Origin of the sequence: Streptomyces sp. NPDC015125, assembly GCF_043080045.1 — a bacterium.
GTDB lineage: Bacteria > Actinomycetota > Actinomycetes > Streptomycetales > Streptomycetaceae > Streptomyces.
This window is the reverse complement of sequence record NZ_JBIBVF010000009.1, coordinates 1-48,279: the sequence shown is the minus strand read 5'-3', so window position 1 is coordinate 48,279 and position 48,279 is coordinate 1. Positions and strand designations below refer to the sequence as shown.

The 48,279-nt window shown below is 70.7% G+C and carries 52 protein-coding genes, 1 rRNA gene and 1 riboswitch; of the genes, 34 read left to right on the top strand and 19 right to left on the bottom strand.

All coding sequences use genetic code 11. The features are described from left to right. Window positions 1-212: 212 nt before the first annotated feature. From ACF088_RS20630 to ACF088_RS20610, 5 genes are all read left to right on the top strand, one after another. Window positions 213-914 carry a DUF2993 domain-containing protein gene (locus ACF088_RS20630; RefSeq protein ID WP_392377218.1) on the top strand — a complete coding sequence of 234 codons (702 nt, stop codon included), beginning with the start codon at window positions 213-215 and terminating at the stop codon, window positions 912-914. 247 nt (window positions 915-1,161) lie between these two features. Next, window positions 1,162-1,269: a putative leader peptide gene (locus ACF088_RS20625; protein ID WP_350252853.1), complete on the top strand. Its 108-nt coding sequence runs from the start codon at window positions 1,162-1,164 to the stop codon at window positions 1,267-1,269. Window positions 1,270-1,462: 193 nt separating this feature from the next. Then, window positions 1,463-2,308: a sulfurtransferase gene (locus tag ACF088_RS20620; RefSeq protein ID WP_392377217.1), complete on the top strand. Its 846-nt coding sequence runs from the start codon at window positions 1,463-1,465 to the stop codon at window positions 2,306-2,308. A 40-nt stretch (window positions 2,309-2,348) separates the two neighbouring features. Next, on the top strand, window positions 2,349-2,636 hold the full coding sequence (locus tag ACF088_RS20615; RefSeq protein WP_030085405.1) for a DUF1416 domain-containing protein: 288 nt from the start codon (window positions 2,349-2,351) through the stop codon (window positions 2,634-2,636). A 176-nt stretch (window positions 2,637-2,812) separates the two neighbouring features. After that, window positions 2,813-3,100 (top strand): DUF3099 domain-containing protein, encoded by a 288-nt coding sequence (locus ACF088_RS20610; RefSeq protein WP_159743939.1) that lies wholly within the window; start codon window positions 2,813-2,815, stop codon window positions 3,098-3,100. Window positions 3,101-3,178: 78 nt separating this feature from the next. Here the strand turns inward: ACF088_RS20610 and ACF088_RS20605 are convergent, their stop codons facing one another. Further along, window positions 3,179-3,544, bottom strand: coding sequence for a DsrE family protein (locus ACF088_RS20605; RefSeq protein WP_392377216.1), 366 nt, complete (start codon window positions 3,542-3,544; stop codon window positions 3,179-3,181). Window positions 3,545-3,857: 313 nt separating this feature from the next. On the opposite strand from ACF088_RS20605, the gene ACF088_RS20600 reads away from it, so the two are divergent. From ACF088_RS20600 to ACF088_RS20575, 6 genes are all read left to right on the top strand, one after another. Then, entirely contained in the window at window positions 3,858-4,445 is a 588-nt protein-coding gene (locus ACF088_RS20600; protein ID WP_392377215.1) for an FABP family protein, read from the top strand. 59 nt (window positions 4,446-4,504) lie between these two features. Then, window positions 4,505-4,578, top strand: a riboswitch (cobalamin riboswitch). 141 nt (window positions 4,579-4,719) lie between these two features. Continuing rightward, a complete protein-coding gene (locus tag ACF088_RS20595; RefSeq protein WP_392377214.1) occupies window positions 4,720-5,814 on the top strand; it encodes a FecCD family ABC transporter permease in 1,095 nt (364 codons plus the stop codon). Beyond that, window positions 5,814-6,692 carry an ABC transporter ATP-binding protein gene (locus tag ACF088_RS20590; RefSeq protein WP_392377213.1) on the top strand — a complete coding sequence of 293 codons (879 nt, stop codon included), beginning with the start codon at window positions 5,814-5,816 and terminating at the stop codon, window positions 6,690-6,692. The genes ACF088_RS20595 and ACF088_RS20590 overlap by 1 nt, the downstream gene beginning before the upstream one ends. Window positions 6,693-6,702: 10 nt before the next feature. Next, window positions 6,703-7,746: an ABC transporter substrate-binding protein gene (locus ACF088_RS20585; protein WP_392377212.1), complete on the top strand. Its 1,044-nt coding sequence runs from the start codon at window positions 6,703-6,705 to the stop codon at window positions 7,744-7,746. Between the two features lie 119 nt (window positions 7,747-7,865). Then, window positions 7,866-8,303, top strand: a complete 438-nt coding sequence (locus tag ACF088_RS20580) for a Fur family transcriptional regulator (RefSeq protein ID WP_392377211.1) — start codon at window positions 7,866-7,868, stop codon at window positions 8,301-8,303. A 57-nt stretch (window positions 8,304-8,360) separates the two neighbouring features. Beyond that, entirely contained in the window at window positions 8,361-9,341 is a 981-nt protein-coding gene (locus ACF088_RS20575; protein WP_392377210.1) for a YgfZ/GcvT domain-containing protein, read from the top strand. A 173-nt stretch (window positions 9,342-9,514) separates the two neighbouring features. On the opposite strand, the gene dtd is transcribed toward ACF088_RS20575, so the two are convergent. Continuing rightward, window positions 9,515-9,940: a D-aminoacyl-tRNA deacylase gene (dtd, locus tag ACF088_RS20570; RefSeq protein WP_392377209.1), complete on the bottom strand. Its 426-nt coding sequence runs from the start codon at window positions 9,938-9,940 to the stop codon at window positions 9,515-9,517. A gap of 367 nt (window positions 9,941-10,307) precedes the next feature. Between dtd and ACF088_RS20565 the strand changes: the two genes are divergently transcribed. The 4 genes from ACF088_RS20565 (at window position 10,308) to ACF088_RS20550 (ending at window position 13,312) form a co-directional block, all read left to right on the top strand. Beyond that, a complete protein-coding gene (locus ACF088_RS20565; protein ID WP_392377377.1) occupies window positions 10,308-10,877 on the top strand; it encodes an ABC transporter substrate-binding protein in 570 nt (189 codons plus the stop codon). A gap of 50 nt (window positions 10,878-10,927) precedes the next feature. Beyond that, window positions 10,928-12,022, top strand: a complete 1,095-nt coding sequence (locus tag ACF088_RS20560) for an asparaginase (RefSeq protein WP_392377208.1) — start codon at window positions 10,928-10,930, stop codon at window positions 12,020-12,022. A 159-nt stretch (window positions 12,023-12,181) separates the two neighbouring features. Then, entirely contained in the window at window positions 12,182-12,613 is a 432-nt protein-coding gene (locus ACF088_RS20555) for an ankyrin repeat domain-containing protein (RefSeq protein ID WP_392377207.1), read from the top strand. A 132-nt stretch (window positions 12,614-12,745) separates the two neighbouring features. Beyond that, window positions 12,746-13,312 (top strand): NADPH-dependent FMN reductase, encoded by a 567-nt coding sequence (locus tag ACF088_RS20550; RefSeq protein WP_392377206.1) that lies wholly within the window; start codon window positions 12,746-12,748, stop codon window positions 13,310-13,312. Between the two features lie 159 nt (window positions 13,313-13,471). Here the strand turns inward: ACF088_RS20550 and ACF088_RS20545 are convergent, their stop codons facing one another. Next, entirely contained in the window at window positions 13,472-14,434 is a 963-nt protein-coding gene (locus tag ACF088_RS20545) for a TetR/AcrR family transcriptional regulator C-terminal domain-containing protein (protein ID WP_392377205.1), read from the bottom strand. 166 nt (window positions 14,435-14,600) lie between these two features. Between ACF088_RS20545 and ACF088_RS20540 the strand changes: the two genes are divergently transcribed. Continuing rightward, the gene (locus ACF088_RS20540; RefSeq protein ID WP_392377204.1) at window positions 14,601-15,710 is read left to right on the top strand and encodes an FAD-dependent monooxygenase; all 1,110 of its coding nucleotides are present in this window, start codon (window positions 14,601-14,603) and stop codon (window positions 15,708-15,710) included. A gap of 298 nt (window positions 15,711-16,008) precedes the next feature. Here the strand turns inward: ACF088_RS20540 and ACF088_RS20535 are convergent, their stop codons facing one another. Both ACF088_RS20535 and ACF088_RS20530 read right to left on the bottom strand, forming a co-directional pair. Beyond that, entirely contained in the window at window positions 16,009-16,419 is a 411-nt protein-coding gene (locus tag ACF088_RS20535) for a VOC family protein (protein ID WP_392377203.1), read from the bottom strand. Between the two features lie 151 nt (window positions 16,420-16,570). Next, window positions 16,571-17,023 carry an Lrp/AsnC family transcriptional regulator gene (locus ACF088_RS20530; protein ID WP_392377202.1) on the bottom strand — a complete coding sequence of 151 codons (453 nt, stop codon included), beginning with the start codon at window positions 17,021-17,023 and terminating at the stop codon, window positions 16,571-16,573. A 122-nt stretch (window positions 17,024-17,145) separates the two neighbouring features. Here ACF088_RS20530 and ACF088_RS20525 point away from each other — a divergent pair, with 122 nt between their 5' ends. Beyond that, on the top strand, window positions 17,146-17,763 hold the full coding sequence (locus ACF088_RS20525; RefSeq protein ID WP_392377201.1) for a LysE family translocator: 618 nt from the start codon (window positions 17,146-17,148) through the stop codon (window positions 17,761-17,763). A gap of 107 nt (window positions 17,764-17,870) precedes the next feature. Here ACF088_RS20525 and ACF088_RS20520 read toward each other — a convergent pair whose 3' ends face one another. The 3 genes from ACF088_RS20520 to ACF088_RS20510 all read right to left on the bottom strand — a co-directional run bounded on the left by ACF088_RS20520 (window position 17,871) and on the right by ACF088_RS20510 (window position 19,818). Then, window positions 17,871-18,863: an aldo/keto reductase gene (locus ACF088_RS20520; RefSeq protein ID WP_392377200.1), complete on the bottom strand. Its 993-nt coding sequence runs from the start codon at window positions 18,861-18,863 to the stop codon at window positions 17,871-17,873. A 221-nt stretch (window positions 18,864-19,084) separates the two neighbouring features. After that, complete coding sequence (locus ACF088_RS20515) at window positions 19,085-19,402, bottom strand: winged helix-turn-helix domain-containing protein (RefSeq protein WP_392377199.1); 318 nt, start codon at window positions 19,400-19,402, stop codon at window positions 19,085-19,087. Next, the gene (locus tag ACF088_RS20510) at window positions 19,399-19,818 is read right to left on the bottom strand and encodes a hypothetical protein (RefSeq protein WP_392377198.1); all 420 of its coding nucleotides are present in this window, start codon (window positions 19,816-19,818) and stop codon (window positions 19,399-19,401) included. Before ACF088_RS20510 ends, ACF088_RS20515 begins: the two co-directional genes overlap by 4 nt. Before the next feature lie 475 nt (window positions 19,819-20,293). Here ACF088_RS20510 and ACF088_RS20505 point away from each other — a divergent pair, with 475 nt between their 5' ends. Further along, window positions 20,294-21,187 carry a putative protein N(5)-glutamine methyltransferase gene (locus tag ACF088_RS20505; protein ID WP_392377197.1) on the top strand — a complete coding sequence of 298 codons (894 nt, stop codon included), beginning with the start codon at window positions 20,294-20,296 and terminating at the stop codon, window positions 21,185-21,187. Window positions 21,188-21,381: 194 nt separating this feature from the next. Here ACF088_RS20505 and ACF088_RS20500 read toward each other — a convergent pair whose 3' ends face one another. Continuing rightward, on the bottom strand, window positions 21,382-21,684 hold the full coding sequence (locus ACF088_RS20500) for a zinc-binding dehydrogenase (protein WP_392377196.1): 303 nt from the start codon (window positions 21,682-21,684) through the stop codon (window positions 21,382-21,384). Between the two features lie 235 nt (window positions 21,685-21,919). On the opposite strand from ACF088_RS20500, the gene ACF088_RS20495 reads away from it, so the two are divergent. The 3 genes from ACF088_RS20495 to ACF088_RS20485 all read left to right on the top strand — a co-directional run bounded on the left by ACF088_RS20495 (window position 21,920) and on the right by ACF088_RS20485 (window position 23,604). Continuing rightward, window positions 21,920-22,366: a helix-turn-helix domain-containing protein gene (locus ACF088_RS20495; RefSeq protein ID WP_392377195.1), complete on the top strand. Its 447-nt coding sequence runs from the start codon at window positions 21,920-21,922 to the stop codon at window positions 22,364-22,366. A gap of 33 nt (window positions 22,367-22,399) precedes the next feature. Continuing rightward, window positions 22,400-23,071, top strand: a complete 672-nt coding sequence (locus tag ACF088_RS20490; RefSeq protein ID WP_392377194.1) for a hypothetical protein — start codon at window positions 22,400-22,402, stop codon at window positions 23,069-23,071. A 188-nt stretch (window positions 23,072-23,259) separates the two neighbouring features. Further along, on the top strand, window positions 23,260-23,604 hold the full coding sequence (locus ACF088_RS20485) for a DUF2516 family protein (protein WP_392377193.1): 345 nt from the start codon (window positions 23,260-23,262) through the stop codon (window positions 23,602-23,604). Between the two features lie 209 nt (window positions 23,605-23,813). On the opposite strand, the gene ACF088_RS20480 is transcribed toward ACF088_RS20485, so the two are convergent. Beyond that, window positions 23,814-25,253: a PP2C family protein-serine/threonine phosphatase gene (locus ACF088_RS20480; RefSeq protein WP_392377192.1), complete on the bottom strand. Its 1,440-nt coding sequence runs from the start codon at window positions 25,251-25,253 to the stop codon at window positions 23,814-23,816. Window positions 25,254-25,581: 328 nt separating this feature from the next. Then, complete coding sequence (locus ACF088_RS20475; RefSeq protein ID WP_392377191.1) at window positions 25,582-26,661, bottom strand: NlpC/P60 family protein; 1,080 nt, start codon at window positions 26,659-26,661, stop codon at window positions 25,582-25,584. Between the two features lie 462 nt (window positions 26,662-27,123). Here ACF088_RS20475 and pstS point away from each other — a divergent pair, with 462 nt between their 5' ends. From pstS to pstB, 4 genes are all read left to right on the top strand, one after another. Next, the gene (gene pstS, locus ACF088_RS20470) at window positions 27,124-28,242 is read left to right on the top strand and encodes a phosphate ABC transporter substrate-binding protein PstS (RefSeq protein WP_392377190.1); all 1,119 of its coding nucleotides are present in this window, start codon (window positions 27,124-27,126) and stop codon (window positions 28,240-28,242) included. A gap of 131 nt (window positions 28,243-28,373) precedes the next feature. After that, entirely contained in the window at window positions 28,374-29,372 is a 999-nt protein-coding gene (gene pstC, locus ACF088_RS20465) for a phosphate ABC transporter permease subunit PstC (RefSeq protein WP_392377189.1), read from the top strand. After that, window positions 29,369-30,448, top strand: coding sequence for a phosphate ABC transporter permease PstA (gene pstA / locus ACF088_RS20460; protein WP_392377188.1), 1,080 nt, complete (start codon window positions 29,369-29,371; stop codon window positions 30,446-30,448). Before pstC ends, pstA begins: the two co-directional genes overlap by 4 nt. Before the next feature lie 34 nt (window positions 30,449-30,482). Next, window positions 30,483-31,259 (top strand): phosphate ABC transporter ATP-binding protein PstB, encoded by a 777-nt coding sequence (pstB, locus tag ACF088_RS20455; RefSeq protein WP_392377187.1) that lies wholly within the window; start codon window positions 30,483-30,485, stop codon window positions 31,257-31,259. Window positions 31,260-31,503: 244 nt separating this feature from the next. Here the strand turns inward: pstB and ACF088_RS20450 are convergent, their stop codons facing one another. Next, the gene (locus ACF088_RS20450; RefSeq protein ID WP_392377186.1) at window positions 31,504-32,502 is read right to left on the bottom strand and encodes an anion permease; all 999 of its coding nucleotides are present in this window, start codon (window positions 32,500-32,502) and stop codon (window positions 31,504-31,506) included. Window positions 32,503-32,511: 9 nt separating this feature from the next. After that, window positions 32,512-33,132: a DUF47 domain-containing protein gene (locus ACF088_RS20445; RefSeq protein ID WP_026170326.1), complete on the bottom strand. Its 621-nt coding sequence runs from the start codon at window positions 33,130-33,132 to the stop codon at window positions 32,512-32,514. A 194-nt stretch (window positions 33,133-33,326) separates the two neighbouring features. Between ACF088_RS20445 and ACF088_RS20440 the strand changes: the two genes are divergently transcribed. Then, entirely contained in the window at window positions 33,327-33,767 is a 441-nt protein-coding gene (locus ACF088_RS20440; protein WP_392377185.1) for a metal-sensitive transcriptional regulator, read from the top strand. A gap of 39 nt (window positions 33,768-33,806) precedes the next feature. Here the strand turns inward: ACF088_RS20440 and ACF088_RS20435 are convergent, their stop codons facing one another. Both ACF088_RS20435 and ACF088_RS20430 read right to left on the bottom strand, forming a co-directional pair. After that, the gene (locus ACF088_RS20435; protein WP_392377376.1) at window positions 33,807-34,028 is read right to left on the bottom strand and encodes a hypothetical protein; all 222 of its coding nucleotides are present in this window, start codon (window positions 34,026-34,028) and stop codon (window positions 33,807-33,809) included. 143 nt (window positions 34,029-34,171) lie between these two features. Further along, on the bottom strand, window positions 34,172-35,032 hold the full coding sequence (locus ACF088_RS20430) for a hypothetical protein (RefSeq protein ID WP_392377184.1): 861 nt from the start codon (window positions 35,030-35,032) through the stop codon (window positions 34,172-34,174). Window positions 35,033-35,204: 172 nt separating this feature from the next. Here ACF088_RS20430 and ACF088_RS20425 point away from each other — a divergent pair, with 172 nt between their 5' ends. Next, the gene (locus ACF088_RS20425; protein WP_392377183.1) at window positions 35,205-35,396 is read left to right on the top strand and encodes a hypothetical protein; all 192 of its coding nucleotides are present in this window, start codon (window positions 35,205-35,207) and stop codon (window positions 35,394-35,396) included. A 255-nt stretch (window positions 35,397-35,651) separates the two neighbouring features. Continuing rightward, a complete protein-coding gene (locus tag ACF088_RS20420) occupies window positions 35,652-37,262 on the top strand; it encodes an FAD-binding oxidoreductase (protein ID WP_392377182.1) in 1,611 nt (536 codons plus the stop codon). 143 nt (window positions 37,263-37,405) lie between these two features. On the opposite strand, the gene ACF088_RS20415 is transcribed toward ACF088_RS20420, so the two are convergent. Then, window positions 37,406-38,125: a phosphatase PAP2 family protein gene (locus ACF088_RS20415; protein WP_392377181.1), complete on the bottom strand. Its 720-nt coding sequence runs from the start codon at window positions 38,123-38,125 to the stop codon at window positions 37,406-37,408. A gap of 205 nt (window positions 38,126-38,330) precedes the next feature. Continuing rightward, a complete protein-coding gene (locus tag ACF088_RS20410; RefSeq protein WP_392377180.1) occupies window positions 38,331-39,335 on the bottom strand; it encodes an NlpC/P60 family protein in 1,005 nt (334 codons plus the stop codon). Between the two features lie 507 nt (window positions 39,336-39,842). Here ACF088_RS20410 and ACF088_RS20405 point away from each other — a divergent pair. The 6 genes from ACF088_RS20405 (at window position 39,843) to ACF088_RS20380 (ending at window position 47,505) form a co-directional block, all read left to right on the top strand. After that, a complete protein-coding gene (locus tag ACF088_RS20405; protein ID WP_006603970.1) occupies window positions 39,843-40,151 on the top strand; it encodes a hypothetical protein in 309 nt (102 codons plus the stop codon). 492 nt (window positions 40,152-40,643) lie between these two features. Continuing rightward, window positions 40,644-41,498, top strand: a complete 855-nt coding sequence (locus tag ACF088_RS20400; RefSeq protein WP_392377179.1) for a hypothetical protein — start codon at window positions 40,644-40,646, stop codon at window positions 41,496-41,498. Then, window positions 41,488-42,813, top strand: a complete 1,326-nt coding sequence (locus ACF088_RS20395; protein WP_392377178.1) for a hypothetical protein — start codon at window positions 41,488-41,490, stop codon at window positions 42,811-42,813. The genes ACF088_RS20400 and ACF088_RS20395 overlap by 11 nt, the downstream gene beginning before the upstream one ends. Continuing rightward, window positions 42,810-44,372, top strand: a complete 1,563-nt coding sequence (locus tag ACF088_RS20390; protein ID WP_392377177.1) for an SCO6880 family protein — start codon at window positions 42,810-42,812, stop codon at window positions 44,370-44,372. The genes ACF088_RS20395 and ACF088_RS20390 overlap by 4 nt, the downstream gene beginning before the upstream one ends. 29 nt (window positions 44,373-44,401) lie before the next feature. After that, window positions 44,402-45,844: an ATP-binding protein gene (locus ACF088_RS20385; protein ID WP_392377375.1), complete on the top strand. Its 1,443-nt coding sequence runs from the start codon at window positions 44,402-44,404 to the stop codon at window positions 45,842-45,844. Beyond that, the gene (locus tag ACF088_RS20380; protein ID WP_392377176.1) at window positions 45,841-47,505 is read left to right on the top strand and encodes a TraM recognition domain-containing protein; all 1,665 of its coding nucleotides are present in this window, start codon (window positions 45,841-45,843) and stop codon (window positions 47,503-47,505) included. Before ACF088_RS20385 ends, ACF088_RS20380 begins: the two co-directional genes overlap by 4 nt. A 29-nt stretch (window positions 47,506-47,534) precedes the next feature. Here the strand turns inward: ACF088_RS20380 and ACF088_RS20375 are convergent, their stop codons facing one another. Together ACF088_RS20375 and rrf are read right to left on the bottom strand one after the other, a co-directional pair. Next, the gene (locus tag ACF088_RS20375) at window positions 47,535-48,059 is read right to left on the bottom strand and encodes a GNAT family N-acetyltransferase (RefSeq protein WP_392377175.1); all 525 of its coding nucleotides are present in this window, start codon (window positions 48,057-48,059) and stop codon (window positions 47,535-47,537) included. Between the two features lie 128 nt (window positions 48,060-48,187). Next, a 5S ribosomal RNA gene (gene rrf, locus ACF088_RS20370) occupies window positions 48,188-48,279 on the bottom strand; the annotation flags it as partial.

Sequence of the window (48,279 nt, the reverse complement as noted above, 5' to 3'; positions counted from 1 at the left end):
CGGGGGGGGGGCGCGGGCAGACCCCCGGGGCCCCGCCCCCGGGGCGGCGGGGCCCACCCCCGGGGGGGGGGCCGCGGGACCCCCCCGGGGGGGGGGCGGGCGCCCGCCGCTGCCGTTTCCCGGACCACGTCGTCTAGGCTCCCCGGAGCGCAGGCAGGGGGCCTGCACGGACACGGCCGGGATTCCGGCCCAGGTGTGGGGGAAGTGGTTCGATGCGTGCACTTCGTGTGCTGTTGATCATCCTCGTCATATTCGGCGGGCTGTTCGTGGCCGCCGACCGGGTGGCGGTGAATCTGGCCGAGGACATGGCGGCGGACAAGATCCGCGGCAGCCAGGGGCTCGGCAAGACCCCGGAGGTCTCGATCAAGGGCTTCCCGTTCCTGACCCAGGTCGCCGGTCGCAGCCTCGATGAGGTGGACGCCGAACTCGGGGGGATCGAGGCCCGCGCCCAGGGGCATGCGCTGCGCATCGACCGGCTGTCGGCGCAGTTCCACGAGGTCGGGCTGACCAGCGACTACACCTCCATCGAGAGCGCCGCCACGGCCACCGGCAACGCGCGGATCAACTACGCCGACCTGACCAAGGCGGCGGGCGGCGGCGTCACGATCGGCTACGGCGGGCAGAAGGACGGCCGCAGCCGGGTCAAGATCTCGCCGAAGATCCCGGTCCTCAGCTCGCTGGACGTGACCGGCTCCATCACGATCGTGGGCGGCAACACCGTCCGGCTGCGCGCCGACGGGCTGCCGGCCGTGTGCAGGGCCCTGCCGGGCTGTGAGACCAAGGTGCGCGCCCAGACCGACCACGACTGGAAGCTGGACCAGCTGCCCGGCAACCTGAAGCTGGAGAAGGTCGTGACCACGCCCGAGGGGCTCTCGATCTCCGCCGCCGGCAAGGGCGTCAAGCTCCCCGGCTGACCGGAAGCCCGGACACCCAAAAGCCCGGACGCCCACGGCGGGCCGCCCCACCGGTCCGCCGCCCATCGGCGCCCGTCCAATTCCTGAGACACCCCGGTCCGTACGCCAGACCCCCCACCGGCGTACGGGCGCCCGGGCCCGTGACTCCACGGGTCGCGACACCATCGATCCCACATCCCGGACAAACGCGTCTCGCCATTCGACACGCCGGTGACACGCCCCGCTCCGCGTCCCTACGATCGGTGGCATGCAGAGCTCATTGAGCGGTCTCCGTCCGCGGGGACGTGCGGTACTGACGAAGCGGCGGGCAGTAGACCTGTGCCGCGTCGCCGCCATGCTCTGTCGCCCTGTCTGACGGGCTTTTGCACGCTCCCCCAGCTCCGGCTGGGAGGTGTCCCCAGCCCGGTCGGCCACTGCGGCCGCCCCTCACGCGTCCCGGCGCGCCGCCGCCCCGGAACCCCGTCCGGAAGTCACCGGCGCGCACCCGGCGTACCCGCGTGCCATCCATCTCTGCCACTGCCCCCGCAACTGCCCCGGAGGAGAACACCATGAGCCGTAGCGACGTCCTCGTAGACGCCGACTGGGTCGAGGCCCACCTCGAGGACCCGAAGGTCGTCCTCGTCGAGGTTGACGAGGACACCTCGGCCTACGACAAGAACCACATCAAGAACGCCGTCCGGATCGACTGGAAGCAGGACCTCCAGGACCCGGTCCGCCGCGACTTCGTCGACCAGGAGGGCTTCGAGAAGCTGCTCTCCGCCAAGGGCATCGGCAACGACGACACGGTCGTCCTCTACGGCGGCAACAACAACTGGTTCGCCTCCTACGCCTACTGGTACTTCAAGCTCTACGGCCACGGCAGCGTCAAGCTGCTCGACGGCGGCCGCAAGAAGTGGGAACTGGACTCCCGCGACCTGGTCGACGGTTCCGAGGTCCCCCAGCGCCCGGCCACCGCGTACAAGGCCAAGGCCCAGAACACCGCCATCCGCGCCTTCCGGGACGACGTCGTCGCCGCGATCGACAACCTCAACCTGGTCGACGTGCGCTCCCCCGACGAGTTCAGCGGCAAGCTGCTCGCCCCGGCGCACCTCCCGCAGGAGCAGTCGCAGCGCCCGGGCCACGTGCCCAGCGCCCGCAACATCCCGTGGTCGAAGAACGCCAACGACGACGGCACCTTCAAGTCGGACGACGAGCTCAAGGCCCTCTACGAGGGTGAGTCGGTGGACCTCGCCAAGGACACCATCGCCTACTGCCGCATCGGTGAGCGTTCCGCGCTGACCTGGTTCGTCCTGCACGAGCTGCTCGGCCAGAGCAACGTCAAGAACTACGACGGCTCCTGGACCGAGTACGGCTCGCTGGTCGGCGTGCCGATCGAGCTCGGCGCAGCCAAGTAAGCAAGCAAGCTTCTCCCTCACCCCTCAAGGAAGTACCCCTATGTGTGGAGCACAGGCAGGCGGCCCGGACGCCTCGACGATCAAGCCCGGTGAGACCACGATCCAGGGCAGCGTGACCCGCGACGGCGAGCCCGTCACCGGTTACGTCCGCCTCCTGGACAGCACCGGTGAGTTCACCGCCGAGGTTCCCACCTCCGCGACCGGACAGTTCCGCTTCTACGCGGCCGAGGGCACCTGGACGCTGCGTGCGCTCGTCCCGGGCGGCACCGCCGACCGCACCGTCGTCGCCCAGCAGGGCGGCCTGGCGGAGGTCGCCATCGCTGTCTGACGGCGGGAGTGGCCGCGCTCCGTAGTAGGGGCCTCGCCACGATCCGTACGGCCGGAGGGCCGCACCCCGGAGGTTTGGACGCCTTGGCCGGGGTGCGGCCCTCCGTGCCGTCCGGGCGCGAGGGGCGTTTCATCCGCCGACTTCTGTCCTGCCCCGCGCGGACTTACCGTGGAGTTATGGACGCGCACCGCCGGTCGCCCGTACAGCGCCGCCATCGCAGGTACTTCGTCCTGATGGGCGTGTGCCTGGTGCTGTTCGTCCTGGCCTGGGGCGTGGTGCGGCTGTGGTCGGTACCGGCCGCGGTGGGCATGTGTGTGGTCGCCATGGTCATTCCGCCCGTCGCGGCGATCATCGGCAACCGCCGGGAGCCCGGTGAGCGCTGGTGGGACGAGTCCGGCGACCCGGAGTCCGACCGCTGGTGGCGCGAGCTGGACGACCGGGGCGACGACAAGCACAGGCAGTAGCCGCCCCGGGCGCCGCGGGCCTCAATACACCAGCCCTCCGCACACCGGCCTCAGCACACCGGCCTCAGCACACCGGCCTCAGTACACCAGCGCCTGGACGTCGTCCGGCATGATCTCGCTGACGAACAACTGGGAACCGGCGATCCCGGCGCCCTCGATCAGGTCCTTCTGCTCGATGTCCCGCCGGGCCGCGCACTGGGTGCAGACGGTGATCGCGCCGCCACCGGCGCGGATCCCGTCGATCAGTTCGGGCAGGGGGGCCGAATGCGGCAGCTCGAAGTCCGCCGCCCGCCCCGGCAGCGCGAACCACACCGACTCCCCGGTCAGCCACAGCGACACCTCGACACCGCTGGCCACCGCCACCGCCGCCACCGTGAATGCCTGCGAGCACCGCTCGGGCGCATCCGCACCCGCCGTCACCTTGATCACGAGCTTCTTCGCCATGAGGCAAGAGTAGGCGCGGTGGACCTCACAGCGCCGTTGTCACCGCCGCCGACTAGACTCTCAGGCGGTCCGTTACACCCTCACTCCGTTCAGGGAGCGCGCTCGTGCTTGAGGCATTCTTCACCACCCTGCTGGTTCTGGTCGGTATCGGCGTGATCGCGTTCGCCGGTCTGACCTGGAAGAAGCTGTACCAGGGCCAGCGCTGAGCCTTCGCTCCCCCCGCCACCGGCGGGTGGCAGCCCCACCCCCAGCCTCAGAGGAGCGCCTCGCGCGCCCCTGTCGGTTCCCCTCCACATAGATCGCCTGAGCTCTCATGATCGAGATCCCGTCCGACCTGAACCCGGCCCTGGTGCCGCTCGCCTTCCTCCTCGGCAACTGGGAGGGTGCCGGCGTCGCCGACTTCCCGGGCACCGAGAAGTGCAACTTCGGGCAGGAGGTCAGCTTCAGCCACGACGGCCGTGACTTCCTGGAGTACACCTCGCACAGCTGGGTGCTCGACGCCGAGGGCAAGAAGGTCCGCCCGCTGGAGAGCGAGAGCGGCTACTGGCGCATCGACGCGGACCGCAAGGTCGAGATCGTGATGTGCCGCGACCAGGGCGTGGTGGAGGTCTGGTACGGCGAGCTGGCCGACCAGAAGCCGCAGATCGACCTGGCCACCGACGCCATCGCCCGCACTGCCGCCTCCGGCCCGTACAGCGGCGGCAAGCGGCTCTACGGCTACGTCAACAGCGACCTGATGTGGGTCGGCGAGAAGTCCACCCCGGACGTGCCGCTGCGGCCGTACATGTCGGCGCATCTGAAGAAGGTCGCCGACCTCAAGGAGTGGGCGGAGAGTCTCCCCGAGGACACGCCGGACGGCGTCTCCTTCTTCCGGCCGGACGGCACGCCCTACAACCCGTAAGCACGACACAACCCATAAGCACGACGGGAGAGCCCCGCTCTCCCTGCCAGCGCCCCGCGGGGGAAGCCGGTCGAAGTCCGGCGCTGACCCGCAACGGTAGGTGGAAGGCATCCTTCCGCAAGCCCGATCGCCCGTGGTGCGCGCAGCTTCCCGCACAACTCGCCGTGGACTGCGAGGGGACGCCACCGGGCCCCCGCGGTCCCGGGCCGCCCCTTGGTACGACGTACCGAAGGCAGGTACGAACGCGGCCCGACCCCGAGGCGGCCGACCGACCGTGGCGACCCCTACCGCGCACCCGACGACGGCCCGCGCCGGCGCACCACCGCCGCCCCGGCGGCTGCCCGTACCACCCCTGCTCGCCGCCCTCACCGCCGTCCTGCTCGGCTCCCTGCTGTGCGGGACCACGCTCGGCGCCGCCGGTCCGAGCTGGTCCGAGGCGCTGCGCTATCTGGGCGCCGGGCTGACCGGCGGCACGATCTCGTCCGACGAGGTCTCCGCCTACACCATCGTGTGGGAGCTGCGTTTCCCCCGGGCCGTCCTGGCGGCCGTGGTCGGCGCCGGGCTCTCCGCCATCGGTGTCGCCGTGCAGGCCCTGGTCCGCAATGCGCTCGCCGACCCGTTCGTCCTCGGCATCTCCTCCGGCGCCGCCGTCGGCGCCAACGCCGTCCTCCTCTTCGGAACGCTCGGCGCACTGGGCGTGTGGGCGCTGTCGGTGTCGGCGTTCGTCTCCGCGCTGATCGCCATGGCCCTGGTCTACGCGGCCGCCCGCACCGCCCACGGGCTCACCCCGCTGCGTCTGGTGCTGACCGGCACCGCGATGTACTACGGCTTCTCCGCCGTCACCACCCTGATGGTCTTCACCGCCGACCGCGGCGAGGCGGCCCGCTCGGCGATGATGTGGCTGCTCGGGAGCCTGAGCGGGGCCGGCTGGAACTCGGTGCCGATCGCCGCCGCCGCGGTGGCCGCGGCCCTGGCCCGGCTGCTGTTCTCCGCGGGCCGGCTGAACGCGCTGGCGATGGGCGACGAGAGCGCCGCCGCCCTGGGCGTGGACGCGCACCGGCTGCGCCGCGAGCTGTTCGTCGTCGCGGCGGCCGTCACCGGTGCGGTGGTCGCGGTCAGCGGCGCGATCGGCTTCGTCGGGCTGATGGTGCCGCATGTGACCCGGATGCTGGTCGGCGCCGACCACCGCCGGGTACTGGCCGTTGCACCGCTGCTCGGCGCGGTGCTGCTGGTGTGGGTGGATCTGCTCTCGCGGGTGCTGCTGGCGCCCGTCGAGCTGCCGGTCGGCGTGCTCACCGCCGTGATCGGCGTGCCCTGCTTCGTCCTGCTGATGCGGCGGCGCGGCTACACCTTCGGAGGCGGCGCCTGATGCGGCTCGAACTCACCGGCCTGTCCGTGGAGGTGGCCGGGAGGCGGCTGGTCCACGACGTCACGCTCCGGGCCGGCAGCGGCCGGATGGTCGGCCTGGTCGGCCCCAACGGCAGTGGCAAATCCACCCTGTTGCGCTGTGTCTACCGCGCGCTGCGGCCGGCCGCCGGGACCGTACGGCTGGACGGTGCCGACCTGCACGCCATGGACGCGCGCGAGGGCGCCCGGCTGCTGGCCGCGCTGCCCCAGGAGTCCGGTACGGAGTTCGACTTCACCGCGGCCGAGGTCGTCGCGATGGGACGGCTGCCGCACCAGCGCGGCGCGGGCCGGGCGAGCGCCGAGGACACCGCACGGTGCGCGCGGGCGCTGGCCCGGGTCGGCGCGGACCACCTGGCCCACCGCGGCTTCCTCAGCCTGTCCGGCGGCGAGAAACAGCGGGTGCTGATCGCCCGGGCGCTGGCCCAGGACCCGCAGGTGCTGGTCCTCGACGAGCCGACCAACCACCTGGACATCGCCCAGCAGTTGGAGGTGCTGGCGCTGGTCCGGGCCGGGGGCACCTCCCGGACGGAGTCCGGGGGAAGGCTGACGGTGCTGACCGCGCTGCACGACCTCAACCTGGCCGCCGTGCACTGCGACGAGCTGTATGTCATCGACGGCGGCCGGATCGTCGCCGCGGGCCCGCCCCACGACGTGCTCACCCCCGAGCTGCTCGCCGAGGTCTTCGGGGTCCGCGCCCACCGCGTACGGCATCCCGAATCGGGCGCCGTCCAGCTGCTGTTCGACCGTCTCGCCACCCCCGGCCCGGACCCCGGCCCAGACCCCGGCCCAGACCCCGACCCAGATCCCGACCCAGACCCCGCCCCCGCCGCCGACTCCTGAGGACCCCGCCATGCGCCGCCCCACCGCCCCGCTCACCGTCCTCGCCCTCGCGCTCGCGCTCGCCCTGACCGGCTGCGGCGCGAAGGTCTCCGGCGACGGCAGCAACGACGCATCCGGCCGGCACCCTGCCGAGGCCGCCGGCCGGCACCCCGTCACCGTCGAGAACTGCGGCACCCGCACCACCTACGACACGGCACCCCGCCGGGTGGTCACCAACGACGTCGGCATCACCGAGATCATGTTCGCGCTGGGCCTGGCGGACCGGATGGCCGGCTACGCGATGCCCGACGACAAGGGCGATCTCGACGGCCTCCCCTGGAAGGCCGCGTACGACAAGGTCCCCCGGCTCTCCAAGAAGCCGCTCACCAAGGAGATGGCCCTTGACGCCCGTGCCGACCTGGTCTTCGCGGGCTGGAACTACGGCTTCGGCGAGGACACCGGCCTGACCCCCGCGGCCCTCGGCAAGCTCGGTATCGGCAGCTACGTCCTGACCGAGTCCTGCCACCACGGCACGGACGGCACGACCCGCGGCGTGATGCCGCCCCTGGAAGCGCTCTACACCGACCTGACGACGCTCGGGAAGATCTTCGGCGTCGAGGACCGCGCCGCCGCCCTGGTGAAGAAGTACAAGAAACAGGTGGCCGACGCCGCGGACCGGGCCCCCGCACCCGCCGAGCGCCCCACCGTCTTCCTCTACGACGACGGCCGCGACAAGCCGTTCACCTCGGGCAAGTACGCCGGACCGCACGACATCATCACCAAAGCGGGCGGCGAGAACATCATGAAGGACCTCAAGGACTCCTGGACGACGGTCGGCTGGGAGAGCGTCGTCGACCGCGACCCCGACGTCATCGTGATCAACAACTACGGCGACACCTCCGCCGCACAGAAGAAGGCGTTCCTGGAGTCCTACGCCCCGCTCGCCGGCGTCTCGGCCATCAAGCACCACCGGATCTACGTCATGGATTACGCCGAACTCGTCGAAAGCCCCCGCAACCCCGCCGCCGTCAGTGACCTGGCCCGCTACCTGCGCGGCATACGGGCGGGCGGCTGAGGCGGCGTAGGGGCGGGCGGCCGAAGCGGCGTACAGGCGGGCGGCCGAAGCGGCGTACGGACGGCCTGCTGAAGCGGCAGCCCACGCCCGCCCGCCGCCCGTCCTCCTACACTGGCTGTGTGGTGACCACCGACTGGCAGAGCGACCTCCGCAGGCGCGGATACCGTCTGACCCCGCAGCGTCAGCTCGTACTGGAGGCTGTGGACAGGCTGGAGCACGCCACCCCTGACGACATCCTCACCGAGGTACGCAAGACCGCGGGCGGGGTGAACATCTCCACGGTCTACCGGACCCTGGAACTCCTCGAAGAGCTGGGCCTGGTCAGCCATGCCCACCTCGGACACGGCGCCCCCACCTACCACCTCGCCGACCGCCACCACCACATCCACCTGGTCTGCCGGGACTGCTCGGACGTCATCGAGGCGGATCTGTCGGTGGCCGGGCCGTTCACGGCGCAGCTGCGCGGACAGTTCGGCTTCGAGACGGATATGAAGCATTTCGCGATCTTCGGACGCTGCGCGGCCTGCCGGGAGAAGGCCGCCGAGGGCGACGGCTGAGGGCGACGGCTGAGGGCGACGGCCGAGGCTGTTGCGGGCGGGTCGTAGGCTGGCCCCATGCTGCGACCATCACCCGCCAGCCCCCTGCTGTCGCTGCCCGGCGCCGTCCCCGCCGAGGCTCCCGACGAAGGCGTCGCCGCGCACTACGGAGACCTCTTCCGTGAGCAGCGCGCCCTCGCCGACGGCTCCGGCTTCGTGGACCTCTCCCACCGCGGCGTGGTCACCGTCTCCGGCGCCGAACGGCTGAGCTGGCTGCATCTGCTGCTCACCCAGCACGTCAGCGACCTCGCGCCCGGACATGCCACCGAGGCGCTGATCCTGTCCGCGCACGGCCACATCGAGCATGCGGTCTACCTCGTCGACGACGGCGAGACGACCTGGATGCACACCGAACCGGGCCACCAGGAGGCGCTGATCGCCTACCTGGAGAGCATGAAGTTCTTCTACCGGGTCGAGGTCGCCGACCGCACGGACGAGATCGCCGTCGTCCAGCTGCCGGCCGGCTCCATCACCGAGGCGCCCGACAGCGCCGTCGTCCGCGAGACCGCGCACGGCCGCGATCTGTTCCTGCCGCGCGCCGAGCTGGAGCCGTTCTCCGCCGACCACGGTCCGGCGATCGGCGTCCTGGCCCTGGAGGCGCTGCGCGTCGAGGGCCACCGCCCCCGCCTGGGCCTGGAGACCGACCACCGCACCATCCCGCACGAGCTGGGCTGGATCGGCACCGCCGTACACCTCCAGAAGGGCTGCTACCGCGGCCAGGAGACCGTCGCCCGGGTCCACAACCTGGGGAAGCCGCCGCGCCGGCTGGTCTTTTTGCACCTGGACGGCAGCGAGGTCCATCTGCCGCCGCACGGCACCCCGGTCCGTCTCGCCGCGGACGGCGAGGAGGGCCGGCAGCTCGGCTTCGTCACCACCTCGGCCCGCCATCACGAGCTCGGCCCGATCGCGCTCGCCCTGGTCAAGCGGAACGTGCCGCTGGACGCGCAGTTGACGGCGGGCGGCACGGCGGCGGCGCAGGAGGCGGTCGTCGAACCGTAAGGCGCTCCACGGGTGCACGGCGGCACTCCGGCGGCCGGGCCCGGGGCGCCCTCTGCGCCGGGGGCGCCCGGCGGGGCCTGCACCTCCACCGGCCGGGGCTTACTTCCGCACCGGCCGTGGAGGCTTACACCTGCACCTGCACCTGCGACGCCGACGCCTCCACCGACCAGCGCCTACACCTCCACCAGCACCGTGAACGGCCCGTCGTTGGTCAGCGACACCTTCATGTCCGCGCCGAAGCGGCCGGTCTCCACCTGGGCGCCCAGCGCCCGCAGCTGCGCCACGACCTCGTCGACCAGCGGCTCGGCGACCGGCCCCGGGGCCGCGGCGTTCCAGGTGGGACGGCGCCCCTTGCGGGCGTCACCGTAGAGAGTGAACTGGCTGATCACCAGCAGCGGCACGGCGGTGTCCGAGCAGGACTTCTCGCCCTGCAGAATCCGCACCGACCACAGCTTGCGGGCCAGCTGCGCCGCCTTCTGGGGGGTGTCCTCGTGCGTGACCCCCACCAGCACGCACAGCCCCTCACCGACGATCTCCCCGACCGTCTCGCCCGCCACCTCGACGCGTGCGCCGTCAACCCTTTGCACCACAGCTCGCATACCCGCCATCATGCCGGGCGGCCCCCCGCCTTCGGACAGCCGTGCCCCTCCGGGGGCCGTTCGGGTGCCATGGCCCTGCAGAAGGACCGCCCAGAGTGGCACGATGCGTGCACGTGGTGCGTTTCATGGACAACATGCCCAGGAAGCGGCACCGGACGAGGGGACGGAACGACCCATGAGCACTCTCGGCGCCGGACAGACACCCGGTCCCGTACCAACCGCCCGTACGACACCGACCGGCCGGACGACCTCCACCGCCCCCACGACAGACACCGCACGTCCGGCCGGCACCCCACCACCCCCCACCGCCCTGACGACGACCACGGCAACGGCTCGCGTCGAGCCCCCCGGCACCGAGGACGGTCCCATGCTCCAGGCAGGCCAGGCGCAGCACCCCCGCCCCCCGCAGCAGCGCGACCACTGCCGTCCGGCCACGACGCCCGAGCTGTCCGGCCTGGAGCTGCCCGAGCTGTCCGGCCTGGGGCTGCCCGAGCTGCGGGTGGTGCGGCGCGACTCACAGCAGGAAGAGGCCGATCTCAGCTATCTGCGACGGCTGTTGCAGGGCCGGATCGACATTCTGCGCGCCGAGATCGCCCGCCGGTCCGCACAGCACTCCCCGCTGCTCGACCGGCTGCCGGAGATCCTGACGGACCTGCCGTCGCGGCACCGCTCCTCGGCACGGCATGTGACGGTCGGCACGCCGCACAGCGAGGAGTGCCGCAGGCTCGCCGAGGAGATCCTCGGCGAGGTGGAACTGTCCGACCTCACCGCGCGCACCGACCAGGAACTGCAGGACGCCATGGGCCGGCTGATCCGCTACGAACAGCAGGTGTCGCGTCGCCGTCAGTCACTGCAGCGCACGGCCGACGATTGCAGCGCCGAAATCGCCCGCAGGTACCGTGAAGGCGAAGCGCAAGTAGACGACCTGCTGTCCTGACCGGGCCACAAGCCTTCGGGGGCGACGGGTCACTCCCCGGAAGGCCGCCGATGACCTCGCCCAGTCCGATATCCGCAACGACCCCGGAAGCCGGTGCCTCCGCGGGTTCCACGGGTTCCACGGGTTCCGCCGGTGCCGCGGGTTCCGCTGCCGTTGGCGCTGCTGGTCTTGCTGCCGCTGCCGCGCCCGCTGCTGCGCCTTCGCCGGTGTCCCCCGTCCTCGCCGAGGTCGTCCGCTCCGGCTTCGTCGAGGGCCGGCACCGCGGGTCCCTGGTGGTGCTCGCGGCGGACGGCAGCGTGGAGTGGTCGCTGGGCGAGGTGACCACCCCGGTCTTCCCCCGCTCCACGAACAAGCCGATGCAGGCCGCGGCGGTCCTGCGGGCGGGGCTGGACCTCTCCGGCGAGCGGCTGGCGCTGGCCGCCGCGAGCCACTCCGGCGAGCCCTTCCACCTCGATCTCGTGCGGACCATGCTGGCCGAGCACGGTCTGACCGCCGGGCAGCTGCAGACGCCGGCGGACCTGCCCCTGGACCCCGAGGAGGCGGAGGCGTACCTCGCCGCGGGCCGGGTCCGTGACCCCCTCACGATGAACTGCTCGGGCAAGCACACCGCGATGCTGGCCGCCTGCGCGCTCAACGGCTGGCCGCTCGCCTCGTACCTCGACCAGGCTCACCCGCTGCAGCAGCTGGTGGCCGAGGGGGTGCGCACCGCGAGCGGCGAGGACGTCGCGCACACCGGCACGGACGGCTGCGGCGCGCCGCTGCTGTCCCTCTCCCTGACCGGCCTGGCCCGCGCCTTCCAGTACTTCGTCATGGCCGAGCCCGGCAGCCCTGAGCGACGCGTCGCGGATGCGATGCGCGCCCACCCGGAGTACGTTGCGGGCACCCGGCGGCCCGACACCTGGCTGATGCAAGCCCTCCCGGGCACGCTCGCCAAGATGGGTGCCGAAGCGGTCCAGGCCCTGGCCCTCCCGGACGGCCGCGCCCTCGCCTTCAAGATCGACGACGGCGCCGGCCGCACTCTGGGCCCGGTTCTCGCCCGGACCCTGCGCCTCATGGACATCGACGCCGCCGTGCTGTCCCGGCTGGAGGATGCCCCGCTCTTCGGTGGAGGGGTACGGGTGGGGGAGATCCGGGCCGCGTTCTGAGGGGTGGGGGTGTGACGCGGTCAACGCGTACCCGCCCGGAGCCACCCCGCCTCGCCCGTCCCGTACTCGCGCCCGCTCCCCCAACAGCGCCGGCCTGCATATGGTGGCGATGACACAGTGCAGGCACGCACCACCCACCACAGCAGGAGGCCGGCGACCATGAGCGACGCGAATTCCGAGCCGCAGGGGCCCGAGGCGATCGAGCACGCGCACGACCCCGAGGTGCTGCAGCTCGCGGCGAAGGTGTTCGACCTGGCACGGCACGGCGACACCGACACCGTCGCCGCATACGTGGACGCGGGCGTCCCCGCCAACCTGACGAACGACAAGGGCGACTCGCTGGTGATGCTGGCGGCGTACCACGGTCACTCCGCCACCGTGGAGGCCCTGTTGCAGCGCGGCGCCGACGCCGACCGCCCCAACGACCGTGGCCAGACCCCGCTCGCCGGCGCGGTCTTCAAGGCCGAGGACGAGGTCATCAAGGTCCTGATGGCACACGGTGCGGACCCGTCGGCGGGCACCCCCTCGGCCATCGAGACGGCGCGGATGTTCGAGAAGTCGGAGCTGCTGAAGCTGTTCGGGGCGGAGTGAGACGAGGGCTGCTCGCCCATGGGCAAGGTCCAGGCATGGCCTGCGCGCTTGACCTCAAGCTCACTTGAGGTCCTAGCGTCGGTCGTCGACGGCACTCCCGCCGCTCACGTGTCACGCCACGAAGGGCCCCGCATGTCCGAGCACCCCTACCGCCTTGCAGTGATCATCGCCAGCACCCGGGAGGGCCGGTTCGCCCCCGTCATCGCGAACTGGTTCTCCCGGCACGCCGAAACCCACGCACATATCGACCTGGACATCATCGACCTCGACGCCGTCCGCCCGTACGAACTCCGCTACGGCAGCGAGGAGTACGAGTCGTTCGCCAAGCGCGTCGACGAGGCGGACGCGTTCGTCGTGATCACCCCGGAGTACAACCACTCGTTCCCGGCCCCCCTCAAGCACGCCATCGACCTGCTGCACCGCCAGTGGCAGGCCAAGCCGGTCGGCTTCGTCTCGTACGGCGGGATCTCCGGCGGCCTGCGCGCCGTCGAGCAACTGCGGTTGGTTTTCGCCGAGTTGCACGCCACCACGGTCCGCGAAACGGTGAGCTTCGCGCTCTCCGGCAACCTCTTCGACGAGGCGGGCAGCCTGCACGACCCGGCCCCCGCCACACAGGCCGCCGACACCCTGCTCAACCAGCTGACCTGGTGGGCGGTGACCCTCCGCGAGGCCCGTGCGACCCGCCCGTACGGCGGCTGAGGCCCGCACCCACGGAGTCGCTGCCGGATCCCCGCCGCACCGCCGCAGCCGACGGCGCGCCAGATCCGCGCGGGCGGCCCGGACAAATCGATCCGTACGGTTTCCCACGCCACGCCACGCCACGCCACGGGACCGGACCGGACCGGATCATTCATCTGTCTACGTGACAGCTTCCTGACCTTCGACGAGGGACGTCAGACCGTCGAGGAGTGCCTTGAGGCCGAATTCGAAGAGCGCATCGAGACGCAGGTCATAGCCGTCCTCGAAGGCTCCGACCACCTTGGTGAAGGTCGGGAAGCGGCCGGATTCCAGCAGTTCCCGGAGAGCGGGGGTGCGGCTGTCCATCCACTGGTCCTCCGACTGGCCCGTGGCCGCCTCGGCGTGCGCTTCCATCTCCAGGTGCACAGCCAGGCCCTGGACATGGCTGTAGAGCAGGACGTGGATGTCGAACAGCGTGGTGGGATCGAGTCCGTGGCCGTCGAGGGCTCGCAGCACCCACTCGCCGTGGACCATCAGGTTGGGCACGAGCAGGGGGCGAGTGAGAGAGCCGATCTGGGCCAGCCACGGGTGCTTGCGGTAGAGAGTCCAGAGGGTCCGCGCACTCAGTTCGATGCGGTAACGCCACTCTTCGGGGGCGTTGGCGGGGTAGGACTCCTCGCCGAATGCGGTGTCGGCCATGAGCAGGATGAGGTCGTCCTTGCTGGGGACGTACCGGTAGGGCGACATGGCGGCGACGCCGAGCCGTGCCGCAACGCCGCGCATGGAGAGCGCCGACAGTCCTTCGGTATCGGCGATGTCGATGGCCGTGCGGACGATCCGGTCGAGGCTCAGCTCCTGCTCGGGGTCCGGGCCGGGTGACGGGCGCCTGCGGGCCGGCGCGGCGGGGGCCGTTCCGGCGACGACCGTGCCGACCCGGGGCCGGGCCTGGACAAGTCCCTCCAGACGCAGGGTGGTCAGGGCCTTGGTGGCGGTGGCGAGCGCAACGCCCCATTCCCCGGCGATCTGCCGGGTCGAGGGAACCCGGTCTCCGGGGGCGAGTTCACCGTCCGCGATGCGCCGCCGGATCGCGGCGACGATGCGCAGATAGGGCGGATCACCGACTGCGCCTGTGGTCTTCGTCACGTCCTGCCGCTTCCCTGTCCTGTACTAGTGCAGAGGGTAGCAGCGGCAACGCCGAACGGACGTCCTCTGACCTAGTACAGATCCGGTATTTAGCCAGTTGGAGGGAGTGCGTGTACGTCGTACGTTCAGTGCGCGTACACCGTAAAGAGCCCTGGAGGAACTTCTCATGCAGACCGTACTCGTCTCCGGCGGCGGAATCGCCGGGCCCGTCCTCGCCTACTGGCTGCGCCGCCACGGCTTCGCGCCCACCGTCGTCGAACGCGCCCCGGGCCAACGCCCCGGCGGCCAGGCGGTGGACATCCGCGGCGTCGCGCTCGAAGTCGTGGCGCGGATGGGCCTGCTGGAGCAGGCAAGCCGCGTACGGACCCGGATGCGCGGCATGTCGATCCTCGACCCCGACGGCCACGAGGTCGACCGCTCCACCGAGGCGACCTTCAGCAGCGGCCGGCTCGACAGCGAAGACATCGAGCTGCTGCGCGAGGACCTGGTACGGATGGTGTACGAGCACACGCGCGCAGGCGTCGAGTACCTCTTCGGCGACAGCATCACCGCACTCGACGAGGACGAGAGCGGCGTGCGCGTCGACTTCGCGCACGGGCCGTCCCGCACCTTCGACCTCGTGATCGGGGCCGACGGCCTCCGCTCCACCGTACGACGCCTGGCCTTCGGTCCGGAGGAGCGTTTCGCCCACCACCTGGGCAGCTACCTCTCGGTGTTCAGCGCGGAAAACTTCCTCGCCCTGGACGACTGGCAGCTGTGGCTGCGGGACGGCGACACGGGTTTCGGCATCATGCCCGTACGCAGCAACACCGAACTCCGGATCGCCTTCGGCTTCGAGTCCGCCCCCCTCGCCCACGACCTCCGCGACGGCGGCGCCCTGCGGCAGCTCGTCGTGGACAAGCTCGCGTCGCTGCGGTGGGAAGGGACCCGCCTGGCCGAGGCCGCCCGGAAGGCGCCCGACTTCTACTGCGACGCCATGGCCCAGATCCGCATGGACCCGTGGTCGCGGGGCCGGGTGACCCTGCTCGGAGATGCCGGCTACTGCCCTTCCCCCCTCTCCGGGCAGGGCACCAGCCTGGCCCTCGTGGGCGCCCACGTGCTGGCCGACTGCCTTGCCCGAGCCAACGGCGACCACCGCATCGCGTATGCCCGCTACGAGCGCCGGATGCGCCCCTTCGTCACCCTCAACCAGGCACTGGCCACCGAGAATCCCGGCGGACCGGCCTCGGAGGAATCCGTCGCGCACGCCAAGAGCGCACTCTCACTGGACAGCTGATCCCCCGGCCCGAACGGACATCCAGCAGGAGGGAACAGCACAGCACCGCTCCCACGTTCAGCGCCTGCCGTCGCCGGGGGCCGGCAGGCTGGTGAGCTCGGCAACCACCTCCGGGGATGGAGAGGCGGCCCGGCCCGGTGTCCGGGCAGACGCCGTGCTGGCTGACGAGCCGGCCCGGCCCCGGGCGGCGGTGGGTGACGCACACCGCCGCCCGGGGGGTGCATGGCATGAGGCACGCAGCAATCTTGCCGAGCCATCGCCATCCATCGATCCTGGGAGCCCGCGGCCGCGTGACCCCTCAGTCCTCGGACGGCCGCTCCTGCAGTGCCCAGCCATTGCCGTCCGGGTCGCTGAAGTAGACGAACGAGTTCCACGCCCCGCCGGGGCCGTCGGCCATCGCCCCGTCCTCCACATGCTGCACGGGACCGGCCGCCACGCCCCGTTCGACCAGTTGCGCACGGGCCGCGGCGATATCGGAGACCACCAGCTGGAGCCCCTGCACCGAACCGGGCTCTCCTTCCGTGACCCCGTCGCCCGCCCCGATCACGATCGAGCAGCCCGACCCCGGCGGCGTCAGCTGCACGATGCGCACCTCGTCGCCGACGCACATGTCGTGATCGACGGCAAAGCCCATCTGCTCGCCGTAGAAATGCTTGGCCCGCTCCACATCGGCAACCGGAACCGGCACCAGTTCGAGCTTCCAGTCCATGGCGCGCCGTCCTTCCGTACGGGCGACGGCCCGGAACAGCGACCGTCGGCACCGGCCCCGCACCCTGCAAGAAGTCTAAGGAGGGAGAGAGGGATACGCGCATCCATTGGCGGAGCGGGCGCTCATCCGTGGCGTAGCCGTCGCGGCGGGGCTACTCGGGCAGGGGGCGGTCGTCGACGACGTGCTTCATGACGAGGGTGGAGGTCAGCCGCTGGACGCCCGGCAGCCTGGCCAGGCGCTGGTCGTAGAGCTGCTGGAAGGCAGTCAGGTCGGTGGTGGCGATGCGCAGGAGGTAGTCGGGTTCGCCGAACAGGCGCTGGGCCTGGAGCACGTGCGGGACGGCGGCGACTGCCTCCTCGAACGCGGTGACGGTGTCGCGGTCCTCCCAGCGCAGCGTGGCGAAGACGAGGGCTTCGAAGTCGAGGCCGACGGCGGCCGGGTCCACGACGGCGCGGTAGCCGCGGATTGCGCCTTCCCGTTCGAGGTCGCGCAGGCGGCGGTGGCAGGGCGACACGCTCAGCTTCACGCGGGCGGCGAGCTCGGTGACCGTGAGACGGCCGTCCAACTGCAGCTCGGTAAGAATCTTCCGGTCCAAGGCATCCATGAAGAAGATTCTCCCCTCACCAGGGCGATCATGAAGTAAATGTGGAAACATTTTCGGGCAGATCGGGCCTAACCTTCCCCTCGTCATACAGAACATGAGAAGGAACGGTTGAGGAACGGCCCATGGACACGACGACGCTGGCGGGTTTTCTGGCAGTGGATCTCCTGCTGGTGTTCACCCCCGGCGCGGACTGGGCCTATGCGATTGCGGCGGGTCTGCGGGACCGGTCGGTCGTTCCGGCGGTCGCGGGGCTGATAGCCGGGTACGCGGGATACACGCTGCTTGCCGTCGCGGGTCTGGTGGTGATCGTGGCGAGTTCGGCGACCCTGCTCACCGCGCTGACCGTCGCCGGGGCGGGCTATCTGGTGTGGCTCGGCTGGAGCGTGCTGAGGCAACCGGCCGCATTGGCGGCCTCCGATGCGGCCGTGGGCTCCTCCCGTTTGCAGATCATGCTCAAGGGGGCCGGGACCAGCGGCCTCAACCCGAAGGCGTTGCTGCTGTACTTCTCGCTGTTCCCGCAGTTCATCGACCCGGCGACGGGCTGGCCGGTCGCCGCGCAGACGGGATTGCTCGGCACGCTCCACATGACCGCATGCGCCGTCGTCTACCTCGCCGTCGCCGTGCTCGCCCGCACCGTCTTGAAGACCCGGCCGTCGGCAACCCGGGCGGTCACTCGCGGCTCTGGTGCCATGATGATCGCCATCGGCGGGTTCTTGCTGGTGGAACGCCTGGCCGGCTGACGGGCCCGTACACCCCGTTCCACACCGTGCTGTCCACAGGTCCACACCCCCTCGCCGCACTCCTCATGCGGGCGTGACACTGTGCCGACCGCTACTCCCAGGGCCGGTCACCGGTTGACGAACGTCATGCTGGCCTCGTCGTACCGCGTACCGGCGATCCGGGCGGCCGGCGCCGCGGCGTCGATCGCAGCGAGTTCTTCGGCGGTCAGCTCGATGGCGAGTGCCCCGAGGTTCTCCTCCAGGTACTTCTCCCGGCGGGTTCCGGGGATCGGCACGACGTCGTCCCCGCGGTGCTGCACCCAGGCCAGCGCGAGCTGTCCGGCGCTGACGCCCTTCTGTGCGGCGAGCGCGTCGAGCTGCTCGACGATGGCCAGGTTCTGCTCCAGGTTGCCGTCGGCGAACCGCGGCTGGCTGCGGCGCAGATCGGACTCCGGCAGGCCCTTCACCGAGGTGTAGCGGCCGGTCAGGAAGCCGCGCCCGAGCGGCGAGAACGGCACCAGGCCGATGCCGAGTTCACGGCACACCGGCGCGATCTCCTGCTCCAGATCCCGGGTCCACAGCGACCACTCGCTCTGCAGCGCGGCGATCGGATGCACCGCATGCGCCCGCCGCAGGGTCGCCGCGCTCGCCTCGGACAGCCCGAGGTGCCGCACCTTGCCCGCCGCGACGAGTTCGGCCATCGCACCGACGGTCTCCTCGATCGGTACGTCGGGGTCGACACGGTGCTGGTAGTAGAGGTCGAGGTGTTCGACCCCGAGCCTGCGCAGCGATGCCTCGCAGGCCTCCCGTACGTAGGCGGCATCGCCGCGGATCGCGGTCGGCTCACCGAGCCGGTTGGCGAACCCGAACTTCGTCGCCAGCACCGCCTCGTCCCGCCGGCCGGCGATGGCCCGGCCGATCAGCTCCTCGTTGTGCCCCGCGCCGTAGAAGTCGGAGGTGTCCAGCAGGCTGACACCGAGGTCGAGCGCCCGGTTGATGGTCGCGATCGACTGCGCGTCGTCCGACGCCCCGTACCCATGGCTCATCCCCATGCAACCGAGCCCCTGCGCGGAAACCACCAGCTCACCGAGGCGACGCGACGGGATGTTCATCGTGGTCATGCTGCTGCTACCTCCTGGACGTACGGCGGACGGATCCGGATCTCTGCCCGTGATCCCGCTCCGATTCCTGAACTCCGGGGCCCTCGTGGCGGGCCTGGACCGGAATCCCGTCCCGGACGCTACGAGTTGGAGCGCACTTCAAGTCAACACGGGCTCTGAGAAGGCCGCCTGCACTGGCGGACCTGTCCCCTCCGAGCCACCGGCCGCCGTCAGCCGCCGTTTCAGCTGCCGTCGCCCGCTATCGCCCGCAGGGCCTGGCAGTGCGCGGCAAAGGCGGTGCGGCCGGCGGGCGTCAGGGCGAGCCAGGTGCGCGGACGCTTGCCGACATACCCCTTGTTGACGGCGACATAGCCGGCCTTCTCCAGGGTGGTCACCTGCCGCGACAGGACCGAGTCGCTCACTTCGACGGTGTCGCGGACAAAGGCGAACTCGGCCTTCTCGGCAGCCGCGAGGGTCGCCACGATGGAGAAACGGACCGGCGCGTGTATCACGTCGTCGAGCGCGTGACGCGGATGTGCCCCGTGATGCGGGTCGGTCACCGCCGGGCCTCCAAGTAAGCGCCTACCAGCCCGGGAAGGGCAACCACCAGTGCGCCGGGCACCCACCACGCCAGGACCCCCGGGAACCATATGGTGCCAGGCGCCAGCACCGCGCCGTAGAGCAGTCCCCAGGACGCGATCAGGACGCCGTGCCGCACTCCGAACCCGCGGCGGGCCACCCGCTGCCGGGCCACATAGACCGACAACCCGGTGATGGTGGCACACCACAAGCCGATGCCGATCGCCACACCGTAAGGCCGGCCCAGCAGCCCGATGGAGAGCACCAGGACCGCAGAGGCGCAGCCGTAGATCAGTTGGTACCAGACGTACCACCTCGCGCCGGCCCGCACCGTCGAGCTCAGCTTCTGCGCACGGTCCAGTGCGGCCGCTGCTTCCTGCGAGGCGTACTCCGACATGCCATCCCCCCTGACAGCTGGTGTTGCTCCGACTTCCTGCATTCAGCGTGACAAGTACTTTCCGATATGACAAGTACTTTCCAGCCATTCGCTATCGGCGCGAACTCCCCTCTGTTCGGGAGATGTTGTTCCGCCGCAGCGCTCCGCACCCCTGCCCGCCCCACGGGTCGCCCGGCGCCACGCATCCGGCCGGATCAGCCCCGATCTGCCCACCGCCACGACGGTCGAGGTCTCCTTCGAGACGAGGGGCGCAGGGCCCGGCGTCGGGCCACGGCAGCCCACCTGTGCGGCGCGGCCAGGTCAGGTACTGTTGCGCCTTCAGCAGTCCTCAGCAGTGGACCGACCCAGGAGGTGAGACCGATTCCCCGCCAGACCAGGCAGGTGCTCCCGGCTCACGCCCTGCGGTCCCCTCGATGCAGGTGACCGTCCGACGCAAGTGACCCGGGAAGCGCCGTCGGCGCCCCGAAAGGCTCACATGTCGTCGTTCCAGATGTCGTCCCATCCGTCACCTCTTCCCTCCCCCTCCCCGGCCCCCGCTTCCACGCCGCTCTCCCGTTCCGCCGTCGTCGCCACACTGCGCGCCGCCGGCTGCGTCTTTGCCGAGGACGAGGCCGAGCTGCTCCTGTCCACCGCGCAAACGGCGGACGAGCTCGCCGCCATGGTGGAGCGGCGCGCGTACGGCCTGCCCCTGGAACACGTCGTCGGCTGGGCGGAGTTCCACGGGCGACGGATCATCGTCGATCCCGGGGTCTTCGTACCGCGCCGCCGCACCGAGTTCCTCGTGGACCAGGCCATCGGCCTCGGTCTACGAACCGCCGAGCGCACCGGGCGGCCCACGGTCGTGGTCGACCTGTGCTGCGGATCGGGCGCGGTGGGCGCGGTACTGGCCGCAGCCCTTCACCGGGTCGAGCTGCACGCCGCCGATATCGAGCCCGCCGCGGTGCGCTGCACCCGCCGCAACATCACCGACGCCGGGGGCCGTGCCTACGAGGGCGACCTCTTCGATGCGCTCCCCGCCGGCCTCCGGGGCCGTATCGACATCCTGGTGGCCAACGTTCCCTACGTACCGACCGAGGAGGTCGGGCTGCTGCCGCCCGAGGCCCGCGAGTTCGAGCCGCTGGTGGCGCTCGACGGCGGCGCGGACGGGCTGGACGTCCTGCGGCGGGTGACCGCGGCGGCCCCGCCGTGGCTGGCACCGGGGGGCCATCTGCTGGTCGAGACCAGCGAACACCAGGCGCCGCAGGCCGTCGAGGCCTTCACCCGCAACGGGCTGCTGCCCCGAGTGGCCGATTCCGATGAGCTCTACGCCACGGTCGTCACAGGGACCCGGGAACCTGCCGAGGAGGGCCGAGAGGCCGGACCGTCGTAACGACCACTGCCGGTCGTGACGACCCCTGCCGGTCACCACGACCACTGCCCTGTCGCCACGACCACTGCCGGTCGTGACACCTCGCCACCGGCTGCGGCCGGCCGGCGAACCCGACGGCAGAGGCTGTCTTGTTACCTCCTACCTCCTGCCTCCTGTCCCCTACCTCCTACCTCCTGCCTCCTACCTCCTACCTCCTACCTCCTGTCCCCTGCCTCCCGGACGGCCACCACCTGCTTGCCCACCACACCGCCTCGCTCGAATGCCTGATGCGCCGAGGCGATGTCTGCCAGCGGATACACGCTGTCGATGACGGGCCACAGTCCGCCGGAGGTCACGTAGCCGGCCAGGTCACGCAGCACGGAGGTGTCGGGGTTGGAGCTCAATGTGCGGATGCGGCGGGCGCCGTGCACGCTCGACGCGGCGATGGCTGCGGAGACCCGGCGAGGTTGAAGAACGGGCCGGCCTTCCGTAGCCGGACCCAGTGCGCCCGGACCCATGATCCGCCGGGCGGCCGGGCCCGGCTCGCCCCGCGCCGGTACCGGGGTCCCGTCTTCCCACGGATCCTGCCCAGAGCAGGAGTGATGCGAGTGTGACCGCTGCTTCGCAGGAGGTGGCGGTGCATCCTGCGACACCTGTTGTGCTCAGTCGCAGCGGCGCTCGGCAGCACCCGCACGGACCACTCCTGCTAGCACCTTGCTTGCAATAGTTAGCACTTCCGGGCACCATCGATGTATGGCATCACTCAACGTCGGCAATCTCGGCGAGTTCCTGCGGGAGCAGCGGCGCACGGCGCAGCTGAGTCTGCGGCAGCTCGCAGATGCCGCCGGGGTGTCCAACCCGTACCTCAGCCAGATCGAGCGCGGCTTGCGCAAGCCGAGCGCGGAGATTCTGCAGCAGCTCGCCAAGGCGCTGCGGATATCCGCCGAGACGCTGTACGTCCAGGCCGGGATTCTGGACGAACGTCAGGGTCTGGACGGGGTCGAGGTACAGACCGCGATACTCACCGACCCGGCGCTGAACGAGAGACAGAAGCAGGTCCTGCTGCAGATCTACGAGTCCTTCCGCAAGGAGAACGGGCTCGGGAGCGGCGGCAAGGACGCCGCTACGAGCGGACCTGAGGACGGGCGCGGCACGGACTCCCTTGAGGCAGAGGCCGACGGCGGCCCGCACGCCACCTGAGCAACCGACTTCGTTTCCAGGAGGAATAACGTCATGGCCATCAACACCGATGACCTCCGCAAGGCCCTGACCGACGCGACCCCGCTGTACGCCCTGGCCGGCACCGTCGACCTGGCTGCCGAGAAGCTCGGCGAGGTGCCGCAGTTCGTCGAGAAGATCCGGATCGAGGCGCCCAAGCGCTTCGAATCCGTCCGCAGCACCGACCCCAAGGACGTCCAGGCCCTGGTCACCAAGCAGGCCAAGGACGCCAAGGAGAAGCTGACCGAGCTGCTGGGCTCGCTGGACGGCGACATCAAGAAGGTCCGTGACCAGGCGCAGGAGCTGGCGCTGCAGGGCGTGGGCCGCGCGGCCGAGGCCGTCGTGAAGACCCGTGAGGGTTACGAGGAGCTGGCCGAGCGCGGTCGTGGCGCGGTGGCGACCTGGCGCGGCGAGGCCGCCGACCAGGTCGAGGACCTCGCGGTGGCGATCGAGCCGGAGCCGGCGCCGAAGCAGGCGGGCAAGGTCGGGGCGAAGACCCAGACCGCGGGGACGAAGCCCCAGACCGCGAACGGCACCAAGGCGGAGACCAAGGCCACCCCCTCGGCGCAGCCCAAGCCGGCCTCGACGAAGAAGCCCGTCGCGCAGCGCAAGCCGACTCCCGCGCCGCCGCAGCGCAAGCCGGCACCGGCGCCGGCCAAGAAGAGCACCCCGCCGTCCGCCAAGTGAGGACACCGGACGCACACAACGAGGACGAAGTGAGCTCGCTCACCTTTCGCTGAGGGCCCCGTTTCACGGGCCGGGCCGGGCACACTTCGGGTGCCCGGCCCGTTGTCCGGGTACGGTGGGGCCGCACGGGCGGCAGACGGGCCGCCGCAGACCGAGACGACACGACTGGCGAACGGGCGGTGTAAGGCGTGCTGATTTACGGGTTCCAGAGCATTCTGAGCTGGGTGCAGCTCGCCCTGGGCGTCTATGCCGCCGTGATGCTGATCGATGCGGCCGTGCGCCGTGACGACGCCTATCGCGCCGCGAGCAAGCAGACCAAGGGCATGTGGCTGATCTTCCTCGCCCTGGCCACGGCCCTGCTGTTCATTCTCCCGATCATGTCGTTCCTGCCGGTCATCGGCGTGATCGCAGTGATCGTCTACACCGTCGATGTACGCCCGGCGCTCCGGGAGGTCTCCGGCGGTGGCCGCGGGCCCCGGCGCGGGGGCTCCAGCTCGGACGGGCCGTACGGGCCTTACAACGGCGGGCGCTGAGCGGTACAGGAGGCCCGCGAGGGCCCCGCGAAGGCCGGAGGGGCCCCGTGAAGGCCCGAGAGGGCCCGGCCAAAAGCCCCCGGCCCCTCGGTCACGGCCCCCCGACCCCTCGGTCGCGGACCCGCGGCCCGTACCTCCCGTCCGGCCGGCCCCCGCCAGCGCCGGTCCAGCAGCAGTACGGCCTACCCCCGCTCCAGCAGCAGTACGGCCTACCGCCGGTCCAGCAGCAGTACGGCCAGGTCGTCCGTCAGCTCGCCGCCGTTCAGATCGCGTACCTCTCTGACCGAGGCCTCCAGCAGCTCCTCGCCCGTGAGGCCCGCGGCCATCTGCCGGCTCACCAGCTCGGTCATGCCCTCCTGGCCGAGGCGCTGGTTCCCCTGGCCGATCCGGCCCTCGATCAGGCCGTCGGTGTACATCAGCAGGCTCCACGAGCCGCCCAGTTCCACCTGCCGGCGCGGCCAGCGGGCGTGCGGCAGCAGGCCGAGCGCCGGGCCGCCGAATTCGTACGGCAGCAGCTGCGGAGGCTCGCCGGCCTGGGCCAGCAGCGGTGCGGGGTGGCCGGCCAGGCACAGACCGGCGCGGCGGCCGTCCGCGGAGATGTCGACGGTGCACAGCGTCGCGAAGATCTCGTCGTCCGCCCGCTCGTGCTCCAGGACCTTCTGGAGCGTGGCGAGCAGTTCGTCGCCGGAGAGCCCGGCGAAGGTCAGCGCGCGCCAGGCGATGCGCAGCTCGACGCCGAGGGCGGCCTCGTCGGGGCCGTGGCCGCAGACGTCGCCGATCATCGCGTGGACGGTGCCGTCCGGGGTGCGGACGGTGTCGTAGAAGTCGCCACCGAGCAGCGCACGGCTGCGGCCGGGGCGGTAGCAGGCGGCGAACCGCAGATTGGAGCCGTCGAGCAGGGGTGTGGGCAGCAGGCCGCGCTCCAGGCGGGCATTCTCCTGGGCGAGCATCCGCGATTCGGTGAGCTGGCGCTGCGCGAGGTCGGCGCGTTTGCGCTCGACGGCGTAGCGGACCGCGCGGCTGAGCACCGCACCGTCCAGCTCGTCGCGGAAGAGGTAGTCCTGGGCACCGACGCGTACGGCGTCGGCGGCACGTTCGGCGTCCGTCTCGTAGGTGAGGACGAGGACGGCGTGCGAGGTGGCCATCCGCAGGACGTCGCGCAGCATGCCCAGCTCGTCATCGGGGGTGTCGCCGGGGCCCGGGTCGCGTTCCGTGCGGTCGCCGGGCGTCCGCGGGGGAAGGTCGAGCAGGATGCAGTGCACATCGTCGGTCAGCAGCCGCCCGGCCTCGGTGAGGTTGCGGGCGGTCCGCAGACGCACCTTGCGGCCCGCCCAGTCCCACATATCGGGGACATGGCTGTTGGGGTCCTCGCCGATGAGGAGCAGGGTCAGTCCGTGGTGGGCGGGCGCAGGGTCGGCCGAATCTCGCTGTTCGGCCGGCTGCGACTGTTCGGGCTTCTGGAAGCCGTGGGATGACGCAGGGGCCGACTGTCGGCCCACGGCGGTCGGCGGGGCGCTCACGCCCTGGGCCGTCGTGTCCCCCGCGCCCGGCGCGTCGGCGATCCGCGCGGTGTCCGCGCAGGCGTCGTCCACCGGTCCTGCCTGGTGCGGCAGCACGACCGCCCGCTGGTGCGGTACGGGTACGGGCATGGGTCTGCTTCCTTCCCTCCCCCCGAGGGGTGCGGCGGAGCGCCGACCGGCGCACCACCGTGCCCGGCTTCCCACCACTCGTCGGTCAATGGAGCGGGGGCACACCGGGCACTGCCAGGCGACCATAGCGCCAGTACGGAGTGGGATGGAATGCCCGGCGGCAATCGGCCATCGTCATATGCCGCACCCGATAAGCCATTTGACCTGGGGAGGGCGGAATGCGGAATGACGAACATCACCCCGCCCGGGTGCATTCCGCTACGCGACGACGACACTCGGGCAGGAAACAATCCGGTCATTTATCGTGCGTGTGATGCGCGCCATCGTGTCAGCCGTCACCGTCGGGGCGGACGACACCGAGGATCGGCATCGACCCGGCGCCGGTGATCGTGACCTGCCGGCCGGGCCGCGGCGCATGCACAATCGCCCCGTCACCGAGATACATCCCGACATGGCTGGCATCGGAGAAATAAATGATCAGATCGCCCGGTCGCATGTCCTTGAGCGCGACCCGGGGAAGGTGGCGCCACTGCTCCTGCGAGGTCCGCGGAATGGTCCGGCCGCCGGCCTGCCACGCCCGCAGGGTCAGCCCGGAGCAGTCAAAGGTGTCCGGCCCTTCGGCACCCCACACATAGTCCTTGCCGATCTGTGCGGTGGCGTACGAAATCGCCTTCTTACCGAGAGCCGATGCTTTGTTGCTGATGTCTTTCAGTACGCCCGAGTCCAGCCACTTCTGCTGCTGCTTGAAGGCCAGCTCGTCCTCCAGCTTCTTCAGCCGGTCCTTTTCCTTGGCGGCCAGCCGGGATTCCAGCTTCTTTGCCTCGTCGATCTTTTTCTTGATGTCCCGCTGGGCGCTCTCCTTCTTCTTGCGGTTCGCCTCCAGCTTCTCCCAGCGGTCCGTTGCCGAGTCCGAATAATCCTCCAAGTCGCCTTCGAGATGCGACAGTTGGCTGATCATTCGCTTGGCTGCCAGCTGCCCCTTGCGCGCCAGGGTGGCATTGTCGAGGAAGCCCTCGGGGTCGACGCTGAGCATCAGCTTCGCCTCGGCGGGCAGCCCGCCGCCACGGTACTGGGCGCTGGCCAGCGCGCCCGCCCGCCGCTTGAGGGTGGCCAGCCGGCGCTGGGTGCTGTCGATGCTGCGCGCCAGCTTGACGATCTCCTTCTGCTGGAGCTCGACCTGTTCCTTGGCGGCGTTATAGGCATCGGTGGCCTGCTCGGCCTTGCGGTAGAGGGCGTCGATCTTCTTGCGTACGTCGTCGAGGCGCCGGGCGTCGGCGTCCGCGGCCGCTCCCGCGCCGGCGGCCTGCCCCGCGTCCGCGGACGGGTTCTTCGGGTCATCCGCGTAGGCCGCCGTCGCCGTGCCGCCGAGCAGCCCCATCGCACACAGGACGACGGCGGTGCACGCCACGAGCCGGCTGCCCCGTGCGCCCCATGGCCCCCGTGCACCCCACGACCCCTGCGCACCCCATATTCCCCGCCCGGCCCGCCCACCCCGTACGTCCCGAATGCCCTGCCGTGCCCCCTGGCTCCCCACCAGCCACCTCCGGTCGTTCCGCACCGATTCGCGTGTTCCTACAGGCGCGGATGCTGCCATACCGGCCGGTAATTCGACAGGGCGACGGGCCGTTTCGCACGAGCTGGCGAGCACTTCTCCCCCGCACCCATCCGATGGCCGAGGTTCACCGTGCGTTCACTCCCCTCCATCGGCCGCTTCACCTGATCTGCCTAATTTCGGCCGTACCGAGTGCGCGTCTCGCCTGATGTGCAAGCGCGACACGGCTAGCTGGCATCGCAGACCGCGACAGCCCTCAGATCACTCTTCGCCTTGCACGCCGACGAAGCGGCGCGCCCCAGGAAGGAACTTTCGACAGTGAAGCTTCAGCGCAAGAACCGGGTTCGCGCCCTCGCCGTTGGCGCTCTCGCCGTCTCGGGTGCCCTGGCCCTGACGGCGTGCGGCTCCGATGACACCTCCGGCGCCGGCGGCGGTGCCGCCAAGCCGTCGAACATCAAGTGCGAGGGCAAGGGCAAGCTGCTCGCGTCCGGCTCCTCCGCGCAGAAGAACGCCATGGACGTCTGGGTACAGGCGTACTCGGGCGCCTGCAAGGGCACCGAGATCAACTACCAGCCGACGGGTTCCGGCGCCGGCGTCACGACCTTCCTGCAGGGCCAGACCGCCTTCGCGGGCTCCGACTCGCCCCTCAAGCCCGACGAGGTCACGAGGTCGAAGCAGGTCTGCAAGGGCGGCCAGGCCATCGACCTGCCGATGGTCGGCGGCCCGGTCGCGGTCGGCTACAACGTCCCGGGCGTGGACAACCTCGTGCTGGACGCCCCGACCCTGGCCAAGATCTTCGACTCGAAGATCACCAAGTGGAACGACCCCGCGATCAAGCAGCTGAACCCGGGCGCGAAGCTCCCGGACCTCAAGATCCAGGCGTTCCACCGCTCGGACGACTCCGGCACCACCGACAACTTCACCAAGTACCTCAAGGGCGCGGCCCCCGGTGACTGGAAGCACGAGCCGGCGAAGAAGTGGGAGGGCGCGGGCGGCCAGGCGGCCTCCGGCTCGGCCGGCGTCTCCTCGCAGGTCAAGCAGACCAGCGGCGCGATCTCGTACTTCGAGCTGTCGTACGCCACGGCCGGCAAGATCCCGACGGTCAAGCTGAACACCGGCGCCAAGGCCCCGGTCGACGCCACCGTCGACAACGCCTCCAAGGCGATCTCCGAGGCCACGCAGGCCGGCAAGGGCAACGACCTGGCCCTGAAGCTCAACTACACCACCAAGGCCGAAGGCGCCTACCCGATCACCCTGGTGACCAACGAGATCGCCTGCGACAAGGGCAACAAGCCCGAGACGCTGGCCGCCACCAAGTCCTTCCTGACCTACATCGCCAGCAAGGACGGCCAGAGCGCGCTCAAGCAGCTCGGCTACGCCCCGCTGCCCACCGAGATCGCCGACAAGGTCCGCAGGACCGTCGCCACGCTCTCCTGACCCACCGGGCGGCGGCCCGCAGACCGCTGTATGGCCAAAGGGGCCCCTCACCAGGGCCCCTTTCGGGCCGCCGCCCGTCCGGTGCACCGCCGCGCCAGGAGTCCTCACCGGCTCCGCAGACCGGAGAACCCATGAATTCAGCTACTTCGCCAACCGATACCCCGCCCCCGCCAGGGAACGACGGCCCCTCGGCCGTCTCCGGCAAGGCGGTCCGCCCCGGTGACCGGATCTTCCTCGGGCTCTCCCGGGGCTCCGGTATCGCCCTCCTGGTGATCATGGCCGCCATCGCGGTCTTCCTCACCTACCGCTCCGTGCTCGCCATCTCCGGCGACAAGGCCAACTTCTTCACCACCCTGGACTGGAACGCCACCGGGTCGGATCCGAAGTTCGGCATCGCGGTCCTCGCCTTCGGCACCGTCGTCAGCTCCGTGGTCGCGATGGTCATCGCGGTCCCGGTCGCGGTCGGCATCGCGCTGTTCATCTCGCACTACGCCCCGCGCAAGCTGTCCTCCCCGCTCGGCTACGTCATCGATCTGCTCGCCGCGGTGCCCAGCATCATCTACGGCCTGTGGGGCGCACTCTTCCTCGTCCCGCACCTGACCGGCCTCTACACCTGGCTGGACGACTACCTCGGCTGGACCGGCATCTTCTCGTACGGCGGCGGGGCGGCCCGTTCGCTGTTCACCGTCGGCATCCTGCTCGCGATCATGGTCCTGCCGATCGTGACCAGCGTCAGCCGCGAAGTGTTCCTGCAGGTCCCGAAGATGCACGAGGAGGCCGCGCTGGCGCTCGGCGCCACCCGCTGGGAAGTCATCCGGATGTCGGTGCTCCCCTTCGGCCGCTCCGGCATCATCAGCGCCTCCATGCTGGGCCTGGGCCGTGCGCTCGGCGAGACGATGGCCGTCGCCACGGTCCTCTCGCCCAGCTTCCTCATCAACACCAGCCTGCTGGACCCGGGCGGCGGCACCTTCGCCCAGAACATCGCCAGCAAGTTCAGCGAGGCCGACGGATTCGGCCAGGACGCCCTGATCGCCTCCGGCCTCGTCCTCTTCGTGATCACGCTGCTCGTCAACGGCGCGGCCCGCCTGATCATCGCCCGCCGCAAGGAGTACTCGGGAGCCGCTGCATGAGTATGACGACCGACCGCCCCGCGGTCTCGAACGGCGGCGGCCCGCTCCCCGTTTCCCTCAAGCAGGCCCGCCTGCCCCGCTGGACCCCGCCGGTTCTCGCGCTGGTCGCGGCCGGTGCGGGCTGCGGCATCGGACGGGGCGCCGGGCTGGACAGCACCGTCCAGTGGGGCCTGATCGCCGCCCTGCTCTTCGTCTTCGGTACCTTCGCGCTGGCCGCGGCCGTCGAGGGCGCCCGGCAGGCCAAGGACCGGCTGGCCACCTGCCTGGTCTGGATGGCCTTCCTGGTCGCCGTCGTACCGCTGGCCTCGCTCCTGTGGGAGACCGTCGCCCGCGGCACCAAGGTCCTGAACGGCTACTTCCTGTCCCACTCCATGGGCACCACCCCGGACGCGCTGCCCGGCGGCGGCATCAACCACGCGATCGTCGGCACCCTGGAGCAGGTCGGCCTCGCCACCCTGATCGCCGCGCCGATCGGTCTGCTCACCGCGATCTACCTCGTCGAGTACGGCCGCGGCCGGCTCGCCCGTGCCGTCACCTTCTTCGTCGACGTCATGACCGGCATCCCGTCGATCGTGGCCGGCCTGTTCATCCTCTCCGTGTGGATCCTGATCCTCGGCTTCGGCCCGTCCGGCTTCGCCGGCGCGATGGCCCTGGCGATCCTGATGATGCCGGTCGTCGTCCGCTCCACCGAGGAGATGCTCAAGCTCGTCCCGAACGAGCTGCGCGAGGCGTCGCTGGCCCTCGGCGTGCCCAAGTGGCGCACCATTCTCAAGGTCGTCCTGCCGACGTCGATCGGCGGCATCACCACCGGCGTGATGCTCTCCATCGCCCGTGTCGCCGGTGAGACGGCGCCCGTGCTGCTGTTGGTGTGGGGCGCGAAGACGATCAACAACAACCCCTTCGAAGATGCCCAGCAGTCGCTTCCGCTCTACGTTTTCCAGCAGTGGCAGCAGGGTTCCGAGGCCTCCTACGACCGCGCATGGGCCGCGGCACTGGTCCTCATCGCCTTCGTCATGATCCTCAACCTGGTGGCCCGCGGTATCGCCCGCTGGAAGGCCCCCAAAACCGGCCGCTGACCCAGCCCGGCGACAGAAAGAAGCAGTGATTTCCATGGCCAAGCGAATCGACGTCAGCGGCCTCTCCGCGTACTACGGCAGCCACAAGGCCATCGACGACATCTCGATGACCGTCGAGCCGCGCTCCGTGACGGCCTTCATCGGCCCGTCCGGCTGCGGCAAGTCGACGTTTCTGCGCACCCTGAACCGGATGCACGAGGTCACGCCCGGCGGCCGCGTCGAGGGCAAGGTGATGCTGGACGACGAGAACCTCTACGGCTCCGGGGTCGACCCGGTCGCCGTCCGCCGCACCGTCGGCATGGTCTTCCAGCGCCCCAACCCGTTCCCCACGATGTCGATCTTCGACAATGTCGCGGCCGGTCTGCGGCTGAACGGCTCGCGCAAGAAGAGCGAGCTCAAGGACATCGTCGAGAAGTCCCTCAAGGGCGCCAACCTCTGGAACGAGGTCAAGGACCGCCTCAACAAGCCCGGCTCGGGCCTGTCCGGCGGCCAGCAGCAGCGGCTGTGCATCGCCCGTGCCATAGCCGTCGAGCCGCAGGTGCTGCTGATGGACGAGCCCTGCTCGGCGCTCGACCCGATCTCCACCCTCGCCATCGAGGACCTGATCGGCGAGCTCAAGGAGCGCTTCACGATCGTCATCGTGACGCACAACATGCAGCAGGCCGCGCGCGTCTCGGACCGTACGGCGTTCTTCAACCTCGCCGCGGTCGGCCAGCCCGGCAAGCTGGTCGAGATCGACGAGACCGAGCGGATCTTCTCCAACCCGTCGGTCCAGGCCACGGAGGACTACATCTCCGGCCGCTTCGGCTGAGCAACGAGTGCGGCCCGGCCGCTCGGGCCGGGCCGCCCCCACCACGTCCTGCGGTGCTGCATGGCGGTGCCACCGCAAGGCGAAGGGCCCGCCCCTCTTCCCGGGGGCGGGCCCGTTCTGTGTGCTCTGCGGCGGTATCCGGCTGTGTGCTCCGCAGCCGTATCCGGCCTCCGGTCCGAGGCCGGTGGCCCGGGCGCGGGCGCGGGCGCGGGCCACAACCTGCCCGGCCGCGCAGCGGCGTCGGTCAGCCGAAGGCCAGCCGGATCAGCCAGAACGCCAGCGCCGCGACCAGCGCCGCCGCCGGCATGGTGATGAACCAGCCCATCACGATGTTCTTGGCGACGCCCCAGCGCACCGCGCGCGGGCCCTTGGTCGAGCCGACGCCCATGATCGCGGAGGTGATGACATGGGTCGTGGAGATCGGCGCCTGGAACATGAACGACGCGGTGTACATGACCGAGGCGGCCGTGGTCTCCGCGGCGAAGCCCTGCGGCGGGTCCAGCTCGATGATGCGGCGGCCCAGGGTGCGCATGATGCGCCAGCCACCCGCGTACGTACCGAGCGAGAGGGTGAGCGCACAGGCCAGCTTGACCCAGATCGGGATGGCGTCGTCCGCGTCCTCGACATCGGCGATGACCAGGGCCATCACCACGACACCCATGGTCTTCTGGGCGTCCTGCAGACCGTGGCCGAGCGCCATACCGGCGGCCGAGACGGTCTGGGCTATGCGGAAGCCGCGCTTGGCCTTGTGCGGGTTGGACTTACGGAACATCCAGAGGATGACGACCATCACCAGATAGCCGAGCACCAGGCCGATGACCGGCGAGATGAACATCGGCAGGACGACCTTCTCGATCACGCCGCCCCAGATGACCTTGGTGCCGCCGGCGAGCGCCGCACCGACCATGCCGCCGAACAAGGCGTGCGAGGACGAGGACGGCAGGCCGAAGTACCAGGTGACGAGGTTCCAGACCACCGCGCCGAGCAGCGCGGCAAAGAGAATGCCCATCCCCTGGTTGCCCTGGGGAGTGGCGATCAGCCCTTCGCTGACCGTCTTGGCGACCCCGCTGCCGAGAAACGCACCGGCGAGGTTCATCACGGCGGCCATCGCCAGCGCCGCGCGCGGGGTCAGTGCCCGCGTCGAGACCGAGGTCGCGATGGCGTTCGCGGAGTCGTGGAAGCCGTTGGTATAGGTGAATCCGAGCGCGACCACAATGGTCACGACGAGCGCGAAGGTCTCCATGGGCGGCGCTCAGGACTCCTTGACCGCGATGGTCTCGACCGTGTTGGCGACATGCTCGAACGCGTCCGCCGCCTCTTCCAGGATGTCCACGATCTGCTTGAGCTTGAGGACCTCGATGGCGTCGTACTTGCCGTTGAAGAGGTGCGCCAGCAGCTTGCGGTGGATCTGATCGGCCTGGTTCTCCAGGCGGTTGACCTCGATCCAGTACTCGGTGAGGTTGGTCATGGTCCGCAGATGCGGCATGGCCTCGGCGGTCAGCTCGGCCGCCCGTGCCAGTACCTCGATCTGCTGGTCGACGCCCTTGGGGAGCTCCTCGACCTTGTAGAGGACGACCAGGTCGACCGCCTCTTCCATGAAGTCCATGATGTCGTCGAGCGACGAGGCCAGGTTGTAGATGTCCTCGCGGTCGAACGGCGTGATGAACGAGGAGTTCAGCTGGTGGAAGATCGCGTGGGTCGCGTCATCACCCGCGTGCTCCGCCGCCCGCATCCGCTCGGCGATCTCTGCGCGAGCGGAGGCGTCCGCCCCGAGCAGTTCCATCAGGAGCTTGGAGCCCGTGACGATGTTGTCCGCGGAGGCGGCGAACATGTCGTAGAAGCTCGTCTCCCTGGGGGTCAGACGAAAGCGCACGTGAAATCCTCGGGGTGCATCGGATTCGGTCGAGTTGATGCTAGGCGCATCATCCAGCCACAGCTAACCGGCATTCCTTCAGTGTCGCCCATCGTGCAGCATGCTCTGCACGGGGTACCACAGGTGCCCGCAAAGTTCGGTACCATATACCCACCAGGGGTATATAGATCGCCTAGATACCACGGGAGACGGCCATGACGACCACGGACGCCGACACCACCGGCAGCGCCGCAGCCGCCGCGGCCTGCCACCCCCGGCAGCCGGACACCGACCCCCGGGACGCAGCTCAAACCGTGACCGATAACGCAGAGACTTCGGCGCCATCCGGCACCCACGGCTACGCACAGCAGAAAGACGCACACATCAAGCGACTGCGCCGGATCGAGGGCCAGATCCGCGGACTGCAGCGGATGCTCGAAGAGGACGTCTACTGCATCGACATACTCACCCAGGTCTCGGCGAGCACGAAGGGCCTGCAGTCCTTCGGCCTCCAGCTCCTGGAAGAACATCTGCGGCACTGCGTCGCCGCTGCGGTCCTTGAGAGCTCCGCTCCGGGGGCCGTCCAGGGCCCCGAGGCCATCGACGCCAAGGTCCAGGAGGCCACCAAGGCCATCGAACGGATGCTGCGCACCTGAGCCGGCCGGCCCGGCGCACCCCGCGCCACGGGACAGCCCTCAGCCGGGAGAGCGTCCCGCGGGCCCGGGCCGACGGCGCGCCCGGCCCATGCCGTCGCCGCCCTCCCCGTCGACCTCCAGCACCTCGTCGATGCGGTCCGGGCTGAGCCGGTCCTCGCTCGCCGCCGCGGCCGCGATCATCAACTCACCGGTCAGGTCGATCTCGACGAGGGCTACGTAGTCCTGGACCGTCGTAGGGCGGTGTCCGGCCACGTACCACACCTCCTCTTTCGAGCGCCTTCCCACGCCTTGGGTGGTTACCGTCAGCGTAAGGACGGGCGCACGCTCCGCGCATGGCACGGATGGACCATTTCCGCCATCCGGCAAGCGCCCCCGTCACATGCCCTCCCGCACCGCGCCCATCCCTACGGCGCGGGCGAAGCGATCTTCCCCGCATAGATGTCGCGCTCATCCGGCAGGTGCACCACGACCTTTGTCCCGAAATCTGACAGTTCCGTGGTGGACGTCACCGATACCCCCTTCGGCGCACCGTTGGCGTAGCGGAACCACTGGCGCACCTTGCGCAGCCGCCCGTCCTCGTCCAGATACGCCTCGAACGGCACCGCGTCGGTGGTGAACCCCTGCTCCGCGGCGACCAGCGCGGGCCTCGTACGCGGCGACGCCTCCCGGGCGGCCGTCCCGATGTCCGTCGTCCCGCGGTAGTGCCGCACCATCACGCCGTCCAGCCGCTCCTCACCCTGGTAGGTCACCTCCCGCGCGCCGCGCAGCAGTTCCGCGGCGGCCAGCGGATCGGTCGCCCCGCCGGTGACCAGATTCCCGTCGCTCAGGGAGGCGGTGTCCACCCGCACCCACTTGTCGGCGGGCACCCCCGCCCCGCGGTTCTTCATGAACAGCGCACCGGGCGCGAGGATCTCCGTGACCGGCTGATGACCGCCGCCGGTCCGGCCCGCGGGGTCGGGGAGCACGACCCGCAGCCGGCCGGTGCTCGTGGCGAAGTCGTAGCCGCCGGCGCCCCGGATGGCGACACGGGTGCCGCCGCTCGTCGTCTCCATGGACGTACGGACCCTGGCGGAGCCGGCCCGCAGCAGGACGGCGGCGCTGCCTCGGACCTCCGCGGCGGCAGCGGTCCGGCCGGACGGCTCCTGGTCGTCGGCCACGGCCCCGTCCGGTGAACAGCCCGTCGTCAGCAGCCCGACCGCCAGACCCGTCCCGCATGCCACGGCCACGACGACCGCGCCGCCGCCTCGCCTGTCCTGCACCACCATCGCGTACGAGCCCCCTCGGCCGCTGTCTTCGGGACCGGCCTGGGCCGGCCGGTCCGCTCGGGAGGGTCACACGTTCCGCCACCGCCGCCTCTGACGTTCCGTCGACCGCTCGGTTCAACGACCGTCAAGGGGGCTCGTCACGCAAGGCACCTGGGACGCGTAGCGTGACGGGGTGCCCCACCGAGCCCCCCATACGACCTCCACCACCGAGAGCGGTTCCTTCTGCACGGCCCGCTGCACCTGCGGCTGGCGGGGGCCGGCCCGCCGTGCCCGCTCTCAGGCGCGTACGGACGCGGAGCACCATCTGGCCGACGCGGCGGCCGGACCGGGTGCGGACACCGGCCCCGAGCGCCCCATGGAATGAACGAGTCCGTTCCGGGAACCCTCAACGCCCTTACGGCATCTGCCTAGTGAGGGGAGTTCGCGCACCACACCGGTAACGGACGTCACGGACGGCACCGGACAGTGCGGAGCAATACCGGGCACAGCGGAACGTGAGTGGGGCGCGCCGCCGCAACCGCCCGGTGCGGCCCTCCCTGCACGCGCCCCGTGACCGGCGGCCGGGCCCATCGGCAGGCGGGGCAGGACCGTACAAAAACATCGAGGGGGATTCATCCCAGTGAAGCGGCGCACACTCCTGCAGGCCGGCGGCGGACTGGCGGCGGCCTCGGTCGCCCTGGCCACCGGCTGCGACGACAAGACCGGCAAGGCGGGTGCGGCGTCCTCCGCGTCGGGCACCGGCACCGCTGCGGCACAGAGCAATGCGGCCTCCGCCCCCGCGGGGGCCGCCGTCCACAGCCGGGCCTCCCAGACCTCCTGGACCGCGCTGGGCAAGAGCCTGGACGGCAAGCTGGTGCGGGCCTCCGACGCCGCCTACGCGACCGCCCGCCGCCTCTACAACACCCGCTACGACACGCTGAAGCCGTCGGCCATCGCCTATGTCGAGCACCCGGCGGACATCGCCGAGTGCCTCGCCTTCGCCCGGCGCTACGACACCCCGGTCGCCATCCGCAGCGGCGGCCACTCCTACGCCGGCTGGTCCAGCGGCAACGGCAAGCTCGTCATCGACGTCTCCGCCCTCTCCAAGGTCGGCACGCCGTCCGGCGGCACCACCAGCATCGGGGCCGGCGCCAAGCTCATCGACGTCTACGAGGGCCTCGGGGCGCACGGCGTGACGATACCCGGGGGCTCGTGCCCCACCGTCGGCATATCCGGTCTCACCCTCGGCGGCGGCCATGGCGTGGCCTCCCGTGCGTACGGGCTGACCTGCGACAGCCTCGTCGGCGCCACCCTGGTCACGGCCGACGGCAAGACCGTCGACTGCGACAAGAGCCGGCATTCCGACCTGTTCTGGGCGCTGCGCGGCGCCGGCAACGGCAACTTCGGCGTGGTGACCGAACTCCGCTTCCGTACGCATCCGGCGCCCCGCGCGGTGATGGCATACCTCACCTGGCCGTGGTCCAAGGCGGCGAAGGTCGTGGCGTCCTGGCAGAAGTGGGGGCCGGTGCAGGCCGACGAGATATGGTCCGCCTGCCATCTCGACGCCCGCCCCGGCAACACCCCGTCCGTCTCCGTCGCGGCCTTCTCCCTGGGCAGCTACGGCGACCTGAAGAACGCCCTCGACAAGCTCGCCGACCAGCCGGGCGGCCCCGGCCCCGCCAAGAGCGTCCACCTCACGCCGACCGGCTACCTGGACGCCATGGAGTCCTACGCGGGCTGCTCCTCCAAGTCCACCGCCCAGTGCCATATGCCGGGTTCGCTGCCCGGCCACACCGGCTCCGGGCAGCTGGGCCGCGAGACCTACGCCGCCCGCTCGCACTTCTTCGACCGCTCGCTGTCCACGGCCGGTATCCGCACCCTGATGGACCAGATCGAGGCGGGCGGCCGCAAGGGCGTCAACGGGAATGTGGCGCTGACGGCGCTGGGCGGCGCGATCAACCGCGTCGGGCGCACCGACACCGCCTTCGTCCACCGCGGCTCGCGGTTCCTCGCCCAGTACTTGACGTCCTGGCCGGCGAACGGCTCGTCCGCCACGCGCACAGCGTGGCTGAATTCCTTCCATGACGCGATGCGCCGCCATTCCTCGGGCGCCGCCTACCAGAACTACACCGACCCCGGCCTGACCGACTGGAAGTCCGCCTACTACGGCGCTGCCGCCACCCGCCTCGCCCAGGTCAAGCGGACCTACGACCCGCAGCGGCTGTTCAGCACCTTCCCGCAGGCGCTCTGACACCGCCCGGCACTGACACCGCCCGGCACACCGGCGGACACACGGACGGCCCGGCCCCGCAAGGGGGTCCGGGCCGTCCGCATCCGCCAGGTCGTCGCTCCCCGGGCCGTCAGACCGGTTCGTTCCTCCGGTCCGACCGCCCCTCAGGCCGCCAGGTCCTTGTCCCGCTCTTTGTGCCCCCGCGGCATCGCCGATCCGGTCGCCACCACCCGGCCGCCCTCGGCATCCTGCTCCGCGGCACCGCCCGCGCCCGGCGCCTGCACCAGCCACCCCACCTTCGACCGGCCGATCGCCGTCGTCAGCGGCTCCAGCAGCGCCTGCGCAAGCGGCGCGAGCAGCAGCGCGACGGCGGTGCCCAGCGCGAACCCGCCGATCACGTCGGTCGGGTAGTGCACGCCCATGTAGACGCGGCAGAAGCCCTCCGCGAGCGCCAGCGCGATCCCGATCAGGCCGTACTTGCGGTGGGCGACGAACAGGCCGACGCCGACCGCCATGGTGAGCGTCGCGTGATCGCTCACGAACGAGAAGTCGCTCTTGCCGGGGATCAGCACTTCCAGCCCGGCGTGGTCCTTGAACGGCCGGGGCCGCTCGACGAAGTTCCGGATCGGGATATTGGCCAGCAGCGCGAGGCCCGCGGCCAGCGGCGCCCAGACCAGGCCCGCGACGGCGGACGGCGCGCCCGGCTTACGGCGGGCGGACCACCAGGCGATCAGACACAGCACCCCGAGGCCGGCGATGATGCCGTACTCGCCGATGTACTCCATGGCCTTGTTGGCCCAGTGAGGGGCGTCCTTCGCGAGGCCGTTGATGCCGTCGAGCACGTCGACATCGGGGTTCGGCCCCTCGAGTGCGAGTCCAGCCATCTGCCACGGCCCCTTATCTTTCGCGCGCGCGAGCGCCGTCGTGTGCTGCCTGCCCCCGTGGTCGTCGAGCGTGTGCTGCGTCGAGCTCTGCTACGTCCCCACGACAAGGAAACGCGATGTCCACCCCTGCCGTTCCACTCTCCACCGGATGATCACCAGGACGTTATCGAAGCTTGATTCATCACTGCAGTTCAGGGCCCTATGTTCACGCAGCGTTCGTACCGGGCAGCGCTTTTGCGCCATCGGAGGTGACGCGGGTGGCACCGATGTAGTCCGGCGTATCGATCTTGTCGAACCGGATCACGGCCCCGGTGTACGGCGCGTTGATCATGTACCCACCACCCACATAGATCCCCACATGGTGGATCGACCGCGGGTCCTTCAGGTCGTAGGCGAAGAACACCAGGTCACCCGGGAGCAGCTCATCCCGCTTCGGATGCGCCCCGGCGTTCCACTGGTCGTTCGCCACCCGGGGCAGCTCGATACCCACGGAGTGGTACGCCGCCTGGGTCAGCCCCGAACAGTCGAACCGCCCGCCCTGTGCCGCCGTTCCCGTACCACCCCACAGATAGCGCGTACCGAGCTTCTCCTGCGCGAAGTAGATCGCCCCCGCGGCCTGCTTCGACGGCGCCACCGGACCCGACGGCGCCTCGAAGCTCTTCGCGAGCGTCGTGATCGTCTTCACGTAGTTCTGGGTCTCGCGGTACGGCGGCACCCCGTTGTACTGGATCACGCGGTACGCCCCCGCGTTGTACGCCGCGAGCATGTTGTGCGTGGCGTTGCCCGGCGCGCTCTTCACGTAGCCGGCCAGCTCACAGTCGTACGAGGCCGCCGACGCAATCGCGTCGTCCGGGTCCCACACGTCCTTCTTGCCGTCGCCGTTCCCGTCGACGCCGTGCGTCTGCCACGTCCCCGGGATGAACTGCGCCATGCCCTGGGCGGCCGCCGGGCTCTGTGCCTTCGGGTTCCACCCGCTCTCCTGATAGAGCTGTGCCGCCAGCAGTGCGGGGCTTATCGCCGGACAGAGCGCCCCCCACTTCTGCACCAGCGGCTGGTACTCGGCCGGCACCGCACCCTTCGCCAGCCCGAGCGCCCGCCCGCCGGCTCCGGCCAGCCGGGCCGCCACCGTGTACGTACCGATCACAAGCAGCCCGAGCAAGCAGAGCACCAGCCCTGTCCCGAGCCCACCGGCCACCCAGAATTTCCGCACGCCCCAACCCTCCCCCATTCAGCCCCGGTTCACTGCCTTTTTCCGGTCGCTCCGCGCGCGCCGTGCCGCTCCCGGCACAGCACGGCGGCGCACGACCCGGCGCAGGGGGCGCTTCGGCCCGGGGGCCGACCCCGCTCACGACGGCACCCGGAACACCGCCGGATGAGCGACACTGCACACGAGCCCCGCGACGGAACGAGGCCCGCGGAACCGGACAAGGACAGCAGATCACCGGCACCCGAACGGCCCCGGCCACGACGGCACGCCGGACCGGCCACCACTACTTCCGATGATCATTGCTCAGGGGTACCCCCCGTGATACACACAGTGACACCAGTCGGTTCAATGGACGGCGTGCGCCCACATCCACACGCCACTCCCACGGGATCCGTCAAAGAAAGCCGCCAAGTCGACAGCTGACGGCCCGTTTGTCAGCGAAGATAGAGACTGACCTGTGCCGCGCGGCACGGGCACGCAACTACCCATCAAGGGGCGGTGAGTTCACACATGTTCATTGCGGCCGAAAAAGGCGACATCACCACCATCATCGGCGGAATCGCCCCGGACTGGGGGCCGTTCGGGAGCCTGGGCAACGAGGCCCGCGTGATGATCGAGGTGGTCATGGCGGTGGCCATCCTGCTCTGCCTCGGCATCGCGATCTGGGGTGCCGCCAAGCAGCGCATCGGCGCCACCGCGCTGCGCGACACCTTCAGCGCCGAGCAGGGCAAGGGCCTGATCGTGGCCGGCCTGACCGGCGTCTTCATCATCGGCTCCCTGGGGACGCTGTTCACCATCGTCTACGGCATGGCGGTCTAGCGCGGCCACTTCCGAGGGCCTGCCGGGGCCGGCCGAGTGGTGCACACCCCGGCCCGCCCCCGTCCCCGGGCCGCTCCCCATGCGCCCCCGCCCGCCATCTCTCCGCCGTCCCGTGCCCCCACTCGCTCCCACCGGCCCCACCTCCCAGCCGAGGCCCCATGCTGACGCCCCCTCACGCCCGGCCCGACGGCCCCGCCCCCCGCGCCCTGGCCACCCCCGCCACCAGCGGACCGATTGGGCGGGCCGCTGCGCGGGGACAGGTGGACCCGGAAGCAAGAAGGCGCAAGAAGGCGACGGCAACCGCGGAGCAGGCGATGAGCACAAATGACCCAGAGTCCCCCATTCGCCTCTGCCGTACCGCATCTGAGGACCCGTCACGGTGAGATGTACTCGTACCGCTGCACCCGAGCCGGCGCCCGCGCGGCTACGGTCATATGAGGGCGGCACAACTACGGCACGCACGGCGACGGCGGCAGAGGGGGCACAGGCGCGATGAGTCTCAGTGACGACGGCGGCTACGGCGGCGACGGCCACCGCGGTCCCGAGACGGGCCAGACACGGACCAGACTTCCCGACAGCGACGGTGACATCTACGGCTCGGGACGGCGGCCCCGCGCCGGCATGTCCAGCCGCAACCTCGTCACCATCGTCGGCGTGATCGTCCTGCTGCTCGCGGCCATCGCCTTCGCCAACCGCGGCGGAAGCGGCAACAGCGAAACCCCCGCCGGCGACTCCCCCAAGGACACCGACCACGCCCAGCCCACCGCCCCCACCGGCACCAAGCCGGTCTCCGGCAAGAACGGGGGGATCGCGTCGGGCTTCGCCAAGACGGAGCAGGGGGCGCAGTCGGCGGCGGCGAATTATGCGGTGGCGCTCTCCAGCGGCGGAATGTACAAGTCAGCCCAGCGCGACGCGATCGTTGACGCCGTCTACACCTCCTCTGCGGCCGCGGACCGCAAGGAAAGCCTGCGCAAGATCTACACGGACCCCAAGTTCCTCAACAAGATCGGCCTCAAGGCGGACGGCAACGCACCCAGCGGGATGACCTTCGTGTCCCGGGCAAACCCGGCCGGGACGAAGGCCGAGAAGTTCGGGGGCACCACGGCCACGGTCGCAGTCTGGTACTCCACCTTGTTCGGCCTCGCCGGCCAGGGGTCCCAGAATCCGGTCGCGGAGAGCTGGTACACGTCCACGATGCAAATGCAGTGGGTGAACGGTGACTGGAAGGTCGCCGGCTTCACGCAGAAGGCCGGGCCGGCGCCGATCGGCGGCGACCAGGCCGCCGCGACGGCCAAGGACATGTCCCAGGCCGTCCAAGGTTTCGGAGGGTTCACGTATGCGAGGTAACAACGGACGTCGCGCCCTCACTGTTACCTCGGCGCTGGTCTGTCTGCAGGCAACGCTGATGGTCCTCTCCGCCCGCGCGCTCGCGGCTCCCTCGCCCAAGCCGAGTGAGGGCGCCTGCGATCTGCTCGCGGACAAGGCCAAGGAGCTCTGCGAACGACGGGGCGGGGGCAGTGGCAGCACACCGAGCCCTGGTGGCGGCGGCCTCACCGACAACAACCCCCTCGACCCCCTCGACTCCCTCGCCAAGGGCTGTGCCAAAGCCGCCGCCTGGATCGTCACCAAGCTCTCCGACGCGGTGAAGGCCACCTCCCAGGTGGACTTCACCAACACCGCCTTCCTGCGGCAGTACGCCGTCGTCTTCGCCGCCTCGACGATCCTCACCCTCGTCCTGTGGCTCCTGGCCGTCGCCAAGCGTGCGGTGCGCGGCGTGCGGCTCACCGAGGCGATCAGCGAGGCCGTCGGGTTCCTCTGGCTGACCGTGCTCGCCTCCGCCTTCACCCCGCTGATCCTCTACACGATCGTCTCGGCGACCGACGGGGTCACCGAGATCATCGCGAAGGGGACCGGGGCGCAGACCGACACCTTCTTCGGGGCGTTCTCGCAGGCGCTCACCAAGGGCACGGACATCGGCGGCGGCCCGATCATGCTGATCGTGGTGTCGCTGGTCTCCGTGCTCGCCGCCGGTGTGCTGTGGCTGGAGCTGGTGATCCGGGCCGCGCTGCTCTACGTCGGGGCGCTGCTCGGCACCGTCGTCTACGCCGGGCTCGTCGACAAGAACATGTGGGGCCATGTGCGCCGCTGGGCGGGCATCATGATCGCGGTGATCATGGTGAAGCCGGTCATTGTGATCGTGCTCGGCATCGCCGGTGCGCTCTCCCACGACAAGGGCCCGAACGCCTTCTCCGCCGTCGTCTCCGGCCTCGCGATCATCATCCTCGCCATCTTCGCCAGCGCGGTGATCTACCGCTTCGTCCCCGGCTTCGGCGACGAGATGGTCTCGGCCCGTACGAACAAGGGCCGGGCCACCGACGGCAGCCAGGCCGCCGCGATGATCTCCTCGCCCGCCGCGCTGGTGTCCCAGGGCATCAAGACCCACAGCTCCCGCCGGTCGGGCGGGGACGGCGGCGGGCAGCCACAGGGCGCGCAGGGCGGCCAGTCCCGGCCGGCCGACGCGGTGGCCGGCGGTGTCGCCGCGCACAGCTCCCGCACCGGCGGCGGCCGCTCCTCGGCCCCCGCCACCCCCGCCCCCCGTACGAACCCCGGCCCGGGCAGCAGCTCCCGCACCGGCAAATCAGCAGGAGGTGAGGGGCGTTGAGCACGCAGTCCCACCCGATCGCGCCGCGTCGCACATACCTGATCGGCCGCGCCCGGCCCAACGCGATCGTCGGCAAGAACCGCGAGACCGGTGAGATCGCGCTGATCATCGCGGGGGCGTTCCTCGGCATGATGTGCGGGCTGCTGGTGCCCATGCTGCCGCTGCGGATCGTGTCCCTCACCGGCTTCCCGATGCTGGCGCTCGCCCTCGTCTACGTGCCGTACAAGGGCCGTACGTTCTACAAGTGGTTCGAAATCCGGCGCAGCTTCCGCCGTACGGTCCGCCGCGGCGCCACCTACCGCTCCGGCGCCGCCGAGGCGGGCGTCCGGCTGGACGGCCGGGAGATCGAGATCGGCCCGCCGCCCGGCATCGGCCGGATCAACTGGCTCTCCGCGCCGTTCGGCCCGGACGAGATCGCGGTGCTGCTGCACGCCGACCGCAAGACGGTGACGGCGGCCATCGAGATCGAGGGGCCGGGCGTCGGCCTGCGCGACAGCGAGGACCAGGAGGCGCTGGTCGACCGCTTCGGGACGCTGCTCAAGCATGTGGCCAACGGCGACGGCTTCGTGACCCGGCTGCAGATGCTGGCCCGGACGCTGCCGGCCGACCCGGACGCCCACGCCAAGGACGTCGCCCAGCGCGGCGACCACTCCTCCCCCGACTGGCTGCAGGAGTCCTACGAACAGCTCCAGTCGATGGTCTCCACCTCCTCCGAGCAGCACCGCGCCTACCTCGTCGCCTGTATGCACTACACCCGCGAGCTGGCCGCCGAGGCGCACACCATGGCGCGCGCCGCCCACATGCACCGGGGCGGGCTGCTGCGCAAGAAGCTGGACCGCGACGCCGGTCTCGCCGTCGTCATGGCCCGTGAGCTGACCGATATCTGCGCCCGGCTCGCCGAGGCCGACATCCGGGTGCGCCAGCCCCTCGGGCAGTCCCGCCTCGCCTCCCTCGTGCACTCCATGTACGACCCGGACCACCCCATCGACCACATCCAGGCGATGAGCAAGCGCAACACCTGGCCGGCCGAGCTGGATGCGATGGAGCCGACGTATCTGCAGGCCAAGACGCGGGAGTCGACGACCCGCGCACCGTGGTGCCACGCCACCGCCTGGGTCAAGGAGTGGCCGCTGACCCCGGTGGGCGTCAACTTCCTCGCGCCCCTCCTGGTGCACACCCCGGACGTGATCCGCACGGTCGCGGTCTGCATGGACCTGGAGCCCACCGAGATCGCCATCGAGCGGATGCTCACGGAGAAGACGAACGACGACGCCGAGGCCAGCCGGGCGGCGAAGATGAACCGGGTCGTCGACCCGCGGGACGTCGCCCACCACGGCCGGGTCGACCAGCGGGGCGAGGACCTGGCCTCCGGCGCCGCCGGCGTCAACCTCGTCGGCTACCTCACGGTCTCCTCCCGCTCGCCCGAGGCGCTCGCCCGCGACAAGCGCACCATCCGCGCCTCGGCCGGCAAGTCCTACCTCAAGCTGGAGTGGTGCGACCGCGAGCACCACCGGGCGTTCGTCAACACCCTGCCGTTCGCGACCGGAATCCGCCGCTAAAGCCGCTGGGAGGCGCGTACGTCATGGCCATGCTCGATCCGCTCGGAGCGCTCACCGACGCGTTCACCAGCTTCCTGTTCGGGAAGGTGGAGACGACCCGGCTGCCCGTACGCACCTCCACCGGCCAGGCACAGGCGGTCTACCTGCCCACCGCGGCCCCGGGCCTCGGCGACTCCGGCGTGATCATCGGCCGTGAGGTCTACAGCGGCAAGGGCTACATCTACGACCCCTTCCAGCTGTACGGGCAGCAGCTACCGGCCCCGCACTGGCTGGTCCTCGGCGAGTCCGGCAACGGCAAGTCCGCACTGGAGAAGACCTATGTCCTGCGGCAGTTGAGGTTCCGTGACCGCCAGGTCGTGGTGCTCGACGCCCAGGGCGAGGACGGCGTCGGCGAGTGGAACCTCATCGCCCAGGAGCTGGGGATAACCCCCATCCGCCTGGACCCGACCGCCGCCCTCAACGGCGGCATCCGCCTCAACCCCCTCGACCCGTCGATCACCACCACCGGCCAGCTGGCCCTGCTGCGCACGATCATCGAGGTCGCGATGGGCCACGGCCTGGACGAGCGCTCCGGCTTCGCCCTCAAGGTCGCGCACGCCTACGTCACCGAGACCATCACCGCCCGGCAGCCCGTCCTGACCGATATCGTCGAGCAGCTGCGCCACCCGGAGGCGGAGTCGGCCGAGGCGATGAATGTCGACATAGACGACGTCCGGGCCTGGGGCCTGGACGTGGCGCTGGTCCTCGACCGCCTGGTCGACGGTGACCTGCGCGGGATGTTCGACGGTCCGACCTCGGCGGGCATCGACCTCGACGCACCGCTGATCGTCTTCGACCTCTCGCACATCGACCGCAACTCCATCGCGATGCCGATCCTGATGGCGATCGTCGGAGTCTGGCTGGAACACACCTGGATCCGCCCCGACCGCAAGAAGCGCATCTTCCTGGTGGAAGAGGCCTGGCACATCATCAACTCCCCCTTCGTCGCCCAGCTCTTCCAGCGGCTGCTGAAGTTCGGCCGGCGGCTCGGCCTGTCGTTCGTGGCCGTCGTCCACCACCTCAGCGATGTGGTCGACGGCGCCGCCGCACGGGAGGCCGCGGCGATCCTCAAAATGGCCTCGACCCGCACCATCTACGCCCAGAAGGCCGACGAGGCACGGGCCACGGGGCGGGTGCTCGGCCTGCCCCGCTGGGCCGTCGAGATCATCCCGACCCTCACCCCCGGCATCGCGGTCTGGGACGTCAACGGCAATGTCCAGGTCGTCAAACACCTCATCACCGAGGCCGAACGCCCACTGGTCTACACCGACCGGGCGATGACCGAGGCCTCCGCGATGTCCGAGGCGTCCGCCATGCCGACGGATGAGGCGCGCGCCCTCCAGGCGGCGGCGGACGCCGAGGCCGAGGCACGCGCCGAAGCCATGGCGATGGCGCGGCAGTGGAGAGACGAGTCGAGCGAGACGGTGGCGTGACGCGCGGATACGACGACGAACGAGGCGCCGGCCGGGGTTACCACCGCGACGCCCCCCGTGGCCGGGGCCGCGGCATCCCCGACTCCCTGCTGGTCGGACTGCTCGCCTTCCTGCTGGGCCTGACCCTGCTGGTGTGGACCGCCACCGGCCTGGCCGGCCTGTTCACCCATGGCGCCTGGCCCGACGGCGTCACCTACCCCGGCACACCGATGGCGCTGCGGCATCTGGTCTCGGCGCCGCACGACATGGCCGCCGCCTGGCCCGACACCCCCAAGGACCAGCTCTCCGGCTACGGCCTGTTCTGGGGCATCCTCATCGGCGAGCTGATGGTGCTGCTGGTCCTGACGATCTTCACGCTGGGGACGGTCACCCGCTATCGCGCCGTACAGGCGGAACGGCGGGCGAAGACCAGGGAGGCCCGGGAGGCGGCACACGACGCCCGCGAGACGGAACGGAACGCGCGGCAGGCCGGGGAGACGCGGCGGACCGGAGAGGCACAGGACCCCCGCAGCGCGGTCCGGGAGACGGCCCCCACCGCCCCGGAGCCCCCGGCGTACAGCGAGCACACGCCGGCCGGTTCGGCCGGCCCGGCCGTACCCGTCACACCGTCCCCACCGCCCCTCGACACCGCGGCCACGGCCACCGGCCCCGTCCCCGAGCAACGCACCGCGCCCCCGGCCGCCCCCGCGCTCCCGGGCGCCGAGACGACCGCCCCGCGCGCCGAACCCGCCCTCCCCCGGCTCCAGTTCGCCACCGACCGCGCCCGCACCCTCGCGGCGGCCCTCACCACCGCGGCCGCCGCACCGGGCCCCCTGATCGTCGCCACGACGGATCCCGCCCTCTGGTCCGACACCAAGGACACCCGCGCCAAGCTCGGCCCGCTGCTGACCTACGACCCCACCCACCGACTCGACACCCCGGCCCGGCTGCGCTGGTCACCGACCTCCGGCTGTACGGACCTCGCCACCGCCACCACCCGCGCCACCGCCCTGCTCGCCCCCGTACGCCCCGCCGGGGCGCTGGACTCGGCCGTCGCGGACGCCGCCCAGACCCTGCTGCGCTGCTGGCTGCACGCCGCCGCGGTGGACGGCCGCCCGTTCCGCCAACTGCACCGCTGGGCGCACACCACCGGCGCCGCCCAGGAGCCCGTACGCATCCTGCGCACCAGCGCCAAGGCCTCCGCAGGCCAGGCCGGCGAGCTGGAGTCGGTACTGACCGCCCACTCCGAACGCCGGGAAGCGGCCCAGCAATTGGTGGGACGGGCGCTGGCCGCCCTCTCCTCCATCCATATCCGGGATGCCTGCAATCCACTTCGAACGGATTCAGCTCTCCTCGAATCATTTATCGATGAGGGGGGAACGCTTTACGTGGTAGGCGACCCCATCGAGGATCCGCGTACCGACCCGGGTGCGATGCCCTTGCTCACCGCACTCCTCTCGCACGTGGTCGAGCACGGCCGCCGCATGGCCGAACGGTCATCTGACGGTCGGCTCGACCCACCACTCACCCTCGTCCTGGACGACATCGCGGCCCTCGCCCCGCTGCCCGCGCTCCCCGGCCTCCTCGAAACGGGCCGCAGCCGCGGACTGCTCACCCTGGCGACCATGCGCTCCCGCGAACAGGCCCGCGCCCGCTGGCCCCACCACACCCTGCCGGCCTGACGCCCGCCGCACAGGGCCCCCGCACCGCGCTACTCCCTCGTCAGCACCATCTCCCGCTCCAGCGCAGCCGGATCCTTCGGATCGGCGCCGGTCCGCCCCGTCTCCACGAAGCCCAGCGCCCGGTAGAACGCCGCGGCCCGCCCGTTCTCCTCGTGCACCCACAGCCGTGCCCTCTCGACCACCGGCTCGGTGAGCTCCCACGACCATCCGAGTGCCGCCCGGAACAACTCCCGCGCCAGCCCGGCCCCCCGGTGCTCGGGCCGCACATACACCCCCACGAGATGCGTCTGCGGCACCTCCTCGCCCGTTTCGACCAGGACCACCACCATGCCGCCCCACCTGCCGTCCGCGGCTTCCCCGATGAACGTCAGCGGCGCGACACCCTCTTCGCTGCACGCCGCCCGGCGTTGCCAGAGCTCGTCGGGCCGGCCGGCGGCCTCCTCCAGAGTCTCGTTGAACGCCACCCGGGCGACCGGATCCGCCAGGGCCGCCAGCCGCAGCTCCCTGAGCCGCCGCCACTCCTCCGCCTTCACCGGCCTGATCACATACGCCATACGGCACAGCATCCCGCCGCCCCGCCCCACGGGCCAGAGAATGCAGCCCCGGGAACCCAGAAAGGGGGACTGCCCCGGAACGCAGAAAAGCCCCGCACCATAAGGTGCGGGGCTTTCCCACAATGATTGTTCGGCGGCGTCCTACTCTCCCACAGGGTCCCCCCTGCAGTACCATCGGCGCTGAAAGGCTTAGCTTCCGGGTTCGAAATGTAACCGGGCG

Bases quoted from the DNA above. Each gene is read 5' to 3' on its own strand.
- ACF088_RS20495 (WP_392377195.1), top strand. From the start codon at position 21,920: ATGGCATCACTCAACGTCGGCAATCTCGGCGAGTTCCTGCGGGAGCAG.
- ACF088_RS20525 (WP_392377201.1), top strand. From the start codon at position 17,146: ATGGACACGACGACGCTGGCGGGTTTTCTGGCAGTGGATCTCCTGCTG.
- ACF088_RS20500 (WP_392377196.1), bottom strand. From the start codon at position 21,684: ATGGGTCCGGGCGCACTGGGTCCGGCTACGGAAGGCCGGCCCGTTCTT.
- ACF088_RS20375 (WP_392377175.1), bottom strand. From the start codon at position 48,059: ATGGCGTATGTGATCAGGCCGGTGAAGGCGGAGGAGTGGCGGCGGCTC.
- ACF088_RS20400 (WP_392377179.1), top strand. From the start codon at position 40,644: ATGAGTCTCAGTGACGACGGCGGCTACGGCGGCGACGGCCACCGCGGT.
- ACF088_RS20615 (WP_030085405.1), top strand. From the start codon at position 2,349: ATGTGTGGAGCACAGGCAGGCGGCCCGGACGCCTCGACGATCAAGCCC.
- ACF088_RS20535 (WP_392377203.1), bottom strand. From the start codon at position 16,419: ATGGACTGGAAGCTCGAACTGGTGCCGGTTCCGGTTGCCGATGTGGAG.
- ACF088_RS20610 (WP_159743939.1), top strand. From the start codon at position 2,813: ATGGACGCGCACCGCCGGTCGCCCGTACAGCGCCGCCATCGCAGGTAC.
- ACF088_RS20575 (WP_392377210.1), top strand. From the start codon at position 8,361: ATGCTGCGACCATCACCCGCCAGCCCCCTGCTGTCGCTGCCCGGCGCC.
- pstC (WP_392377189.1), top strand. From the start codon at position 28,374: ATGAATTCAGCTACTTCGCCAACCGATACCCCGCCCCCGCCAGGGAAC.
- ACF088_RS20405 (WP_006603970.1), top strand. From the start codon at position 39,843: ATGTTCATTGCGGCCGAAAAAGGCGACATCACCACCATCATCGGCGGA.
- ACF088_RS20505 (WP_392377197.1), top strand. From the start codon at position 20,294: ATGTCGTCGTTCCAGATGTCGTCCCATCCGTCACCTCTTCCCTCCCCC.
- ACF088_RS20625 (WP_350252853.1), top strand. From the start codon at position 1,162: ATGCAGAGCTCATTGAGCGGTCTCCGTCCGCGGGGACGTGCGGTACTG.
- ACF088_RS20540 (WP_392377204.1), top strand. From the start codon at position 14,601: ATGCAGACCGTACTCGTCTCCGGCGGCGGAATCGCCGGGCCCGTCCTC.
- ACF088_RS20550 (WP_392377206.1), top strand. From the start codon at position 12,746: ATGTCCGAGCACCCCTACCGCCTTGCAGTGATCATCGCCAGCACCCGG.
- ACF088_RS20590 (WP_392377213.1), top strand. From the start codon at position 5,814: ATGCGGCTCGAACTCACCGGCCTGTCCGTGGAGGTGGCCGGGAGGCGG.
- ACF088_RS20450 (WP_392377186.1), bottom strand. From the start codon at position 32,502: ATGGAGACCTTCGCGCTCGTCGTGACCATTGTGGTCGCGCTCGGATTC.
- ACF088_RS20630 (WP_392377218.1), top strand. From the start codon at position 213: ATGCGTGCACTTCGTGTGCTGTTGATCATCCTCGTCATATTCGGCGGG.
- ACF088_RS20385 (WP_392377375.1), top strand. From the start codon at position 44,402: ATGCTCGATCCGCTCGGAGCGCTCACCGACGCGTTCACCAGCTTCCTG.
- ACF088_RS20490 (WP_392377194.1), top strand. From the start codon at position 22,400: ATGGCCATCAACACCGATGACCTCCGCAAGGCCCTGACCGACGCGACC.
- ACF088_RS20440 (WP_392377185.1), top strand. From the start codon at position 33,327: ATGACGACCACGGACGCCGACACCACCGGCAGCGCCGCAGCCGCCGCG.
- pstA (WP_392377188.1), top strand. From the start codon at position 29,369: ATGAGTATGACGACCGACCGCCCCGCGGTCTCGAACGGCGGCGGCCCG.
- ACF088_RS20585 (WP_392377212.1), top strand. From the start codon at position 6,703: ATGCGCCGCCCCACCGCCCCGCTCACCGTCCTCGCCCTCGCGCTCGCG.
- ACF088_RS20480 (WP_392377192.1), bottom strand. From the start codon at position 25,253: ATGCCCGTACCCGTACCGCACCAGCGGGCGGTCGTGCTGCCGCACCAG.
- ACF088_RS20600 (WP_392377215.1), top strand. From the start codon at position 3,858: ATGATCGAGATCCCGTCCGACCTGAACCCGGCCCTGGTGCCGCTCGCC.
- ACF088_RS20430 (WP_392377184.1), bottom strand. From the start codon at position 35,032: ATGGTGGTGCAGGACAGGCGAGGCGGCGGCGCGGTCGTCGTGGCCGTG.
- ACF088_RS20620 (WP_392377217.1), top strand. From the start codon at position 1,463: ATGAGCCGTAGCGACGTCCTCGTAGACGCCGACTGGGTCGAGGCCCAC.
- ACF088_RS20520 (WP_392377200.1), bottom strand. From the start codon at position 18,863: ATGACCACGATGAACATCCCGTCGCGTCGCCTCGGTGAGCTGGTGGTT.
- ACF088_RS20565 (WP_392377377.1), top strand. From the start codon at position 10,308: ATGCTCCAGGCAGGCCAGGCGCAGCACCCCCGCCCCCCGCAGCAGCGC.
- ACF088_RS20530 (WP_392377202.1), bottom strand. From the start codon at position 17,023: ATGGATGCCTTGGACCGGAAGATTCTTACCGAGCTGCAGTTGGACGGC.
- ACF088_RS20555 (WP_392377207.1), top strand. From the start codon at position 12,182: ATGAGCGACGCGAATTCCGAGCCGCAGGGGCCCGAGGCGATCGAGCAC.
- ACF088_RS20510 (WP_392377198.1), bottom strand. From the start codon at position 19,818: ATGTCGGAGTACGCCTCGCAGGAAGCAGCGGCCGCACTGGACCGTGCG.
- ACF088_RS20415 (WP_392377181.1), bottom strand. From the start codon at position 38,125: ATGGCTGGACTCGCACTCGAGGGGCCGAACCCCGATGTCGACGTGCTC.
- pstB (WP_392377187.1), top strand. From the start codon at position 30,483: ATGGCCAAGCGAATCGACGTCAGCGGCCTCTCCGCGTACTACGGCAGC.
- ACF088_RS20605 (WP_392377216.1), bottom strand. From the start codon at position 3,544: ATGGCGAAGAAGCTCGTGATCAAGGTGACGGCGGGTGCGGATGCGCCC.
- ACF088_RS20560 (WP_392377208.1), top strand. From the start codon at position 10,928: ATGACCTCGCCCAGTCCGATATCCGCAACGACCCCGGAAGCCGGTGCC.
- dtd (WP_392377209.1), bottom strand. From the start codon at position 9,940: ATGCGAGCTGTGGTGCAAAGGGTTGACGGCGCACGCGTCGAGGTGGCG.
- ACF088_RS20395 (WP_392377178.1), top strand. From the start codon at position 41,488: ATGCGAGGTAACAACGGACGTCGCGCCCTCACTGTTACCTCGGCGCTG.